At 51.2% G+C, this 55,300-nt stretch carries 45 protein-coding genes and 2 pseudogenes; 19 read left to right on the top strand and 28 right to left on the bottom strand.

All coding sequences use genetic code 11. The features are described from left to right. Positions 1–71: 71 nt before the first annotated feature. Positions 72–254, top strand: a pseudogene (locus OGV85_RS00050) (MFS transporter); the annotation flags it as partial. Positions 255–257: 3 nt separating this feature from the next. Here the strand turns inward: OGV85_RS00050 and OGV85_RS00055 are convergent. The 3 genes from OGV85_RS00055 to yddG form a co-directional block, all read right to left on the bottom strand. Further along, positions 258–698: a GFA family protein gene (locus OGV85_RS00055; RefSeq protein WP_003836219.1), complete on the bottom strand. Its 441-nt coding sequence runs from the start codon at positions 696–698 to the stop codon at positions 258–260. Positions 699–781: 83 nt separating this feature from the next. After that, the gene (gene ompD / locus OGV85_RS00060) at positions 782–1,873 is read right to left on the bottom strand and encodes a porin OmpD (RefSeq protein ID WP_003020085.1); all 1,092 of its coding nucleotides are present in this window, start codon (positions 1,871–1,873) and stop codon (positions 782–784) included. A gap of 460 nt (positions 1,874–2,333) precedes the next feature. Further along, the gene (gene yddG, locus OGV85_RS00065; RefSeq protein WP_286552854.1) at positions 2,334–3,215 is read right to left on the bottom strand and encodes an aromatic amino acid efflux DMT transporter YddG; all 882 of its coding nucleotides are present in this window, start codon (positions 3,213–3,215) and stop codon (positions 2,334–2,336) included. Positions 3,216–3,502: 287 nt separating this feature from the next. Here yddG and fdnG point away from each other — a divergent pair, with 287 nt between their 5' ends. The 4 genes and pseudogenes from fdnG to OGV85_RS00085 all read left to right on the top strand — a co-directional run. After that, the gene (fdnG, locus tag OGV85_RS00070) at positions 3,503–6,550 is read left to right on the top strand and encodes a formate dehydrogenase-N subunit alpha (protein WP_088169047.1); all 3,048 of its coding nucleotides are present in this window, start codon (positions 3,503–3,505) and stop codon (positions 6,548–6,550) included. A 13-nt stretch (positions 6,551–6,563) separates the two neighbouring features. Further along, positions 6,564–7,448, top strand: coding sequence for a formate dehydrogenase N subunit beta (gene fdnH / locus OGV85_RS00075; RefSeq protein WP_032949308.1), 885 nt, complete (start codon positions 6,564–6,566; stop codon positions 7,446–7,448). Then, positions 7,441–8,097, top strand: coding sequence for a formate dehydrogenase-N subunit gamma (gene fdnI / locus OGV85_RS00080; RefSeq protein ID WP_003020054.1), 657 nt, complete (start codon positions 7,441–7,443; stop codon positions 8,095–8,097). The genes fdnH and fdnI overlap by 8 nt, the downstream gene beginning before the upstream one ends. 129 nt (positions 8,098–8,226) lie before the next feature. Then, positions 8,227–8,827 (top strand): annotated as a pseudogene (locus OGV85_RS00085) (inorganic diphosphatase); the annotation flags it as partial. A gap of 81 nt (positions 8,828–8,908) precedes the next feature. Here OGV85_RS00085 and OGV85_RS00090 read toward each other — a convergent pair. From OGV85_RS00090 to sra, 3 genes are all read right to left on the bottom strand, one after another. Continuing rightward, a complete protein-coding gene (locus OGV85_RS00090; RefSeq protein ID WP_061548275.1) occupies positions 8,909–10,624 on the bottom strand; it encodes an ABC-F family ATP-binding cassette domain-containing protein in 1,716 nt (571 codons plus the stop codon). Between the two features lie 309 nt (positions 10,625–10,933). Beyond that, positions 10,934–12,631 carry a malate dehydrogenase gene (maeA, locus tag OGV85_RS00095; protein ID WP_003020042.1) on the bottom strand — a complete coding sequence of 566 codons (1,698 nt, stop codon included), beginning with the start codon at positions 12,629–12,631 and terminating at the stop codon, positions 10,934–10,936. A 179-nt stretch (positions 12,632–12,810) separates the two neighbouring features. Then, the gene (gene sra / locus OGV85_RS00100; protein ID WP_003020039.1) at positions 12,811–12,951 is read right to left on the bottom strand and encodes a stationary-phase-induced ribosome-associated protein; all 141 of its coding nucleotides are present in this window, start codon (positions 12,949–12,951) and stop codon (positions 12,811–12,813) included. A gap of 227 nt (positions 12,952–13,178) precedes the next feature. Here sra and osmC point away from each other — a divergent pair, with 227 nt between their 5' ends. Then, positions 13,179–13,610 (top strand): peroxiredoxin OsmC, encoded by a 432-nt coding sequence (osmC, locus tag OGV85_RS00105; protein WP_003020036.1) that lies wholly within the window; start codon positions 13,179–13,181, stop codon positions 13,608–13,610. A 47-nt stretch (positions 13,611–13,657) separates the two neighbouring features. On the opposite strand, the gene OGV85_RS00110 is transcribed toward osmC, so the two are convergent. From OGV85_RS00110 to OGV85_RS00135, 6 genes are read right to left on the bottom strand one after another with little or no spacing between them, the layout of a single operon-like run. Further along, positions 13,658–14,428, bottom strand: a complete 771-nt coding sequence (locus OGV85_RS00110) for a 3-hydroxybutyrate dehydrogenase (protein WP_061548274.1) — start codon at positions 14,426–14,428, stop codon at positions 13,658–13,660. Positions 14,429–14,439: 11 nt separating this feature from the next. Further along, positions 14,440–15,834 (bottom strand): GntP family permease, encoded by a 1,395-nt coding sequence (locus OGV85_RS00115; RefSeq protein ID WP_196491835.1) that lies wholly within the window; start codon positions 15,832–15,834, stop codon positions 14,440–14,442. A 37-nt stretch (positions 15,835–15,871) separates the two neighbouring features. Next, positions 15,872–16,795, bottom strand: a complete 924-nt coding sequence (locus OGV85_RS00120) for a 3-hydroxyacyl-CoA dehydrogenase family protein (RefSeq protein ID WP_061548273.1) — start codon at positions 16,793–16,795, stop codon at positions 15,872–15,874. Further along, on the bottom strand, positions 16,785–17,990 hold the full coding sequence (locus OGV85_RS00125) for an acetyl-CoA C-acetyltransferase (protein ID WP_061548272.1): 1,206 nt from the start codon (positions 17,988–17,990) through the stop codon (positions 16,785–16,787). The genes OGV85_RS00120 and OGV85_RS00125 overlap by 11 nt, the downstream gene beginning before the upstream one ends. 10 nt (positions 17,991–18,000) lie before the next feature. Further along, positions 18,001–18,657, bottom strand: coding sequence for a CoA transferase subunit B (locus OGV85_RS00130; protein ID WP_003020022.1), 657 nt, complete (start codon positions 18,655–18,657; stop codon positions 18,001–18,003). Positions 18,658–18,659: 2 nt separating this feature from the next. Next, positions 18,660–19,367: a CoA transferase subunit A gene (locus OGV85_RS00135; RefSeq protein ID WP_003020020.1), complete on the bottom strand. Its 708-nt coding sequence runs from the start codon at positions 19,365–19,367 to the stop codon at positions 18,660–18,662. A 142-nt stretch (positions 19,368–19,509) separates the two neighbouring features. On the opposite strand from OGV85_RS00135, the gene OGV85_RS00140 reads away from it, so the two are divergent. Continuing rightward, on the top strand, positions 19,510–20,400 hold the full coding sequence (locus OGV85_RS00140; protein ID WP_003020016.1) for a LysR family transcriptional regulator: 891 nt from the start codon (positions 19,510–19,512) through the stop codon (positions 20,398–20,400). 19 nt (positions 20,401–20,419) lie between these two features. On the opposite strand, the gene OGV85_RS00145 is transcribed toward OGV85_RS00140, so the two are convergent. From OGV85_RS00145 to OGV85_RS00175, 7 genes are read right to left on the bottom strand one after another with little or no spacing between them, the layout of a single operon-like run. Beyond that, complete coding sequence (locus OGV85_RS00145) at positions 20,420–21,355, bottom strand: ABC transporter ATP-binding protein (RefSeq protein ID WP_048217721.1); 936 nt, start codon at positions 21,353–21,355, stop codon at positions 20,420–20,422. Further along, the gene (locus OGV85_RS00150; protein ID WP_003020012.1) at positions 21,348–22,334 is read right to left on the bottom strand and encodes an ABC transporter ATP-binding protein; all 987 of its coding nucleotides are present in this window, start codon (positions 22,332–22,334) and stop codon (positions 21,348–21,350) included. The genes OGV85_RS00145 and OGV85_RS00150 overlap by 8 nt, the downstream gene beginning before the upstream one ends. Then, on the bottom strand, positions 22,331–23,227 hold the full coding sequence (ddpC, locus tag OGV85_RS00155; RefSeq protein WP_003020010.1) for a D,D-dipeptide ABC transporter permease: 897 nt from the start codon (positions 23,225–23,227) through the stop codon (positions 22,331–22,333). Before ddpC ends, OGV85_RS00150 begins: the two co-directional genes overlap by 4 nt. After that, entirely contained in the window at positions 23,224–24,246 is a 1,023-nt protein-coding gene (locus OGV85_RS00160) for an ABC transporter permease (protein ID WP_061548270.1), read from the bottom strand. Before OGV85_RS00160 ends, ddpC begins: the two co-directional genes overlap by 4 nt. 44 nt (positions 24,247–24,290) lie before the next feature. Next, positions 24,291–25,853 (bottom strand): ABC transporter substrate-binding protein, encoded by a 1,563-nt coding sequence (locus OGV85_RS00165; RefSeq protein ID WP_061548269.1) that lies wholly within the window; start codon positions 25,851–25,853, stop codon positions 24,291–24,293. A gap of 15 nt (positions 25,854–25,868) precedes the next feature. Beyond that, positions 25,869–26,456, bottom strand: a complete 588-nt coding sequence (gene ddpX / locus OGV85_RS00170) for a D-alanyl-D-alanine dipeptidase (RefSeq protein ID WP_003020004.1) — start codon at positions 26,454–26,456, stop codon at positions 25,869–25,871. Positions 26,457–26,470: 14 nt separating this feature from the next. After that, positions 26,471–27,337: a MurR/RpiR family transcriptional regulator gene (locus tag OGV85_RS00175; protein WP_003020002.1), complete on the bottom strand. Its 867-nt coding sequence runs from the start codon at positions 27,335–27,337 to the stop codon at positions 26,471–26,473. A gap of 400 nt (positions 27,338–27,737) precedes the next feature. On the opposite strand from OGV85_RS00175, the gene hdeB reads away from it, so the two are divergent. The 5 genes from hdeB to OGV85_RS00200 all read left to right on the top strand — a co-directional run bounded on the left by hdeB (position 27,738) and on the right by OGV85_RS00200 (position 32,497). Then, the gene (hdeB, locus tag OGV85_RS00180; protein ID WP_003019999.1) at positions 27,738–28,067 is read left to right on the top strand and encodes an acid-activated periplasmic chaperone HdeB; all 330 of its coding nucleotides are present in this window, start codon (positions 27,738–27,740) and stop codon (positions 28,065–28,067) included. A gap of 155 nt (positions 28,068–28,222) precedes the next feature. Then, positions 28,223–30,166 carry a methyl-accepting chemotaxis protein gene (locus OGV85_RS00185; RefSeq protein ID WP_048232044.1) on the top strand — a complete coding sequence of 648 codons (1,944 nt, stop codon included), beginning with the start codon at positions 28,223–28,225 and terminating at the stop codon, positions 30,164–30,166. Between the two features lie 179 nt (positions 30,167–30,345). Further along, on the top strand, positions 30,346–30,660 hold the full coding sequence (locus OGV85_RS00190; RefSeq protein WP_003836258.1) for a helix-turn-helix domain-containing protein: 315 nt from the start codon (positions 30,346–30,348) through the stop codon (positions 30,658–30,660). Next, positions 30,653–31,924 (top strand): type II toxin-antitoxin system HipA family toxin, encoded by a 1,272-nt coding sequence (locus tag OGV85_RS00195; protein ID WP_061548268.1) that lies wholly within the window; start codon positions 30,653–30,655, stop codon positions 31,922–31,924. The genes OGV85_RS00190 and OGV85_RS00195 overlap by 8 nt, the downstream gene beginning before the upstream one ends. A 54-nt stretch (positions 31,925–31,978) precedes the next feature. Further along, positions 31,979–32,497 carry a hypothetical protein gene (locus OGV85_RS00200; RefSeq protein WP_003836260.1) on the top strand — a complete coding sequence of 173 codons (519 nt, stop codon included), beginning with the start codon at positions 31,979–31,981 and terminating at the stop codon, positions 32,495–32,497. Here the strand turns inward: OGV85_RS00200 and OGV85_RS00205 are convergent. From OGV85_RS00205 to OGV85_RS00245, 9 genes are all read right to left on the bottom strand, one after another. After that, positions 32,494–33,861: a glycoside hydrolase family 10-like protein gene (locus tag OGV85_RS00205; RefSeq protein WP_061548267.1), complete on the bottom strand. Its 1,368-nt coding sequence runs from the start codon at positions 33,859–33,861 to the stop codon at positions 32,494–32,496. The genes OGV85_RS00200 and OGV85_RS00205 overlap by 4 nt on opposite strands. Positions 33,862–33,873: 12 nt before the next feature. After that, positions 33,874–34,161 (bottom strand): VF530 family protein, encoded by a 288-nt coding sequence (locus OGV85_RS00210; RefSeq protein WP_003019974.1) that lies wholly within the window; start codon positions 34,159–34,161, stop codon positions 33,874–33,876. A 134-nt stretch (positions 34,162–34,295) separates the two neighbouring features. Continuing rightward, positions 34,296–35,624: an HlyD family type I secretion periplasmic adaptor subunit gene (locus tag OGV85_RS00215; protein ID WP_170864050.1), complete on the bottom strand. Its 1,329-nt coding sequence runs from the start codon at positions 35,622–35,624 to the stop codon at positions 34,296–34,298. After that, on the bottom strand, positions 35,624–37,363 hold the full coding sequence (locus tag OGV85_RS00220) for a type I secretion system permease/ATPase (RefSeq protein ID WP_016150245.1): 1,740 nt from the start codon (positions 37,361–37,363) through the stop codon (positions 35,624–35,626). Before OGV85_RS00220 ends, OGV85_RS00215 begins: the two co-directional genes overlap by 1 nt. Before the next feature lie 10 nt (positions 37,364–37,373). Then, a complete protein-coding gene (locus OGV85_RS00225) occupies positions 37,374–42,689 on the bottom strand; it encodes a peroxidase family protein (RefSeq protein ID WP_286552860.1) in 5,316 nt (1,771 codons plus the stop codon). 449 nt (positions 42,690–43,138) lie between these two features. Then, positions 43,139–44,578 carry a DHA2 family efflux MFS transporter permease subunit gene (locus OGV85_RS00230; RefSeq protein ID WP_231877194.1) on the bottom strand — a complete coding sequence of 480 codons (1,440 nt, stop codon included), beginning with the start codon at positions 44,576–44,578 and terminating at the stop codon, positions 43,139–43,141. Between the two features lie 86 nt (positions 44,579–44,664). Next, positions 44,665–46,131 (bottom strand): amidohydrolase family protein, encoded by a 1,467-nt coding sequence (locus OGV85_RS00235; RefSeq protein WP_086504085.1) that lies wholly within the window; start codon positions 46,129–46,131, stop codon positions 44,665–44,667. Between the two features lie 157 nt (positions 46,132–46,288). Beyond that, positions 46,289–47,122 carry an AraC family transcriptional regulator gene (locus OGV85_RS00240; protein ID WP_003019952.1) on the bottom strand — a complete coding sequence of 278 codons (834 nt, stop codon included), beginning with the start codon at positions 47,120–47,122 and terminating at the stop codon, positions 46,289–46,291. A gap of 9 nt (positions 47,123–47,131) precedes the next feature. After that, positions 47,132–47,518 (bottom strand): hypothetical protein, encoded by a 387-nt coding sequence (locus OGV85_RS00245; protein ID WP_003019950.1) that lies wholly within the window; start codon positions 47,516–47,518, stop codon positions 47,132–47,134. 462 nt (positions 47,519–47,980) lie between these two features. Here OGV85_RS00245 and OGV85_RS00250 point away from each other — a divergent pair, with 462 nt between their 5' ends. Genes OGV85_RS00250 through OGV85_RS00280 form a run of 7 tightly spaced genes read left to right on the top strand, consistent with a single transcriptional unit; the run spans position 47,981 to position 55,008 of the window. Further along, complete coding sequence (locus OGV85_RS00250; RefSeq protein ID WP_003019947.1) at positions 47,981–48,535, top strand: fimbrial protein; 555 nt, start codon at positions 47,981–47,983, stop codon at positions 48,533–48,535. Positions 48,536–48,549: 14 nt separating this feature from the next. Beyond that, entirely contained in the window at positions 48,550–49,263 is a 714-nt protein-coding gene (locus OGV85_RS00255) for a fimbrial biogenesis chaperone (RefSeq protein WP_231877195.1), read from the top strand. Then, positions 49,250–51,727, top strand: a complete 2,478-nt coding sequence (locus OGV85_RS00260; protein WP_061548263.1) for a fimbria/pilus outer membrane usher protein — start codon at positions 49,250–49,252, stop codon at positions 51,725–51,727. Before OGV85_RS00255 ends, OGV85_RS00260 begins: the two co-directional genes overlap by 14 nt. Next, positions 51,724–53,067 carry a fimbrial protein gene (locus OGV85_RS00265; protein WP_057064855.1) on the top strand — a complete coding sequence of 448 codons (1,344 nt, stop codon included), beginning with the start codon at positions 51,724–51,726 and terminating at the stop codon, positions 53,065–53,067. The genes OGV85_RS00260 and OGV85_RS00265 overlap by 4 nt, the downstream gene beginning before the upstream one ends. 7 nt (positions 53,068–53,074) lie before the next feature. Continuing rightward, entirely contained in the window at positions 53,075–53,731 is a 657-nt protein-coding gene (locus tag OGV85_RS00270; RefSeq protein WP_032949285.1) for a fimbrial biogenesis chaperone, read from the top strand. A gap of 55 nt (positions 53,732–53,786) precedes the next feature. Next, complete coding sequence (locus OGV85_RS00275) at positions 53,787–54,551, top strand: winged helix-turn-helix domain-containing protein (RefSeq protein ID WP_061548262.1); 765 nt, start codon at positions 53,787–53,789, stop codon at positions 54,549–54,551. Beyond that, complete coding sequence (locus OGV85_RS00280) at positions 54,538–55,008, top strand: YqeJ family protein (protein WP_072291321.1); 471 nt, start codon at positions 54,538–54,540, stop codon at positions 55,006–55,008. Before OGV85_RS00275 ends, OGV85_RS00280 begins: the two co-directional genes overlap by 14 nt. The last annotated feature ends 292 nt before the right edge of the window (positions 55,009–55,300 follow it).

A 55,300-nucleotide genomic window follows, 5' to 3' on the forward strand; every position in this document is an offset into this window, starting at 1 on the left:
GCTGGAGAAAGGGTCATTCTGAGAATGAAGATTCCGACGTTACTAACTGAGTGTTGTATCTAATCGTGGGGGCAGGTCAGGGGGAGGCGGTACAACTGGCGCACTCGCTCCCGTCGTCACTGAGTGAGGCATTGCTGACGGCTGCCAGAGAAGCGTTCACCTGGTCACATAGCGTGGCCTTAAGCAGCGCCGGCAGCATGCTTATCGTATTAGCGATAGGAATGTGGTTCAGTCTGGCAAAGGTACAACGTTAATAACTAGTGAGCTAAATGACAGGGGTAATCCATCTCTTCGACTTCTTTCCCACTCAGTCGAGCGTATTGCCCCGTCAATCTCCAGAACGCAGGCTGTGTTTCCGTATAGATTTCTGCCGCTAATATCAGGCGGCGGCGATCTACCTCATTAAGTTCCAGAAGTGTCCACGGAATAAAGTAGCGATCGCTGTCCGTCAACGTAAACCACAGTGGGCATCCGCAACCGGAACAGAAGAACCGTTCACCACGATTTGAGGAAGGAAAGTGCGAAGGTTCTACCGATTCTGGTGACATCAGCGGGTGAGCGCTGGCTTCCAGATACATGGCGATGCCGCCAGACCATTTCTGACACAGCGTACAATGGCAGGCATAGACATCCAGCATTTCGACGTCAACGGTAAAATGACTCTGTCCGCAAAGACAACGACCAGTGAATGTCTGCACGGCATACTCCTTATGACCGAGTCTACATCAAGAGAAAAAGCCAGCCCTTGAAGGACTGGCTTTGTATTCTGACTACAACAAAATTAGAACTGGTAGTTCAGACCAACAGCCACGATGTTGTCGGTGCTTACACCGGCAGCTTTAGTGAAGGCATTGTCATCCAGCAGGTTGATTTTGTAATCAACGAAGGTAGACATGTTTTTGTTGAAGTAGTAGGTAGCACCTAAATCGATGTACTCAACCAGATCCTGGTCGCCATAAGTGGTGTTAAGGTCTTTACCTTTGGATTTCAGGTAAGCGATGGACGGACGCAGACCGAAGTCGAACTGGTACTGAGCAACAGCTTCAAAGTTCTGCGTTTTGTTAGCGATATAATCAGCATCACCAAACACAGTCATGTTGCGGGTTTCAGAGTAGGTGGTTGCCAGGTAGATGTTGTTCGCATCATATTTCAAGCCAGCAGCCCATACTTCAGCGTTTTTACCTTTAGCGTTCAGATTGAGAAGATCTGTGCGGTTTACCTGAGAATCAGTACGGTCAGATTTTGCATAGGTAGCACCTACACCAAAGCCTTCGTACTCATAAGTGGTAGACAGACCAAAACCGTCGCCATTAGCTTCGTTAGGATTACGTTTGTCTTCGTTTTTGCCCTGGTACTGAGCTGCAAAGTTCAGACCTTCAACCAGACCGAAGAAGTCGGTGTTACGGTAGGTTGCAACGCCAGTAGTACGGCCAGTCATGAATACGTCAGTCTGGGTCCAGGTATCGCCACCGAACTCTGGCAGAACGTCGGTCCATGCGCCGATGTCGTAGGCCACGCCGTAGTTACGACCGTAGTCGAAAGAACCGTATTCAGCGAATTTCAGACCAGCGAATGCCAGACGAGTTTTATCTTTGTCGGAACCACCGGTGGATTCAGTACGGTTACCTTTGAATTCATATTCCCACTGACCGAAGCCAACCAGCTGGTCGTTGATCTGAGTTTCGCCTTTGAAGCCCAGACGCGCGTAGGTTTTGTCGCCATCGCTGCTGGTGTCGTCAGAGAAGTAGTGCTGAGCGTGAACTTTACCGTAGATATCCAGTTTGTTTGCGTCTTTGTTATATACCTCAGCTGCGTTTACCGCACCTGCCGCCAACAGGCTAGTCACTGCCACTGCAACTAATTTAAGTTTCATTCTAAATAATCCTTATAATTTTTTCTTGGTGTGTTTCCTAAACCATTGCTAAACGAAGGGGTTCGTCAATGGCAAACTATTTTTAAATGACGCAGTGGTATAAGTTCAATAATAAGTTTCATAATATTGCGAAATATTTGAAGTTGTGTGATCCAGATCTACATAATATGGTTGATTGTATTAATCTTTATATGTGACAAATCTGAATGGGTATATTTACGTAGGGGACTATTGTCAGGGCTATGATTTAAATGGCGTTAGTTTCGCATGTGTAATATATGCATATGAAGGGATATAGATAACCGCATAATATTTTCGTGTGTTAACTAATTACCATATATTTAACATTTAATTAAACAAATACAAACATAAATCGCAAGTGGAATGAACAATTATTATTCATCAATTTGTCTAAAGTATAGCCGGGTTTTATTTGTTTGTGATAAAACCCGGCTTTTTTTCAGGCGCGGCGCGTTGCCAGCCAACAAAGTAGCGATCCCGCGCAGACCATCAGTGCGCCCTGCCAGAAAGATAGCGAAAGCGGTGCACTGAGTAACACAGCAGCCAGTGCAGAAGAGAGCACAGGGGTAAAATAGGATCCTACGGCCATGATGGTCACGTTGCCATGCAAAATGCCAATATTCCACGCCGCATAGGCAAATCCTAACGTTAATGCCGCTGAGAACATTTTAATAGTCACCGAAGTGCTGAAAATCATTTCTGGTTGCGGAGTCATAAAATAGTAAATCCACAAACTTGCGGCTGTTAGTAAAACGAACACGGTGATGCCGTTAAAGCCTTTTGCATATTTATTGGTCACCGTGCAATACGTTGCCCAGATAAAAGCGCCGAGAAAGGCGAGAAAATAGCTCAGCGGACTGCTGGCAACATTGCTGATAATTTCATCAAGGTTAAGACCGTTTTCACCACCCAATACCCAACAAACCCCGGTCAATGCGATAATTAATCCAGGGATCACCAGCCAGGTTGTTTTTTGACCATTAAATAAAATAGCAAACAATATCGTCAAACTCGGCCAGAGATAATTGACCATACCGACTTCAATAGCCTGGTGACGAGTAGCCGCATAACCGAGAGCCAGCGCTAAACATATTTCATAAGTAACAAAAAGCACGCTACCAGCGATTAAATAGCGCACAGGAATTTTTCTGATATTCGGAAAGCCGACGGTAAAAATCAGCAACAGACCACTTAACGAAAAAATCATTGCTGTGCCGCCCGCAGGACCCAGTCCTTCACTTACCCCACGCATGAGTCCGACCATCGTACTCCAGAGCACGATGGCAATGAGCCCAATTAACGTTGCCTTTTGTTTTGTCATTCTGATTGTCTGTCCATGGTACTGGCAAAAATTTAAGCTGAAATTTATAGCACTTTTATACCGTAGCGCGCTAATTAATTGCCTTTCCCATACTCCCTTATGGGTACAAGGGTTAAACAAAGTGCACTATTTAGTAGCGGAACCGTTTCGTTATTGATTTGACGCAAAAAAAATATGGATATAGCTGATAGTTTCGTCGCGAAGTTGTACATGGCATCTTTCAGACTGCTGCGCTGGCGCAATTTGAGAGATTTCATGTACGAACCCCTGCAAAAAAGAGGAAAGCAATGGACGTCAGCCGCAGACAATTTTTTAAAATCTGCGCGGGCGGTATGGCGGGAACAACAGTGGCCGCTTTGGGTTTTGCACCCAAAATGGCACTGGCTCAGGCGCGAAACTATAAGCTGTTACGCGCCAAAGAGATCCGAAACACCTGCACATACTGTTCCGTAGGTTGCGGGCTATTAATGTATAGCCTGGGAGATGGAGCAAAAAACGCCAAAGAGTCGATTTACCATATTGAAGGGGATCCGGATCATCCGGTGAGCCGCGGGGCATTATGTCCTAAGGGCGCAGGATTACTGGATTACGTGCACAGTGAAAACCGTCTGCGTTACCCGGAATATCGCGCCCCTGGTTCCGACAAATGGCAGCGTATCAGCTGGGATGAAGCATTCACCCGTATCGCGAAGCTGATGAAAACTGACCGTGACGCCAACTTTATCGAGAAGAATGAGCAGGGCGTAACGGTAAACCGCTGGCTTTCAACTGGGATGTTGTGTGCATCGGCGGCAAGTAATGAAACCGGTATGCTGACGCAAAAATTTGTGCGCTCACTCGGCATGCTGGCAGTAGACAACCAGGCGCGCGTCTGACACGGACCAACGGTAGCAAGTCTTGCTCCAACATTTGGTCGCGGTGCGATGACCAACCACTGGGTTGATATTAAAAATGCTAACGTCGTGATGGTGATGGGCGGTAACGCCGCTGAAGCACATCCGGTGGGATTCCGCTGGGCGATGGAAGCAAAAAACAACAATGATGCCACGCTGATTGTTGTTGACCCTCGTTTTACACGTACAGCTTCGGTGGCGGATATCTATGCGCCAATTCGTTCCGGCACGGACATTACGTTCCTGTCCGGCGTCTTGCTGTACCTGATTGAAAACAACAAAATCAACGCTGAATACGTTAAGCATTACACCAACGCCAGCCTGCTGGTGCGGGATGACTTTGCTTTCGAAGACGGTCTGTTCAGCGGTTATGACGCAAACAAACGCCAATATGATAAATCGTCCTGGAACTACCAGTTCGATGAAAACGGCTACGCGAAACGCGATGAAACGTTAAGCCATCCTCGCTGTGTCTGGAACCTGCTAAAACAGCACGTTTCCCGCTACACGCCGGATGTGGTGGAAAACATTTGTGGTACGCCGAAAGAAGACTTCCTGAAAGTCTGCGAAGTGCTGGCTTCCACCAGCGCAGCCGATCGCACCACCACGTTCCTGTATGCGTTGGGTTGGACTCAGCATACCGTCGGGGCACAGAACATCCGCACCATGGCGATGATCCAGTTGCTGCTCGGCAACATGGGGATGGCAGGTGGCGGTGTCAACGCCTTACGCGGTCACTCCAACATTCAGGGGTTAACCGATTTAGGTCTGCTCTCTACCAGCCTGCCGGGCTACCTGACGCTGCCGTCAGAGAAACAGACAGATCTGCAAACCTATCTGGCCGCGAACACGCCAAAAGCGACATTGGCCGATCAGGTTAACTACTGGGGCAACTATCCGAAGTTCTTCGTCAGCTTGATGAAATCTTTCTACGGTAATGCTGCACAGAAAGAAAACGACTGGGGCTTTGAGTGGCTGCCGAAGTGGGATCAGTCCTACGACGTCATCAAATACTTCAACATGATGGATAGCGGAAAAGTCACCGGCTACATCTGTCAGGGCTTTAACCCTGTTGCGTCCTTCCCGGACAAAAACAAAGTGGTGCAGAGCCTCAGCAAACTGAAGTATCTGGTGGTTATCGATCCGCTGGTGACCGAAACCTCAACGTTCTGGCAGAACCACGGCGAGTCAAACGACGTTGATCCTGCGTCGATTCAGACCGAAGTCTTCCGTTTGCCTTCTACCTGCTTTGCGGAAGAGGACGGCTCCATCGCCAACTCCGGCCGTTGGCTGCAGTGGCACTGGAAAGGTCAGGACGCACCGGGCGAAGCTCGCAACGACGGCGAAATTCTGGCCGGTATTTACCACCGCCTGCGAGAAATGTATCGCACTGAAGGCGGTAAAGCTGTAGAACCCGTTCTGAAAATGAGCTGGAACTATAAGCAGCCGGACGAACCGCACTCAGAGGAAGTGGCGAAAGAGAACAACGGCTATGCGCTGGAAGATCTCTATGATGCCAACGGTGTACTGGTTGCGAAGAAAGGTCAGTTGCTCAACAGCTTTGCGTTGCTGCGCGATGATGGTTCTACGTCATCATCCTGCTGGATTTATACCGGTAGCTGGACCGAGCAGGGCAACCAGATGGCCAATCGCGATAACGCCGATCCGTCAGGTCTGGGTAATACGCTGGGCTGGGCCTGGGCATGGCCGCTGAACCGTCGCGTGCTGTATAACCGCGCTTCGGCGGATCCACAGGGTAAACCGTGGGATCCAAAACGCATGCTTATCCAGTGGAACGGTACGAAGTGGACGGGTAACGATATCCCGGACTTCAATACCGCGGCACCGGGCAGTGGCACCAATCCATTTATCATGCAGCCGGAAGGGCTGGGGCGTCTGTTTGCTATCGATAAGATGGCGGAAGGTCCGTTCCCGGAACACTACGAGCCGATGGAAACGCCGCTGGGTACTAACCCGCTGCACCCGAATGTGATCTCCAACCCGGCAGCGCGTCTGTACGAGGCGGATAAACTCCGTATGGGCACGAAACAGGACTTCCCGTACGTCGGGACGACCTATCGTCTGACCGAACATTTCCATACCTGGACCAAGCACGCATTGCTGAATGCGATTGCCCAGCCAGAGCAGTTTGTGGAAATCAGCGAAACGCTGGCGGCAGCGAAAGGGATCAACAACGGCGATCACGTGAAAGTTAGCAGTAAACGTGGATTTATTCGCGCAGTTGCCGTGGTGACCCGTCGTCTGCGTACCCTGAACGTCAACGGTCAGCAGGTTGAAACGGTTGGGATCCCAATCCACTGGGGCTTTGAAGGAGTCGCGCGTAAAGGCTTTATCGCCAACACCCTGACGCCGAATGTCGGTGATGCAAACTCGCAAACGCCGGAATACAAAGCGTTTTTAGTTAACATCGAGAAGGCGTAAGGGAGGCGAACATATGTCTATGGAAACGCAGGACATCATCAAACGGTCCGCAACAAACTCCATCACGCCGCCACCTCAGGCCCGTGATTACAAAGCCGAGGTCGCGAAACTGATCGACGTTTCCACCTGTATAGGCTGCAAGGCCTGTCAGGTGGCATGCTCAGAGTGGAACGATATCCGCGATGAAGTTGGCCACTGCGTCGGGGTGTATGACAACCCCGCCGATCTCAGCGCCAAGTCCTGGACGGTGATGCGGTTTACCGAAACCGAACAGAACGGCAAGCTGGAATGGCTGATTCGTAAAGACGGCTGTATGCACTGTGAAGATCCGGGCTGCCTGAAGGCATGCCCGTCTGCCGGGGCAATCATCCAGTACGCCAACGGGATTGTCGATTTCCAGTCAGAACACTGTATTGGCTGCGGCTACTGTATTGCCGGGTGTCCATTTAATATTCCGCGCCTCAATAAAGAGGATAACCGCGTGTATAAATGTACGCTGTGTGTCGACCGGGTCAGCGTCGGGCAGGAACCAGCCTGCGTGAAGACCTGTCCGACCGGGGCAATACATTTCGGTACCAAGCAGGAAATGCTGGAAATGGGCGAACAGCGCGTGGCAAAACTGAAAGCACGCGGTTTCGAACACGCCGGTCTCTACAACCCGGAAGGTGTGGGTGGTACGCACGTTATGTACGTTCTGCATCATGCCAACCAGCCGGAGCTGTATCACGGCCTGCCGAAAGATCCGCAGATCGATACCTCTATCAATCTGTGGAAAGGGGCGCTGAAACCGCTGGCCGCTGCCGGATTTATCGCCACCTTCGCCGGGCTGATTTACCACTACATTGGTATCGGTCCGAATAAGGAAGTGGACGACGAGGAGGAGGATCATCATGAGTAAGTCGAAAATGATTGTGCGCACGAAGTTTATCGACCGCGCCTGTCACTGGACGGTGGTGATCTGCTTCTTCCTGGTGGCGCTGTCGGGGATTTCGTTCTTCTTCCCGACTCTGCAATGGCTGACGCAAACCTTCGGTACGCCGCAGATGGGACGCATTTTGCACCCGTTCTTCGGCATACTGATCTTCGTCGCGCTAATGTTCATGTTTGTGCGCTTTGTGCACCACAACATCCCGGATAAAAAAGATATTCCGTGGCTGAAAAACATTGTGGAAGTGCTGAAAGGCAATGAACACAAAGTGGCGGATGTGGGCAAGTACAACGCCGGGCAGAAAATGATGTTCTGGTCGATCATGAGCATGATTTTCGTGCTGCTGATTACCGGTATTATTATCTGGCGTCCATACTTTGCACAGTTCTTCCCAATGCAGGTCGTGCGCTATAGCCTGCTGATCCATGCGGCGGCGGGGATTATCCTGATGCACGCCATCCTCATCCATATGTATATGGCATTCTGGGTGAAAGGTTCGATTAAAGGCATGGTTGAAGGGAAGGTGAGCCGTCGCTGGGCGAAGAAACATCACCCACGTTGGTATCGCGAAGTTGAAAGACAAGAAGCGAAAAAAGAGAGCGAGGAAGGGGTTAACTAATCCCTGATGTTCCCTCTACGCAATGGCGCTACATCGGTAGCGCCATTTTTTTGCCAAAAAAACGTCATGTTTCTGTCATCTGCTGAACGTAAGGTGTTGTCTTTCCAATAATAGAAGAGTTAAAAGACAATGCATCTGGTGAAAAAACTACTCGCAGTCAGCGTATTTCTTTGTGCTTCAGTTCAGGCGCAGAACATCCTCGAATTTCCTCAACCGGAGAACAACCCGGAAGAGTTTTATGCCGTAACCGAAATCCCGGCAGGTGGAATGATTAAATATGAAACCGACGCCAAAACCGGGTTTATCGTTGCCGATCGCTTCCAGTCAATGCCGGTTGCCTATCCCGCCAACTACGGTTCACTCACCCAGTCTTTAGCCGGTGACGGCGACCCGCTGGATGTTATCTTTTATACTCGTGCGCCGCTGGCTCCAGGGACGTTAATTAAGCTGCGCGCAATAGGCGTCCTGAAGATGATCGACGGCGGTGAAAAGGACGACAAAATTGTCGCCGTGCCAGCCAGTAAAATTGACCCCACTTATGACAACATCAAAGAATTGAGCGATCTGCCCAAGATTGAAGTTCAACGTCTGGAATCTTTCTTCCGCGTGTACAAAGATCTGCCGGAAGGGCGCAAGAAGGTCGAATTAAACGGTTTCAACGACGCCGCCACGGCAAAGCAAGAGATCAAACAGGCCTGGGATGCCTGGAAAGAGAAAAAACCGCAGCAATAAATGGTATGCCGGATGGCAGGCCTACACGCGCATTTTGCTGGTGTAGGCCGGATAAGCTTGCGCCATCCGGCAAAAAAGATTACTCCAGTTGTGAGTTCAGACGCTCAATCTCTTTACGCCATTGCGCCTGTAACAGCGGTTTTTGATGTTTCGGCTTGCGGGCGAGATCGTCGGCCAGACGCTGTTCCAGATCGAGGAGTTGTTCCAGCAATCCATCGCTGTCACAGCTTATTTCAACTTTCGCTTCGACCACCGTTTTGGGAACGGTTATCTCCGCGGACGTTTCCCTAATACGTGCATTAACCGCCTCCAGATCGTGCCATTCACTGAGTTCGCCATTGTCGATTAACCAGAACCGGTTACAGCTTTGGCTGATAAGCTGCCGGTCGTGACTGACCAGCAACACGCCGCCGTTATAGCTTTGTAGCGTTTCTGCCAGCGCCTCTTTACCTTCCATATCCAGATGGTTGGTCGGTTCATCGAGCATCAGCAGACTGTAGCGCGCAAGCGTCAGCCCCACAAACAGCAGCCGGGAGCGCTCACCGCCGCTTAATGTATTGACCCTCTGCGTATGACGAATCCACGGAAAACCCGCGCTAATCAGCGCCATCTTGCGAATCTCTGGCTGCGGGGCAAACGCTTCCAGCGCGTCAAACAATGAATCGTTATCGGCAAGCTGATGCAGCGTCTGATCGTAATAGCCCAGCGTAACGCGCGGGTGCAACACCAGTGAAGTCGATGCCAGCGGTGACTGAAACTGTTGCCAGATAAGCCTTAACAGCGATGATTTACCGCAACCATTACGCCCGACAATTGCCACGCGATCGCCGCTTTTTAACCGGATACCGGCAATGGAAAACAGTGTATCTGCGTCGGGAGCAGGGGCTACAGACAGATTGGTCATCTCCAGCAAACGATCTGCACGCAGGGAATCACCCCGCAATGTTAGTGTCCACTGACTTCCTGCCGTCACTTCTGTCTGCACCTCTTTCAGGCGCTGCACCTGTTTTTCCATCTGCTTGGCCTTGCGGGAGAGATCTTCGTTGTCGTAGACCCGCCCCCAGGTTGCCAGCCGTTTGCTGCTGGCGGTAACCCGGTCTATCTCTTTTTGCTCAGCCTTGTGGCGCAGAGCATCGCTGACGTCTCTTTCTGCCAGCGCCTGACGTGCCGCGCTACAGGGCAGATCAAAGGCATGGAGAGTGCGATCGCGCAGGATCCACGTTCCGTGAGTCACCGCGTCCAGCAACTGCGGGTCGTGGGAAACCACCACAAAACTGCCAGACCAGTTCTGTAAGAACTGCTCCAGCCACAGTAATGTTGGCAAATCCAGATGGTTACCCGGTTCATCCAGCAGCAGCAGGTCAGGATTACGCATCAGCGCCCGCGCTAATAGCAAGCGTGTGTGCTGGCCACCGCTCAACGTTTGCGCTGTCAGAGATAAGTTCTCTGGCGTGAAACCCATTTCGGCAAGCAGCGCTTCAACCCGCCATTGTTGAGCCGCACGCTCATGCTCAGGAAGTTGAGCGAGAACGGCTTCCTGCAGCGTAAGAGGCAGTATATCGTCAGGTAGATGTTGTTCTACACGCGCGAGATGGCAGTGATTCGCTTGCGCGATTGCTCCACTGGTGGGCGACATCGTGCCATCGAGCAGTTTTAACAGCGTGCTTTTGCCGCAGCCGTTGTAACCGATAAGCCCGATGCGGTCGCCTTTTTTCAGGGTAAAGGAAAGATCGTCGAATAGCGTGCCGAATGCCGTATCAACGTGTAAGGATTGTGCGGTTAGTAATGTGCTCATTGTTGCTTACTCAAGAGTTACAGGCGTGAAAACGCCTCGTCAAACATCGCTGACGATAACCCGGTAAGCCCGAGAGAAGGGGATTTAGAAGTTAGCTTCGCTCAAGCAGAAGTTATCGCAGCACGATACCGATAACGCTTGAGCACTGGCGATCGCCAAAAGCATGTGAAACGATAAAACGTTCACAGTACAGCATAAGTATCCTCCTTTTGTTTTTCAGAGTGTTGATCGGTAGCGAAAGTGTAATCGCAAATTACACTTTCGCGCAAACTTTGCACGCCCGGCAGCAATGTGCCGCCGGGCAAACCGTCAGATAGAAGTACGACGGTAGTCGCGATATTCCGCCTGCCAGAAATTATCGTCAATAGCCTGTTGCAGCGCTTCAGCGGAGGTTTTCACCGCCACACCTTGCTGCTGGGCCATTTTACCGACGGCAAAGGCAATGGCACGAGAAACCGTCTGAATATCTTTCAGTTCCGGTAGCACCAGTCCTTCACCGTTGAGCACCAGCGGTGAATACTGTGCCAGCGTTTCACTGGCCGACATCAGCATTTCATCAGTGATGCGCGACGCGCCAGAAGCAATCACGCCAAGGCCAATACCCGGGAAGATGTACGCATTATTACACTGGGCGATCGGGTAAGTTTTCTCTTTCCACAGTACCGGTGCAAACGGGCTACCGGTCGCAACCAGCGCGTTACCTTCGGTCCAGGCGATGATATCCTGCGGCGTGGCTTCTACGCGAGAAGTCGGGTTAGACAGCGGCATGACAATCGGACGCGGACAATGCTTATGCATTTCGCGGATGATCTCTTCGGTAAACAGACCAACCTGTCCGGAAACCCCGATCAGGATGTCAGGTTTAACGTTGCGAACCACATCGAGCAACGACAGGACATCTTCTTGTGTATCCCAGTGCTGCAGATTTTCGCGTTTTTGCACCAGTTTGGTCTGGAAGGAGAGCAGGTTCGGCATTTTGTCGGTTAACAGGCCAAAGCGATCGACCATGAATACGCGTTGACGCGCCGCTTCTTCGCTTAAACCTTCTCGCTGGATTTGCGCAATGATCTGCTCGGCGATCCCGCATCCTGCGGAACCCGCGCCGAGGAAGACGATGTTTTGTTCGCTCAGCTGGCTTCCGGCCGCGCGGCTAGCCGCAATCAGCGTACCGACGGTAACCGCCGCGGTGCCCTGAATATCGTCGTTAAATGAGCAAATTTCATCGCGATAACGGGTCAGCAGTGGCATAGCGTTTTTCTGGGCGAAATCTTCAAACTGCAACAGCACGTCCGGCCAGCGATGCTTCACGGCCTGGATGAATTCATCAACGAATTCGTAGTATTCATCATCAGTGATACGCGGATTGCGCCAGCCCATATACAGCGGATCGTTCAGCAGTTGCTGGTTGTTGGTCCCCACGTCCAGTACCACCGGAAGTGTATAGGCCGGGCTAATTCCGCCACATGCGGTATACAGCGACAGTTTACCGATTGGAATGCCCATCCCGCCGATCCCCTGATCGCCAAGACCTAAAATACGTTCGCCATCGGTGACAACGATGACCTTGATATTGTGGTTAGGGACGTTTTGCAGGATATCGTCCATATTGTGGCGGTTCTGATAAGAGATAAACACGCCGCGCGCACGACGATAAATCTCAGAGAAACGCTCACAGGCTGCGCCGACCGTTGGGGTATAGATAACTGGCATCATCTCATCCAGGTGATTATGCACCAGTCGGTAAAACAGGGTTTCGTTGGTGTCCTGGATGTTGCGCAGGTAAATATGCTTGTCGATTTCGGTTTTGAAGCCCTGATATTGGATCCAGGCGCGTTCAGCCTGTTCTTCAATCGTTTCGACGACTTCCGGCAGTAACCCCAGCAGGTTGAAGTTACGGCGTTCTTCCACACTGAAGGCGCTCCCTTTATTCAGTAAAGGGAATTCCAGCAGTACCGGGCCAGCGTAAGGGATGTAAAGGGAACGCAGTTTTTTAGTTTCGTTTTCCATGTCACTCACTCTTTTTTGAATAACCGTCCCTGGCGCTCTTTATGATCGTATGTGGCCTGTTCGCCAGGGAAACGGGCGAAGTATAAAGCATTGTGAATGGGTTAAGGGGTTTTATAAGCAAAAACACCACTGCGGTTGCAATGGTGTTTATCTCGTTACTCAGTCAGACGTGCGAAAGGCTACTTGCCGTCAGCGCGGCGCTTTCTTCCAGTAGGATTGTTGACCACGTTGGTTTTGTCACCTTCGGTCACGATTTTACGTTGATTTGAGATTTTGTGGTCCAGTCCGAGAATATGACGGGCCTGACGGTTCGATTTCATTCTAACTCCTTAATCCTGTTACTGGTTTCAAGGGCGAGCCCGTATGAGAACGGACGAAATACAACCTGATATAAAGCCGATGTTCAACATAACGGCTTTCTGGATGGTCGGTCATTTTATCTGAAAGGTCAATGCTTAAGCGGCAAATGAGAACTATCCCGTATGTAACATACTTTTCCCCGGGCGTCCTATACTAGTAACTCCGACGACAACACAGGAGAGCGATAATGACTATCCATAAGAAAGGTCAGGCACACTGGGAAGGCGACATTAAGCGCGGCAAAGGCACTGTGTCGACCGAAAGTGGCGTGTTGAATCAGCAACCGTATGGGTTTAATACACGATTTGAAGGTGAGAAAGGTACCAATCCTGAAGAGTTGATTGGCGCGGCCCATGCAGCCTGCTTCTCGATGGCGCTTTCACTGATGCTGGGTGAAGCAGGGTTTACCCCAGATGCCATTGATACCACTGCCGATGTTTCTCTGGATAAGGTAGATGCCGGGTTTGCGATCACTAAAGTCGCGTTGCATAGCCAGGTGAGCGTGCCGGGGATAGACGCCGCCACGTTTGACGGCATCATCCAGAAAGCAAAAGCCGGATGCCCGGTATCTCAGGTTCTGAAAGCGGAAATAACGCTGGATTACAAACTGAAGTCTTAATAAAGTCGTGCCGGATGTGACCAGTTCTTATCCGGCACCTGATGATGTTATTGCGCTACCCAACCGCCATCCATATTCCACGCTACGCCACGCACTTGCGCCGCACCGTCTGAACATAAGAATAACGCGAGATTCCCTAACTGCTCTGGAGTAACGAATTCGCGCGACGGCTGCTTTTCAGCCAGCAGGGCGTCACGGGCTGCCTCAGGATCTGCGCCTTCGGCAATACGCTTATCGACCTGCTGCTGGACCAGCGGCGTTAGCACCCAGCCGGGACACAGCGCATTGCAGGTGATTTCCGTCTGCGCGGTTTCCAGCGCGATGGTCTTGGTTAATCCCACCACACCGTGCTTCGCTGCTACGTACGCAGATTTCTCTTTTGAAGCCACCAGGCCGTGAACAGAAGCGATATTAATGATGCGCCCCCAGTTTCGCGCGCGCATACCGGGAAGCGCCAGACGCGTGGTGTGAAAAACGGAGGAGAGGTTAATCGCGATAATCGCGTTCCATTTATCAACCGGGAAGGTTTCTATCGGTGAAACATGCTGGATCCCAGCGTTATTGATAAGAATATCCACACCGCCGAATTCGCTCTCTGCATAGCGCATCATGTCGGCAATTTGCGCTTCATCGCTCAGATCCGCGCCATGATAGCCTGGCGTTTTGCCATACTGCGCAACAGCGTCTTTGGCGGCATCAACATCACCAAACCCGTTGAGGATCAGGGTGGCGCCAGCTTGCGCCAGCACCTGTGCGATACCTAATCCGATACCGCTGGTCGAGCCGGTAACCAGGGCGGTTTTTCCCGTTAAGTTCATGATGATTCTCCTTAAACAATTCCGGTGGTGTAGAAGACGCCGATGACAAACAGTACGGCCAGACTTTTAATGATGGTAATAGCGAAAATTCCGCCATACGCCTGACGATGACTAAGGCCGGTGATAGCCAATAAGGTAATGACCGCGCCGTTATGCGGTAGGGTGTCCATACCGCCGCTGGCCATAGATGCCACGCGGTGGAAGACTTCAAGTGGGATATTGGCGGCATGTGCGGCAGCGATGAAAGTGTCAGACATGGCGGCAAGCGCAATACTCATCCCGCCAGACGCCGAACCGGTGATCCCGGCAAGCGTGGTAATGCTGATAGCCTCATTGAGCAGCGGGTCAGGAATAGCCGCCAGCGCTTTTGAAAGCACGAGGAAGCCCGGCAGGGCGGCGATCACTGCGCCAAAACCGTACTCTGACGCGGTGTTCATCGCCGCGAGGATCGCGCCGCCAACCGCCGTTCTGCTGCCTTCCGCCAGGCGACCTTTAATGTTGCGGTAGCCGAAGAGCACCACCAGCAGGATCCCAGAAATCAGCGCCGCTTCCACTGCCCAGATAGCGGTGATTTTACCGACTTCGGTGGTAATCGGTTTGGCAAGACCCGGAAGTTCAAGTTGATGCGTGGCGCCGTACCACTGTGGGATCCAGCGGGTAAACAGCAGGTTAAATACCCCAACCAGGATCAGCGGAGAGATCGCGATGATCGGGTTCGGCAGATTAATGTTATCCGGCGTTTCCGGCTCGTTTAACAGTTCAGTGCCATAGCCTTCATTCTTTGCCTGCGCTTTACGACGCTGACGTTCGAGATAAACCAGACCGACGAAAATAATAAACAGCGAGCCTATCAGCCCCAGCCACGGCGCGGCCCAGGCGTTAGTCCCAAAGAAGCTGGTCGGAATAATGTTCTGGATCTGCGGCGTGCCTGGCAGAGCGTCCATCGTGAAGGAGAACGCGCCCAGCGCAACGGTGGCCGGGATCAGGCGCTTAGGAATATTACTCTGGCGGAACAGCTCCGCCGCAAATGGATACACCGCAAACGCCACGACGAACAGCGAAACCCCGCCGTAGGTTAACAGCGCGCACACCAGCACGATCACCGGAATAGCGTGACGACGGCCGAGGATGTTGATAGCGGCGGCAACAATGGAACGTGAGAATCCAGATAACTCGATTAACTTGCCAAACACTGCACCCAGCAAGAACACCGGGAAGTAAAGCTTCACAAAACCGACCATTTTTTCCATAAACAGGCCGGTGAAAGCAGGGCCGACGGCGCTGGGTTCAGTGAGTAATACAGCACCTAATGCCGCGATGGGGGCAAACAGAATGACGCTGTATCCGCGATAGGCTGCAAGCATCAGCAGGCCCAGCGCTGCCAGGGCGATTAATACACTCATCATGACTCCTTATTATTATATTGGGGTACAGAAAGAGACGTTATGGTTTCAGGGCAAAACGCAGTTGATGCTCTCTGCGTTGCTGGATGTACTCCTTGCGCGAATCATCCCAGCGATAAAATCCCTGACCGCTGCGTAAACCGGTATCACCGTTGGCTACCTTGTCAGCGACCAACGACATCATCTCGCTGCCGGTTGCCAGTTCCGTGAGCAGATGCCGACAAATATCCTGCACCGTAGAGAGTCCGGTCATATCTGCCGCTTCCAGCGGGCCAACCATCGCATAGCGACGTCCGAGCGAGGCGCGCATGACCTGATCCACCACCTCTGCGCTGGCGATGCCGCTTTTAACGATATGAAGCGCTTCACGCAGCAAAGCAAACTGCAGTCGATTGCCGACAAACCCTGGTGCGGCGCGATCGAGCACGACGGCTTCCAGTTGCATCGAGAGCAGCAACTGTTGCAGCTCACGCAGGTATTCCGCTTTGGTGGCGGTGCCGGGGACAATTTCGACCAGCGGAATAAAATGTGGCGGGTGCCAGAAATGGGCGATGAGCAGCCGCTCAGGATGGACGAGCTTTTCTGCCAGCGCATCCGGCGGCAGGCCGCTGGTATTACTGGCAATGACGGCCTCAGGCGCGATCAGATCTTCCAGTTGCGCATACAACGCGTGCTTGAGCTCGAGCCGCTCCGGGATCGCTTCAATCAGTAACCCGCACGCAGCAATCTCCGGTAGCGAAGTCGTACCGTGCAGACGACTCACAACCTGTTCTTTTTCGTCTGCGGCAAACTGTTCGGCGGTAATCAGCTCATCCAGAATACCGCTGGCAACGGCGCTAATTTCTGCAATTCGGCTGCTATCGGTGTCGTACAGCCAGATATCGTGACCATAACGGGCGAAGTGGGTGGCAATACCGACCCCCATTAACCCCGCCCCCAGAACGCAGACAGGCTTACTTTGCATGAGAGACCTCCTGCAAACGCTCTACCGCCAGCGCTACGCCCTGACCGCCGCCTACGCACAGCGTAGCCAGCCCTTTGGTCGCGTTACTGCGGGCCATTTCGTGCAACAGTGTCACCAGGATTCGGCAACCAGATGCACCGATGGGATGGCCCAGCGCAATCGCGCCGCCATTTACGTTCACCCGGTCGTTGTCCCAGTTCAGGGATTCGCCAACCGCCAGCGCTTGTGCGGCAAAGGCTTCGTTGGCCTCAATGAGATCGACATCATTCAACGTCCAGCCCGCTCGCTTCAGGCACTGGAGTGACGCTTCTACCGGCCCAAGGCCCATAATGGCGGGATCGACACCAGAAACCGCGTAGCCTGTTACCCGGGCAAGCACTGGCAAATTGAGTTCTGCGGCTTTGCCGGCGCTCATCAACATCACCGCGGCGGCACCATCATTGATGGATGATGCATTTCCGGCGGTCACCGTGCCGTTTCCTGGTCGAAATGCTGGTTTAAGTTGCGCCAGCTTGTCGGCCTGAGTATCCGGGCGAGGCTGTTCGTCACGGTCCACCACACGTGGCGGCTTTTTGCCTTGTGGGACGCTAACCGGCGTGATTTCCGCGCTAAAACGACCCGCTTCAATGGCAGCGGCGGCTTTTTGCTGGGAGCGCAGGGCAAAAGCGTCCTGCTGCTCACGACTGATTACGAACTTATCCGCCAGATTTTCGGCAGTAATACCCATGTGATAGTCGTTGAACGCATCCCACAGGCCGTCATGCACCACGCTGTCTTTCATACTGGCATGACCTAACCGCAGACCAGCCCGCGCGCCGTCGAGAAAATAGGGCGCATTGCTCATGCTCTCCTGGCCTCCGGCAATCACGATTTGCGCATCGCCACAGCGAATTGCCTGTACCGCCTGATGCACCGCCTTCAGGCCAGAACCGCACACAAGATTAATAGTTAACGCCGGTGTGGTTGACGGCAGTCCTGCGCGTAACGCCGTTTGTCTGGCCGGATTCTGGCCGCAGCCTGCCGTCAGAACCTGACCTAAAATCACTTCATCAATTTGTTCAGGCGCCACAGCCGTTTTTTCCAGCAGCGAACGGACAACCGCTGTACCTAACTCCACGGCGGAAAGTGGTGCCAGCGCACCATGAAAACTGCCAATCGGGGTGCGCGTTGCCGCGACAATTACAACATCCTGCATGGTCAGCTCCTCAGTTAAATTGCATTTCGGGGACAGTTTCGGGCACGATCAGCTTGCCGGCGGTTCTGGCGACGATTTCATCCACACTGATACCCGGGGCGCGTTCACGCAGAATGAACGCCCCGTCGGCAATTTCCAGCAGAGCCAGGTCGGTAAGCACGCGTTTGATGCAGGCCACGCCGGTCAACGGCAGGGTGCAGGCGGGAAGCAGTTTGGACTCACCGCTTTTGGAAGCATGGGTCATTACCACGATGATGTTGTCGGCTCCGGCAACCAGGTCCATCGCGCCGCCCATGCCTTTCACCATTTTTCCGGGGATCATCCATGAGGCGATATTGCCGTTAACATCGACTTCAAACGCACCGAGCACCGTCAGATCAACGTGGCCGCCGCGGATCATGGCGAAGGATTGCGCAGAGTCGAAAATCGCCGCGCCTTTGCGCGCTGTCACGGTCTGTTTCCCGGCGTTAATCATGTCGGCATCAATTTCGTCTTCTGTGGGAAACGGCCCCATACCCAGCAAACCGTTCTCTGATTGCAGCATCACGTCCATGCCATCAGGGATATAATTTGCCACCAGAGTGGGAATGCCGATCCCAAGGTTGACGTAATAACCGTCGCGCAGCTCTCGGGCGACGCGCATCGCCATTTGTTCACGCGTTAACATGGTCAGGCTCCTTTCTGGCGCAGGGTGCGTTGTTCAATACGTTTTTCAAACTGCCCCTGAATAATGCGGTTAACGAAAATTCCGGGAGTGTGAATCGCTGCAGGGTCCAGTTCTCCGGGAGGGACAATCTCTTCGACTTCCACGACGGTAATGCGCCCGGCGGCAGCCATCAGCGGATTAAAGTTCTGTGCGGTGTGGCGATAGATGACGTTGCCGTACCAGTCGGCTTTCCAGCCTTTAACCAATGCAAAATCACCGGTTATCGCCTGTTCAAGGATGTAAGGGCGTCCGGCAAACTCGCGAACCTCTTTCCCTTCCGCCACGGGGGTTCCATATCCGGTCGCGGTAAAAAATGCCGGGATCCCTGCGCCGCCCGCGCGCAACTGCTCTGCCAGCGTACCCTGTGGCGTCAGGATGGCTTCCAGTTCGCCGCTAAGCACCTGCTTCTCAAACAGGGCGTTTTCCCCTACATAGGACGCGACCACTTTGCGCACCTGGCGCGTTTCCAGCAGTACGCCAAGGCCAAAGCCATCCACGCCACAGTTGTTTGATACAACGGTAAGTCCCTGTACTTCTCGACGGCGTACTTCGGTAATCAGGTTTTCAGGGATCCCACATAAACCAAAACCGCCCGCCAGCAGCGTCATGTTGTCGGTCAGTCCTTCCAGCGCCTCTTGATAAGTGGCAACACGTTTATCCAGTCCAGCCATACACTTGCCTCCCCAGTTGTCCTTGCCGACATCATTGGGGGTGAAAAATGATTTGTTAATTTTAAATTTGTGACTCACTCATTGGGTTTTTTTATCAATTTAATGTTAATTAAAGGTATTCAACAAGTTAAAGGAATGCGAAATGGGAATGAGCATCAAACAGTTACGCGCGTTTTTAGCGGTAGCTCACACTCTGAATTTTGCTCATGCCAGTGAAAGACTGAACATGTCGCAACCCGCATTAAGCCTGGCGATTAAAGGACTGGAAGATTCGCTGGGCGGGGCGTTACTGTTGAGAACCACCCGCAAAGTGACTCTGACGCAGGAGGGAGAAACGCTGCTGAATATGGGGAGACAGCTGCTGGCGGACTGGGAGAATACTGAAGAAGCCATGCGCCAACGCTTTACGCTACAGCGCGGTAAAATCTCGATCGCCGCCATGCCCTCATTTGCCGCTAACGTCCTGCCATCGGTACTGAAAACGTTTCGTGATTCTTATTCTGGTATCAACGTAACGGTTCATGATGTGATCAATGAACACGTGATTGAAATGGTCAGTGAAGGGCGGGTCGAGATGGGCATAGCCTTCGAGCCGGACTATTCGGGACATCTGCATTTCACGCCGCTCGGCGTGGATCGTTTTATCGCGATTGTGCCGCCAACCTGTCGGCTGGCAGACAGGGATCGTATTGCATGGCGCGAACTGCTAACGCTGGATTTCATCACCTTGCAACGTCCGTCAGCCGTGCGGCTGATGCTGGAAGAACAACTGGTGCAAAGCGGACATACGCTGGAAGTAGCGCTGGAGAGCCATCAATTAGTAACCGTTGGCCGTCTGGTGGCTAACGGTCTGGGCGGTAGCGCCGTACCTGCACTATGCCGCACGCAAATGACAGAGTTAGGCGCAACCTGTATCGATCTGGATACTCCGGTGATCCAGCGTCGGATCGGGGTTTTGCGTTCAGCACATCATAAATTATCTACTGCTTCCGAGGTGCTGGTGGATTCACTGAAAAAGGCGTATCGCACCTGACTTTTCTCAACGGCTCAGGTCATGTAACCGCCCGCCAGCATCGAACATCACATCCGGTATCACTTTTCAGTAATGCCTGTTTTTTCTCACAACCGTGGGTTGCCAATGGACATCTGTCACGGAAAAAGCATCCCTGAGGCAACGTTCGGTTTCCCGGTAGCTCGGTTTTACGTAACACCAAATCTTCCGTCAGTGGCGCGCCCGTTTTAGGGACAGAGTCCAGCAATAACCGTGTGTACGGATGGGCGGGATGAGTGAGAACGTGTTGAGCGTCGCCCAGCTCAACAATTTGCCCGAGGTACATCACCGCCACACGGTCGCTCATATGGCGGACCACCGACACGTTATGCGATATCAATACGTAGGTCAGATTTCTGCGCGCCTGAAGTGACACCAGAAGATTGAGAATTTGCGCCTGCACAGAGATATCCAGTGCTGAAGTGGGCTCATCGAGGACGATAACATCCGGTTCTGACGATAGTGCCCGGGCGATGGCGATACGCTGGCGTTGTCCACCGGAAAACGCATGCGGCAGACGGTCGAGATATTCCGGACGGATGCCTACCTGTTGGGCCAAATCTTCAGCAAGCATACGGCGCTCACGTTCCGGACTTCGTTTTTGGATCCATACCGGCTCAGTGATCGTGCGCCATACCGGTAAGCGAGGATCCAGCGATGAAAGAGGGTCCTGAAAGACCATTTGCATACCGTTATGCTGTTTATCACCACGGCGAGAATAGCTTCCCTGGCTGGGTTTCAGCATGCCCATCAGCAGTTGCGCCAGCGTACTTTTTCCACAACCGGATTCGCCAACAATCCCCAGCGTTTCACCCTGGCGAATCTGTAAATCCAGACCGTTGAGCGCATGCACCCGTTCCGTAACCTTGCCAAGCCAGTTTTTACGCGCAGGAAAGTTGACATGAACATCCTGCAGCGCCAGTAAAAAATCAGACATGTGTTGTCTCCAGTTGTGGATACCAGCAGGCAGATTGTTGATCTACGCCTCCCTGACTACTTAACGCAGGCGTTTCTTCACAACGAGGACCAGCGGCAAAGCAGCGCTCACGAAATGCGCATCCGGCAGGTAAGCAGGTTAGGTTCGGCACGGTGCCGGGGATCGCAGGTAACAATGCGCGCGGCTCGCCGTGTTCCGGCGCGCATTTCAGCAAGCCGATGGAATAGGGATGCGTCGGACGTTGAATAACGGTTTGCGTCGGGCCACTCTCAATCACGCTCCCGGCATACATGACGTACAACCGGTCGCATAACTGTGAAACCACCGCCATATCATGACTGATAAATAACACGGCTGTTCCGCTGGCCCGTGCTTTTAACTTCAGCAAACGCAGCACCTGCAGTTGCACCGTGACGTCCAGCGCGGTGGTCGGTTCATCGGCAATAATAAGCTCTGGCTCGCACGAAAAGGCCAGCGCAATCATCACGCGTTGGCGCATCCCGCCGGAAAGCTCAAACGGAAATCGTTTCATGACCTCCGGCGCGTCCGGGATTTGCATCTCTTCGAGTAGAGCGACGGCTTTATGACGGGCATCCGTGCGGCTTAACGCCTGGTGATGGCGGATCACCTCCACCATTTGCTGGCCGATACGCCGGGTCGGATTCAGTGCCGTCATGGGCTCCTGAAAGATCATCGCGACGCGTGCGCCGCGCCATTGGCGCATTTGTTTCTCACTGGCGTTGAGCACATCTTCACCCAGCAGTGAAACGCGTCCCTGGTGAATACGATAGCTTCCCTCCGGAAGCAGGCGCATGGTGAGCATGGCGGTCACGGACTTACCGGAACCGGATTCACCCACCACACCAACGATTTCTCCACGGTTGATGTGCAGTGATACATGGTTCAGCGCATGCACATCAGCTTTATAGCCGGGGAAACTCAGATGTAAATCTTCGATTTCCAGTACGGGTTGTGTCATGACTGTTTTCCTCCGGCTTTCGGATCAAGCAGATCGCGAATACCATCGCCAAAGAGATTAAAGCCCACGGCGGTAATCAGAATGGCGGCGCCGGGAAAAGCACAATACCACCACTGATCAAGCACGTAATTGCGGCCAATTGCGACCATCGCGCCCCATTCAGCGCTGGGTTGCTGTGCGCCCAGACCGATAAACCCGAGCGTGGCAGCCATCAGGATCGCACTGCCGATATCCAGCGATGCCTGCACAATGAGTGGTGGCAGAGAATTGCGTAAAATGTGCCAGCTAATCAGATGCCAGCGTGAAGCGCCGTAGGTCCGGGCAGCCTGTACATAGCTAAACTGGCGCACCACTAACGTCTGACCGCGGGCGAGGCGCACATAGAAAGGGATACGGACGATGGCAATCGCCAGCATAGCGTTAAACAGGCTGGGGCCCAGCGCGGCGGCCAACGCCATCGTCAGCACCAGCGAAGGAATGGACAGCATAATGTCCATCATCCGCATAATTATCGCGTCGGCGCGCCCGCCCATGACACCCGACAAGCAGCCCAGCAGTGATCCCAATCCCCCGGCGATACCCACCACCACCAGACCCGCAACGACCGACTGCTGACTTCCTACCAGAACGCGACTGAACAGATCGCGACCGACTTCATCGGTACCAAACCAGTGAGCGGCTGACGGGGGCAGCAGGCGCGCACTCAAATTGATGGCATTAGGATCGTGTGGCGTTATCCACGGCGACAGCACCATCAGCAGCAGTATCAATACGATGATGACCCCGCCAACCAGCGTCAGCGGGCTACTTTTCATCATCCAGAACAGTTTGGCCCAGTCCGTGCGGCGGCGTGCTGTCTGAGGGGCGGTCGGCGTTTCTTGTGTGAGCATCATTCAGCACCTCCATGTCCAATTCGAGGATCTACCCACAAATAGAGCAAATCCACCACCAGGTTGACCAGCACATAGGCGAACGAGACCACCACGGCAAATCCCATTACCGCCGGGAAGTCGAGCGCCTGAATTGAGGTCACTACCCAAGCGCCCATACCTGGCCAGGCAAAGACCGTTTCGGTCAATACCGCACCGTAGAGCAGATCGCCCAGCGCCAGGCCGAGGACGGTGATTGATGGGATGAGTGCGTTAGGCAATGCATAGCACAGCACGATGTACCAGCCCGGTAACCCGCTGGCGCGGGCGGTACGAATGTAATCTTCACTCAGTTGCTCCAGCATGGCGGAACGAATCTGGCGGGCAACGATCCCAAGATGTACAAAAGCCAGTGTCAACGACGGTAAAATCAGGTGCTGAAGCGCATTGAAAAAGACTTCGCCGTTGCCTTCCAGCAGTGCATCAATCAGGTAGAACCCGGTGACGTGAGCAGGTGGATCCAGCCAGTCGTCTAAACGTCCACCGCCGGGTAAAATTTGCAGATGACCGTAAAACAGCACTATAACCCCCAGCCCCAGCCAGAATGCTGGCGTGGAGATACCGGTAATTGCCATTAGCCGAACAAGGTGATCAAGCCAGCGGTTACGCCAGACCGCAGATAAAATACCCAGCGGGATACCTATCACCAGCGCCAGCAACAAAGAGCAGAAAGCCAGCTCAAGGGTAGCGGGGAAGAAAATGCGCAGTTCATCCAGTACCGGACGCCCGGTGCGAATGGAGGTGCCTAAATCGCCGTGAAAAATGTCGCTGACATAGCGAAAAAACTGGACATACAGCGGTTGATTCAGCCCCAGCTGTTGGCGAATATTTTCGACAATTTCATCGCTGGCGCGGTCGCCCGCCAACAGCCGTGCGGGGTCGCCAGGTATCAGATGTGAAATAATAAAGGTGATTACGCAAACACCGATAACCACCAGAATAAGTCCCCAGCATCGCTGGCGCAAAATACTCCAGAACGTCATTAGCTTCCCCTTGCGGAGCCAGAGCGGCTCCGCGTAAACGTGGCTTATTTACCCATGGTGGAGATATTGAAGACCTGTTCCAGCATGGGGTTGAATACAAATCCTTTGACGTCTTTGTTCATCGCCAACTGATAGTTTTTCTGGAATAAATAGACGTAGGCCGCTTCATCAATCACGATGGTTTGCGCCTGCTGGTAGTCATTGGTTCTGGCCACCTGATCGGTCGTGGCCAGCGCGCTACGCAGCAGCTTATCGACCTCACTGTTTTCATAGAACGAACGGTTACCCGGCAAGCCTTTCTTATCTGACTCAAACCAGTAGTTCATAAACATGTACGGGTCGGCAAAATCCGGACTCCAGTTGCCAATGGCAATGTCGTAATCGCCTTTGCCCACGCGGTCACGCATGGTGGCGTTCGCCAGTTTTTCCAGCTTCACCTTAATGCCCAGTTTGCCAAGGCTTGCCTGGGTAGCGAGCGCGATAGGTTCCCAGTTAGGATCATTATCTGAGTACAGGAAGCTCAGGCTTTCAGGTTTGGTGGCAACTTTGTCCCACGCTGCTTGGGCTTTGGCTTCATCGAAGCTGTACTGCATGGCCTTATCGTCAAAACCCCACATACCTTCGGGGATTGGGCCACGCATTTGCTTTCCATTGCCGCTCAGGATCCCGTTGACCATGCCTTTATAATCGGTGGCCCACGAGATAGCGCGGCGTAAATCCACCTGATTGAGCGGGGCCTTACTGTTGTTGAGATACAGATAAGTCACGCGCAATGAGGGATAATCCGCCACGTTCACTTTGCCTTCCTGTTTTAAAGCAGCAAGCTGGTCAACAGGAAGCGCATCGGCAATGTCGATATCGCCACGCGACAGTTGCAGGCGACGGGAGGCGCTTTCACCAATGATTTTGACTGAGACGCGCTTAAACGTCGGTTTTGTACCGGCATAATGCGGGTTTGGCACCAGCACCAGTTGTTGTCCCTTTTGCCAACTCTTCAGCATGAAGGGACCAGATCCTGCCGTGTTCTGCGCCAGGAATCCGCGGGCGTCGTCTGCGGCATGCTCTTTTAAGATGGCCGGGTTAATGATTGAGGCACCGTCATTTGCCAGCGTATACAGAAACGGAGCAAACGGCTGGCTGAGGGTAAACTTCACCGTGGTGTTATCAATAGCCTCAACCTTCAGATCTTTCGGGAAAGCCTCCGCAGGTCCCTGACCAATCTTGAGCAAACGTTCGAAGGATTGCTTTACCGCATCAGCCGTCACCGGTGTTCCGTCGGCGAATTTGGCATCGTTTTTCAGGGTAAACGTCCACTCTTTCTGGTCGTCCGAGGCTTTCCAGCCGCTGGCTAAATCGCCTTCAACTTCCGTGGAACCTTTACCACCATCGGTTTTGTACTGAACCAACCGCTGGTAAGAGGGATAGGTGACCGTCCAGTCATTGTTATCTATGGTCACAGCGGGATCGAGCGTCTGCGGATCGGCGGCTTTACCAATCACTAACATATCTTTGGGAACGGCAGCCTGCGCGGCGGGCAGGGCAACCGCTAACGCAACGGCTATCAGAGCGGGGCGGAAAAAAGCGTTTAACGCAGGTGTAGTCTTCATAACCAGGCTCCAGAATTAAAGGGGATGTTGTGTTGTTATAGACGTGACAGTGTAACAATCAATTTGATCGTCAAGCAGCGGGTAACGGGCGGCATCAGGTAATTCAAAATGCCACCATTCGCTGTTAATACCGACAAAACCACCACCAAACATAATGGCATTGAGCAGCAGGCGGTTACGCTGCGCTGCCGGAGGAACAGATGGATGCCAGGCATGGGAACGGTCGTGCATTTCATCAAAACCGGCACCCATATCAAGGAGATGGCCGCGATCGTCCATCAACGTGACGTCAATGGCCGTACCCCGACTGTGATTGGAACCAATCGCGACATCGACAACATATTGCGGGTCGGGACAGGCATTCCACAGTATCGCCTGCGCCTGCTGGGGGCGATACGCGTCGTACACTACCAGCGACAAGCCCGCCAGTTGCGCAATGCTGATGCTTTTTGCCAGCGCGGTTACCGCCTCGGTGTGCAACAGGCAACGCGCTTCCCTGTAGATAGGTGCGCCGGTAATGTTGTCGGCAGTAGCGTATTTAAGATCGATATGCAGCGACGGAAATATCACCGACAAATCGACCAGTTCTGGGAGTTCTGACATAGCACGTTTCCTGTTTATTGTTCAAATTGACCAAATTGTTGTTGTAACTGGCGATTAGTTTGCAGGCGTCCTGCGAGGGCGTCACCCAGTTGCGCCACCACCGCAGAAAGTAATAAGTTGAACAGACAGCTCACCGGTGCCAGTGAGTCCCAGAAATGTCCGGTGTCGGTTTTTACCTGAAGCAAATCAATGGAATAATCCCTGGCCCATGGGCACCACACATCGGTAATTAGCGCCAGCGGAATGCAGCGTTCAGTGGCGACACGGCAATATTGTCGCGAAATAGCGGAGTAGGCGCGCATATCGGTAATAACCACGTAAGGCTGGCTGAATCCCGAGTTCAGCGACTCTACCCAACTGCCGGAAAGGCCTTCGGAGTAGCTGACTTTAGGTCGCAGATATTCCAGGTGACTAAAAAAGGCGTTAGCGATCCCGCGTGTGGACTGGATCCCGAGGATGTACACGGCTTCCGCATGCGCCAACTGCTGTGCAATGCGTAGAAACGTCTCACCCTGAGCAAGTTGGTAGACGTGGGTAATGGCGTCGATTTCCAGTAACAGCGACTGGTGCGCCCGATCTGGCAGGCTTTGTTGCTGGTGCCAGGAATCCAGTCGTTCATTCATTCCCCAGGGCTGATACGGAACTACAGGCAGCTCGCGCAGACTGGCTTTTGCATCCTCCAGGTTACGAAAGCCCAGTTTACGCAGATAACGTCCGACGGTAATGCCGCTGGTTCCGGTTGCTTTCGCGATGCCATCCGCGGTTTCAAATGGGATCTGCACAGCATGGGCTAACAGCCACCCAGCCACGCGCTTTTCGCTGGGCGTCAGCTGGCTAAAGGTTTGCTCTATGCGGGTAAATAACTCTGGTTTGGCTGTCATTACCTTCTCGCTGTTAGTTGTCTGTCAGATTCCGTATCTCTGTTAGCGAATTAACAATGCACGACGCGTGCCATGTCAGTAACAGCGGCATGTCGGCTGTTTTTGTTAAAACTCAGCTCAAATTTGTTAACTAATGATCAACATTTGTGCAGCGTAGTTCAGTTTTGGTGCAACGGCAGAGGAAGCGGGGTATGAATCTGTTGATTTCGTCGGAACGATCACATTGTGGGCAACATTTATCCCTAAGACATAAGAATCAGTAATTGAAAATATAAATTTCAGCCATATCAATAACACCAATCTTTATTCTTATGACGATAGGGGTATTATTTTCGCGAGCTACATTAACGGTGTTAAGCGCAAGTGTAGATATTATTTATATTATACATGGAGTACTACAATGAATAAATTCTCCCTTTCTACAGCAGGTATTCTGGTCGCAGCGCTGTTAACCAGTGTCAGCGTCAATGCAGCAACAGATAACGCTAAAACTGAAGTGACTCCGAAAGGCATGAACTGTCAAGAGTTTATTGATTTGAACCCACAAACTATGGCTCCGGTGGCCTTCTGGGTGCTCAATGAAGACGAAGACTTCAAAGGTGGCGATTACGTAGACTATAACGAAACCGTTACGACTGCAGTTCCTCTGACCGTTGAACTTTGTAAGAAACATCCGCAGAGCGAATTAAGTAAAATAAAAGACGAAATCAAAAAAGAATTATCTAAATAAAATTAATCCGTTATTAAAACCCAGCCAAAGTGCTGGGTTTTGTTACTTGTGACATTGTCACTTTTTTCTTTTGCAATACTTAAGAAATCTTTATAAAGATATAAACGCCTGTGCCGATACTGGATAAAAGTTAGCCTTTTGCAGAAGGAGTTTGTATGGCCTGGTATCCTACTCGTATTTCAACGCGTTTAACCATCGGCGGCATTCTGCTGCTTGCAGTAACGACTATTGTTATCGTGGTGATTATGCTCTGGCGTGGTCAGCCGCGCGTCGTTGAAATCAACACCGCCCTGATCGAAGAAACAGGGCAAGGTTTAACCCGTCAGTTGAGTACCGTATTGTCCCGAATTGAAGGTGAGACAGTCAGCCTGTCGCGACTGGCTGAAGTGTTGCCTAACGATGAATCTCTGTATCAAAGCGTCGTTCCGCATCTGATTGGTGAAGGTAAAGACTCGATTATTACCGGCGGTGGTATCTGGCCAGAACCAAACGCCTTCACCGCAGGTGTGGAGAAAAGAAGCTTTTTCTGGGCGCGTAATGCCGAAGGAAAGCTTGTCTATTCCAACGATTATAACGTCGAAGGATCAAGCGGATACCACAATGAAAGCTGGTATCAGCACGCCAAAGGGCAATCACAAAACAACTGCCTATGGTCTGATGTTTACCAGGATGCCAGTTCAGGCGTCAACATGGTGACATGCAGCGTGCCTTATCAGCAGGCGGGCAAGTTTGCCGGTGTCGCTACCACCGATATCCGTCTGGATAACGTCGCTACTTTCATGCAGCAGCAGGGCAACAGCACTGGCGGTTACGCGTTTGTGGTAGACAAGCAGGGACAAATTCTCTATTTCCCGCAGGCCGACCTGGCCAAACATAAAACCATTAACGATCTGGCGCAAAGCGCGCAGTGGCTTATCCCGGTGCAGAACGGTCTGAAATCTTTGCGCCCGACAGATGGGGTGAAGACCATAACGCTGGAAAATGATCTCGTCCTGAATACAGCGTCACAGGTCATGCTGTTCCCGATGCCAGATACCGGCTGGGTCGTAGGGCTTGTGACACCAGAATCACGTATTGTCGGTCTTGCCAAAGTGATGATGCAGGACGTTCTGGAGGTATTGATCCCTATCATGACGCTGTTGCTGGTGGGATCATGGCTGGTGGTTCGTCGACTAATTTCACGTCTCGATGATACCCGTCAGGCACTTGATGACATCGCGCAGGGAGAAGGCGATCTTACCCGTCGTCTGGATGTTCGCGGCAAAGATGAGATTTCGGCTATCGCCGAGGCGTTTAACCTGTTCGTCGATAAAATCTCGGCCATCCTGATCACCGTCAGAAGCAGTAGCACAGTGGTGGCGAATAACGCCGTTAGCCTGGCTGATAGTAATATGGAGCTTTCATCTCGCGTAACGCAGCAGGCCGCTGCGCTGGAAGAGAGTTCAGCGGCTATGGAGCAGTTAAATGCGACCGTTCATCAAAACGCCAGTAATACACAGTTGGCGGATGAGCTATCCGATAACACAGCGCAAACGGCCAACCGTTGCGGTGATGTGATGCAAGGCGTTATCTCTACGATGGATAACGTCAGCGCCTCATCCGGCAGAATGGTGGAAATTGTCGCTGTCATCGACAGCATTGCGTTCCAGACCAATATTCTCGCCCTGAATGCCGCGGTTGAAGCCGCCAGAGCGGGTGATGCTGGCAGAGGGTTTGCCGTCGTGGCCTCCGAAGTGCGCACGCTGGCTCAGCGCAGTGCCACCGCTGCCCAGGAAATTAAAGCGTTGATTGATGAATCCGTTTCTCATGTTGGTAGCGGAAGTCAGCAAATTCACACTGCCGGCGAACGTCTGGGAGAACTGGTCAGCAATGTGCGTCAGGTACGCCAGTTGATGGGGGAAATACGCGTTGCTGGTGAAGAACAGCGTAAAGGTGTTTCCGAAGTTACGCTCGCCGTTACCGAAATGGACAGCACCGTTCAGCAAAACGCATCATTAATTGATGATGCCGCCGCACGTACACAGGCATTGAAAGAGGAGGCGGAGCAGTTGGCGTTGCTGGTCTCGTCATTCAGATTGCCTGAGCCTTCAGTGGCCTGATAACGACACGATATCCGGGTGCAAACATTGTGCCCGGATAACTCCAGTATAATGGCGCTTAACCACGATTTATCGATTTAACTCCTCTTTATTGTGCCTTACAAAACTTTGAATCATTCCCCGCTTAACTCTATAATATTGGGTGTAAAGTCGTTTTTATTCCAATAAGAGCCAATATTATGGATTTAACGCTCAATACAGCAGCCGATATCGTCAAACTACTTTGCGACAGATTGCGTAAGGAACGGCTCGCGCAGCAAATGACGCAGGCAGATGTTGCCGCGCGTTCAGGTGTCGGTGTGAATACCGTTTCGAATCTGGAAGCAGGTAAAAATGTAGGATTTGAGAATCTGGTCAAAGTCGCGATGGTGTTAGGCTATGGTGACGCGCTGGAGGGCTTATTCAAACCCAGGATCGACAGTCTGGATGATATTTTGCGTTACGAGAAGAGCGCGGCACGTCAGCGGGTGAAAAGGAAAAATACTGATGCCTGAGCAAGTCGATATCTTTTATGAAGGCTGGGGTGAAAAATGGTTGTGGGGAAAACTGGTGTCTTCCTCAGCCCTGACCGGACGCCCGTTGATCGCCTTTGAATACAGTGAAGACGCTATACGTAAGGGGCTGGAGCTGTCCCGGCTAAGGTTACCACTGAACGGTCCTCGTTTACGCAGGGATTTCCCGGCTCATCAGTTGGGATTACCAGGACCCGTGTACGATTCGCTACCTGATGGTTGGGGTATGCTGTTGATGGATCGTTTATTTAAACGCCGTGGACTCAACGCAGCGCGCATAGGACCTCTGGAGAGATTAACCTGGGTCGGCAATAACGCAATGGGCGCCATGACGTTCCGGCCCGTTCAGTCAGATGCCGAGACGCTTTCAAAAGAGGATGTTCCTCTCGAACAACTGGCATCTGAGGTTCAGGAAGTCCTGAGCGGCGAAGGCGGGGAATTCTTGCAAAAACTGCTCCAGATGGGCGGTTCACCGCAAGGGGCCAGGCCAAAAGCGTTACTTTATCGTGACAGTGTCACGTCAAAGTTCACCACTGCGCCTCTCCCGGGGAGCGAAAGCTGGTTGATTAAATTTCCTGCCAGGCATGAGCATGCTGAGGTATGTGCCATCGAAGCGGTGTATGCTGAATGTTTGCGGCAATGTGGGATCACTACGCCTGATACCGCGTATTTTAATCTGCCTGACGGGCAGGCGGCATTTGCTACCCGCCGTTTCGACCGTGACCAATCGGTCCGTATTCCTATGCAGAGCCTGGCGGCATTTACCGGTGCAAATTACCAGATACCCGGTGCTTTAGATTACCGGGATTTTCTGCGCGCCACACAGATTTGTACCAATGATGTCAGAGAAAAAGCGAAAGCGTTCGAACGCGTGGTTTTCAACGTGGCATTTAACAACCGCGATGACCATCCCAAAAACTTTGCCTATTTAATGTCAGCCGCAGGAAACTGGACTTTGGCTCCGGCTTACGACGTGACCTGGTGCGAAGGACCCGGCGGGTATCACCAAATGGACGTGCTGGGAGAAGCGCTGGATATCGAAAGAAAGCACCTGCAGCAGCTTGGCGTACAGGAAGCTGAGCTATCAGCTGAGCATGTAAACGCTATAATCGATAAGATCTGCCACCATGCAACAGCGCTAAGCGTTACAGCCAAAGACAAATACGCCGATCAGATAACACAAACTACGCTGAATACGATACAGAAACAGATTAATGATAATGTCCGCCGGTTAATGTCCCTGTGATGCAGAGACAGCCGCTACACTTAGCGAAGAATTAAATCTGAGCGAGGCAACGTTATGGCTGAATTTGTCGTGAATATGCTGAAAAACACGCCAGTTTGGGTGTATCTGCTGTTTGCCTTTCTACTGTATCGAGGGATTAAAGCCAGAACACCTGCCACTGTCACGCTGGAAAAGCTGGCGCTGATCCCCGCTATTTTTTTAGTCTGGGATATCTACGATTTAATCACTTATCGCGACCCGACCCTCATTACGTATATTCAGTGGGCGATAGGTATCCTCAGCGGCGCAATCATTGGCTACATATTAATTAACCCCGGCCGTTTGAGCCGCAGTAGCGCACCACGGAGTATTCACCGTCCGGCAGATTATTCCGCATTGCCATTTATGCTGATGGCATTCGGCGTTAAGTACGTACTTGGCGTACTTAACGCCATTTCCCCCGACGTTTTACGTCAACCCGCAATGAGCGCCCTGGCTATCATTACTGGCGGTATGTTCGCCGGAATTTTTGTGGGGAAATTTACCCGCTACGTGAGCGTCTGGCTCAGGCTTCCCGCTCAGAACAACCATTAACGTCCCCAACGATTGCGAATATAGGCCACAGCTTCCTGCGTTTGCGGTTGATTAAGATAATCTTCGCGAAACAGGATCGTGCCGTTAATGTACGGTTCGGTCTCGTTTAGATCGATCTGCTTTTTCAGTTCCGGCACACCGCCTTTGACCGTCCAGTCTGGCTCTTTTCTCGATGGTTCACCAACTTTATACAGCGCTACACCAATGTAGAGGCGAGTGTTGGTTGATTTCACGACATCTGCCCACCATTTTGCCAGTACATCGTAGCGCGCTGCATCGCGGGCAAAAGGCCAGTAGAGTTGCGGTGCGATGTAATCCAGCAAGCCTTGTTGCACCCAACGGCGGGTGTCGGCATAAGACTCATCATACGCTGCCGCACCGCGCGTGTCGGAGCCCGCTGGATCGTGCGAACGGTTGCGCCATACGCCCGCAGGGCTGACACCGAATTCAACCTCAGGCTTGAGTTTCTTGATAGTCCGTGATACCTGGGCAATCAGCCGTTGCGTGTTATCGCGGCGCCAGTCAGCTTTGGAAGCGAATCCCTGGCCGTATCTTCTGAACGTCTGGCTGTCATTGAGCGCAGAGCCAGGAGACTCGGTATAGAAGTAATCATCAAACTGCACACCGTCAACAGGGTAATTCTCAACCACTTCCGCCACGATGCTGGTTATCCAGTCACGCACTTCGGGAATACCGGGGTCTAACACAAAACGCTCGCCCGCGGTGCGGATCCAGTCCCGATGCAGAACGTATACGCTGGACGGTGTTTGTGACAGCGTGCTGTTTAATTCAGTGACCGTCGAAGGTTTGGTGTTTACAGACACGCGATAGGGGTTAAGCCAGGCATGAACTTTCATTCCACGCTTATGCGCTTCATCGAGCATAAACTGCAGCGGATCGTAACCCGGATCCTGGCCAATCGTGCCGGTCAGGGTATCTGACCACGGCAGAATCTTTGACTTCCACAATGCGGTCCCATCGGGCTTAACCTGGAAAAAAACGGTGTTAATACCAAGTCGTTTCAGGTTGTCCAGCTTATCCGTCAGCGCTTTTTGCTGCAGACTGATGCGTACAGCAGGTGAACTGATGTTCACGGATGAGATCGGCGGCCAGTCAAGACGTGAAACCGTCGCCAGCCAGATCCCACGCACTGGCTCCTTACTCTGCTGAGGTTTGCTCACCGGAGGTTGCGGAGTGGTTTTGGGGCCGGGCGGTTGTGAAGAACAGCTGCCAAGTAACAACATACTGCCCACAAGTACAGCAAACCATTTCATGTTGGTCAGCGGTAGTCTGGCACGAGAACGGGCGATAATCTTCGCCAGTTTTTTCTGATAATTTCCTGAAAAGAAACCGGATGCTGCCATCTGATTTTGCTCTTATTTCTTCTTATTGCGGCTGTTAGCCCAGGGATCGAAGGCCGGTTCGGGAGTGTTATTTGAGGCCTGGTCATGTAGAGAGTCCAGGTACAGTGCTTCTACTTCTGCCCGTGCCCACGGCGTACGGCGCAGAAACTTCAAACTGGATTTAACGCTCGGTTCATTTTTAAAGCAGTTGATATTAATGCGTTGCGCCAGCTCAGCCCAACCATAACGTTCAACCAGGGCATTGACCTGCATTTCTAGCGTCACGCCATGTAAAGGGTCTTTAGAATTATGAGCATTCATATGAAGTCCAGTTCAGTGGTTCCAGATTTTGTCAGTAGTGAGACGGGAAGAAGGTTACAAGAAAGCAAAGCTGCCAGCAACGGCAGAAAGCGGTATGGCGCGACAAGCCGTACGTCATACCGGCAATGGATGGATCAATACTCTTTAAAAGCCAGTTCCAGACGGGCAATCAACGGTTTAAACAGATAACTCATCAGGGTTCGTTCACCGGTCTTGATCGTCACGCTGGCGGGCATTCCCGCTTTAATTTTGTAATCGCCCAGCAAACGCGCGCCCTCTGCTGAAACCTGTACTTCCGCAAGGTAGTAAGGCTGCTGAGTGGCTTCATCAACTAAGCGGTCCGCAGAGATAGTCAGAACCTGGGCCGGAACCGACGGTAACAGCGCATGGTTAAGGGCAGGGAACAGCACATCAACGGTTAAACCGGGGACCAGTTTATCAATGGCATGTACGGGTATTTTGGCATCAATTTGCATCGGTTGTCCGGCGGCGACGATATCCATCAAATGTTCTCCAGGCTGAATGACGCCGCCCACGGTACTGACTTTAACATCCAGCACAATACCGTTAATCGGTGAGCGGATCTCGGTGTTATCCAGCTCATGACGCGTTGATACCAATTCATCCTCCAGCATTGCCACTTCTTTTTGGTTTTCCGTCAGTTCAGACTCAACTTCACGTAAATATTGATGACGCACCTGGTAGGCTTTAATTTTTAATTCGTTCTGCTGCGATTTCAGTTTGGCAATGTTAAGAATATCTTCTGAAACGCTGCCAGATATTTCTGCTGCCTCGCGCTCCAGCACCAGTAATTGTGCTTTGGGGTAATAGTTTTTTTCACTCAGCGCCCGAATAGCCCCTAACTCCCGGTTAATCAGAGAAAACTGGTGGTCGCGATAGCCTTTTATTTTATTGAGATTATCCGTCTGTCCAACCAGACCATCGAGCGTCTCCTGAATCATCGACAGTTCATCCTGAATCGTTTTGCGACGGGTATCGAAAAGTTTAGCCTGCAGATTTCTGACTTCTGATAGCCGTTTATTGCCAGAGAATTGCTGCGTCAGCGTAGTATTAAAGCGGATCACATCCAGGTCATCGCGTTCTGCTAACAGGCGATCTTCGATACTTTTTGCAGAAATATACTGGGCATTCAACGCGCTGAAACGCATTTCAAGCTGCATTTTATCCAACCGGACGAGGACCTGATTTTTCTTCACGAAGTCGCCTTCTTTGATAAAGATATCGGTTACCCGACCGCCGCTCAGATGCTGAATGGTTTTGCGGTTACTCGATACGGTTACCGTACCATCGGCGACCACGCCCGCATCTAACGGAGCTTGCACTGCCCAGAGGATAAAACTACCGACACCAAGCACAATGACGATCACGCCCCGGATAATCGGCGACCAGATATTGGTATCTACGCCAGCAGAGGCCGTGTTGTGGGGGTTCTTTTTCATCATCAAGCCTCACGTTGCTGTTCAGTCGTGGATGGAGAAGGCGTAGCCACCGGTTTCAGTACGTTGGCCTGACGCAAATGGGCAAAAACCTGATCGCGGGTACCAAACTCCTGTATAACGCCATCGTTAAGCAACAAAACCTTATTGACCACGCCGAGCAGCGTCGGGCGGTGTGAGATAATGACTGTGGTTTGTCCCTGGGTACGCAGGGCATTGATGGCTTTAACGAGTGCAAATTCGCCCGCGTCGTCAAGATTGGCATTCGGTTCATCAAGCACGATAAACGCAGGATTGTTATACACGGCGCGCGCCAGCCCGATGCGCTGCCGCTGCCCACCGGAGAGCTGGTATCCACCTGCGCCCAGTAGTGTGTCGTAACCTTGCGGCAAGCGCAGGATCATCTCATGAACGCCTGCCAGTAATGCGGCGGCGACGATAAGCTCACTGTCATTCTGCGCGAAGCGGGCAATGTTTTGTGCGATGGTACCGTCAAACAGTTCCACATCCTGCGGCAGATAGCCAATAGACGGGCCCAGCAGCGCTTTATCCCACTGGCATATATCTGCGCCATCTAATCTGACTTTCCCTGATAACGGTTTCCAGACACCAACCAGAACCTTTGCCAGCGAGGTTTTTCCTGAGGCTGAAGGGCCGATAATCCCCAGCACTTCACCTTGCTCCAGCTGGAATGAGATATTACGCAGTAGCGGGGAAGGCTGGCCGGGGGCTGCAGCGAAGACGCTTTCGACGCTGATGTTGCCATTCGGACGCGGCAGGGTCAGTACCTCTTTCGGCGCCGGATACTCCTTCAGCAAGGTTGAGAGCTGATGCCACGCGCTACGAAACTGCACGAACTGCTTCCAGCTGCCAATGACTTGCTCTACCGGGTTGAGGACGCGGCCAAGAATGATCGAGGCGGCAATCATCAAGCCCGGGGTAATATGGCCGCCGATCACCAGTAAAGCCCCGGCGCCCAGCGCAATCGACTGCAGCAATACCCGCACAAAGCGGCTGAGACTGCTTAACCCGGCCGTTTTGTCGGCAATCTGTGTTTGTAGCGCCAGCACTTTGTTATGTTGCTCCTGCCAGTTGGACTTCAGGGTCGAAAGCATCCCCATCGCTTCAATGGCATCGGCGTTTTGCAGCTGTTTATTCAGTTTGCTGGCATTGTTAATGGTTAAGGCGTGCGCTTGCTGAATCGGGCGCTTGGTAGAGATTTCAGATACCAGCGTCAGAATAAATAATAATGTTATTCCGCCGAGAGAAAGATATCCCAGCAGGGGATGGACCAAAAAGGCGATGAACAGATATATCGGCGTCCAGGGAATATCCAGTAAGGCGAACAGACTATTCCCGGAAAGAAACTGACGGATCTGATCCAGTTCGGCTAAAGATTGCGCCGGGTTGTTATCACCGGTAACCATCTTTCTTTTAAAGGCCGCGTTAAAGACCAACTGACTTAGCTTTATATCCAGCCTGTTGCCAAGCCTGACCATAACCTGCGCGCGGGCAGATTCAATCATGGCAATAACGATGTACAAGCCGACAATCAATAAGGTTAACATTAACAGCGTGGTGGTATTTTTACTGACCAGCACACGATCGTAAACCTGTAGCATATAAATTGCCGGCGCCAGCATAAGCATATTAATCACACAACTAAAAAACAACAGCATCAGAAAAGTGGGTTTCGTTCCCTTTAATGCATCATTCAGTTCTGTTGGCGTATGCTGGCGCGACATAGTCTTCTCCTTATACGATCAATGAACTATTGCCATTGTTGCTGGCAAGGGTAGTGGGCATTTCCAGATAAAAGTCACCAATATTCACGGTGGTCGAATTGACGCCCACCAATGTGATGGTGTCTGTACCGATAGTCACAATGGTGTTGCCATTGTTTCCGGTGATAGACACGTTGCTGGCAAAATTACCCGCATTGATACCTAACAAGACGAGATCAAGGAAGTCCTGCCCGCCGTTGGGGTTACTGTCAAAACCGGTAATTCGGTCCTGCCCAAAGTTGGCCCCAAAGGCGAAGATGTCGCTCCCGGTACCACCGTCCAGAATGTCGTTACCTTCCTGACCATTGAGAATATCGTCCCCACTACCGCCGGAGAGGGTATCCGCGCCCGCACCGCCAATCATGACATCGTTGCCAACACCACCTTGCAGGTTATCAACGCCATCTCCGCCATCGAGGAAGTCATTCCCGATACCACCAAACAACTGGTCGTTACCGCCCATACCAAACAAATAGTCGTTACCAGAACCGCCCGTAATGGTATTTGCAATGGCATTACCGGTACCAATAAAACTGCCGTTGCCGGTAAATACCAGTTCTTCCACGTTATCGGTGAGGTCGTAGCTGCTGAGGCTGGTTCGGACAACGTCCGTGCCGCCATTCACACCTTCGATAACCACATCACCGAAATCATCAACGATGTAGGTATCATCGCCCGCGCCGCCGGTCATACTGTCGGCACCAAGCCCGCCATCAAGCGTGTCGTTACCGGCATCACCTTGCAGAATATCTTGTCCCGCCTGACCAGAGAGATTGTCGTTTCCAGCACCGCCGATGAGCAGATCGTCACCTGCACCGCCAAGTAAGGTGTCATTACCGCCTTCACCGCGCAGGATATCGCTCCAGGCAGTACCGACGAGGGTGTTAGCCCCGTTGGTACCAACAATCAGATCGCCTACAGGCTGGGTGGTGGTCGACGTCAGGACAACAGGGGGGTTGCCTTCATCGTCGACGACGGTAACGACCACCTGCAACGTTCTGCCGACCATAGCCTGGCCCGGCGTATAGGTAGCGGATGTCGCACCGTTAATGTTGACGAATCCGGTTGGCGAACTCATTCTCCATTGATAAGTGAAATTACCGCCGCTCAGACCATCAGCGTCAGCAATACCTGAAACCACCGCGGTCAGCGTCAGGCTTTCAGTTGGGGTGAGGTCGTTAATTACTGGCACACCGGTCGTGGCCTGATTGCGCGGGAGGATTGCCTGAGTTTGTGCCGACACCAGGGTTTCAGCGTCACCCATGCGGTCGTTAAAACTGGCGACCACACGCAACGGTGCGCCCTGAATAGCGCCAGGCACTCTGAACTCAACGCCTGTTGCCTGATCTCGCCATTGGCCGTTGACGAATGCCTGCCAGGTCATAGTGATGACCACATCCGCCGCCAGCCCGTTACCATCCAGCAAGTTCGCCACGTTGACGCGCAGCAGGTCACCCACCGAAGGATTAGGATTGCTGATGGTCAGATCGCCCGTCGCTTGTTGCCCCGTCACCCACAGCTGCTTCCCATCGCCAAACTCCAGTTTTTCGATGTTCAACAGACGATCGATGCCATCATTCAGGTTCAGCGCGGCATCCGGCGTAGCGTGATCGACGCGCAGGCTACCGTCCGCCATACGGGTAAAGACATAGTTGCTGCTGACATCACGGTACACCGCGACGTCAGTTTCCGTGCCGTTACCTTCATGCAGAATTTCGCGCACAATCGACAATTGATTCGGTTTCAGCGTGCCGGCCAGCATGTACGATTTCAGTTCGGCCATACCTTCGGCGCTGGTGAGTCCCGCCATACCCGTAACGGCAATACGGACGTTGAGCCACGCATCACCATCAATGATATCGTTACCAGCTTTACCCATGATGCGGTCGCTACCACCACCGCCGAGTAAAATATCGCTACCATCATCAGGATTCAGTAGCACCGCGTCCGGATTTGTAGAACGCTCTACACCGAGAATAGCCTGTAGACCGTTGATCCGGTCCGCACCTTCCTGGGTCAGGTTGTTAGAGAGGGGAACGCCCTGAACAGGCGCAGTACCTATCGGCTGTTCTGTTCCGGTCAGGATATCGTCGTGTTTCCAGCCCGACAGCCCTTCAACAAGATCAAAACGGTCGCGTAGAATAAACTCCTGCTGGTTGACGAAAATAGGGATCCCAAGGTCAGAGTTAGCGCCATTTGGGTCTCCTTTATGGATAGCCCAGTCGAAACCGGCCATGCCATTATTGCGCTGGATCCCCGCGCCCTGAACCATGATGTCGTCACCGGCTTCGCCATCGTAGTCGGTGTCGTTACCCTGACCGTTGAGGACATCGTGACCGATAATGGTACTGTTGAAGAACAACTCAGAGTTGTCACCCGCCAGCGTGTCAAACCCGTCGCCGCCTTCCAGCCAGTCATCGCCTTCGTTGCCCATCAGGAAATCACCACCCGAGCCGCCAAGCGCAAAGTCGTTATCCTGACCCGAGAAGACCTCCTGCGCATCTTCGCCGACCACCACGAAGTCGCTGCCGCTGCCACCAAAGACCAGATCGTTTCCGTTACCAGAGAAGATAACGTCATGTCCGGCATCGCCATGCAGGAAGTCCGCATCACCAACAGGCGTTCCGGTATCGGTAATAATGTCATCACCGTCACCGCCATGGACCACATCTGCTTCGTCACCGCCGTCCAGTCGGTCATCTCCGCCATCGCCCCACAGGCTGTCTATCCCTTTACCGCCGATTAACGTATCGTTGCCTGCCGTCCCACCAAGCACCACATGCCCATCGCCGGTATATTTCAGATACCCACCATCGGCAAAACTATCGCCGTCAACATCCACCCCTGGGTCGCGACGCACCAACAACGGCGAGAGCAGATCCTTCAGCGGATTACCCCATTTCGGGTCGATTTCCGTTTGCAGCACGCGGTTCACTTCAAAAATATGGTCCGGTGTCTGGAACAGATTAGCGGGCAGGTGGGAGGAACCCTCATCACCAAGATCGCTGTTACGCATTACCAGCGCGGAAAACGAGTTGGCCTCCAGTTCATTGAGTAAGTTCAGCCCCTGAACGCGGCTCAGATAGTAGAAACGATCACCGTCCTGAAGCATTTCCATTTGTGTTTCGAAAACAAAGTTGAAGGTTGAGCCGAGCATGCCGCCAAATTCATTTTTGCGCTCAGCCAGCCCGCCAATCCAGAAATCGACCATATTCAGACCGGTCTCTTTGGTTGCCCACGCTCCGGTACTGTTAAAGAAATCCATCGCATCCGCAGGCGGGGAATTGTTAGCATCACCAAACAACAGGAAGTTAACCGCTGCGCGCTTACCTTCAAGGCTGGTAGCGTTGAGGATCAGTTCGTGCTGGCCATAGGCGGCCATAAAGTTAATGATTGAAGCGGGATTTTTCAGGTAGGTACTGGTATAAGGCTTCAGTTGGCTATCGCCGCTTAAAGCAAAAAACTGCTCGCGGGCCTGGTTCAGCGTCGGCATTGCGGTGTCACGACCGCGGGCTATATTAAGCGCGCCTAAATCCAGGGGCAGGCCGATGAGATTATTACGCAGAGCATCGGTAATAAATTCATCAATTTCATTACCCACCTGACGCGTCATACCACGCACGATTGCGCCAATAGCCTGATCGTCCGTAACGGTGGCCCCGTTTATTTGATTAAATGCTACCGGATTCAGGAATGCTGAAATCAGGTCAATATCACCGTTTTGCATATCAATGTCGGTACGCGCCACAGTTTCTGTCAGCATTGAATGCCCAAAACGGTAAACAACATGCGCAAACTCTGCAAAGATCAGCGGGTTGATATCCGCCGTGTTGGAGAAGACAAACGGATCGACGGCAGGTTGTACGGTACGGGCAAACTCCTCGAATACGAGGTGCTGATATTGCATTTCCGTGGAGAAGCGGCCTGCCTGGAATAAGTACTCACCGTTCCATACCAGAGTATTGGTATCGGCAGGTAATTCCGTGATTTGGTGGTTGGGCATCAACCACTGGTTAATGAGGTCGATATCGCCGGTTTCCAGCAGAGTGGTTTTATACTGCTCAACCAGGCGGTTATGCTCGCTGTGAAAAACGGCGTGCACCGCGGTTAAACCTATATTTTCGTTCCCGCGCCCGTCACCGGTGATAAAGTGGCGATCGAGCAGTTCGTTATCATAGGTTCCTGCCGGTTGCGGTCCTTCTCCGCCGATGGCGCTGTCATCATCTGCCAGCAGACCAGCTTTTGGCACGGCAGTATGAGCGATGTCATCCAGAAACGCATGACCTGTGCGGAACGTCTCCGCGGGTAACAGGCCTCCGTTGGCTTCAACCAGCCCCCCGGTGGTAACAATCTGTACCTTTCCGTTTTCACTTAAAATCAAATTACCGTAGCGATCCGTTGCCAGCAGGGGAACATTAAACACGTCATGATCGGTGAGTTTAATGCCAAGCAGGGTTTCAGCCTGGTTTTTAACGTCAGCCCAGGTCGCCAGTCCACCGTTTGCACCACCCAATAAATTCCCGGTAGGCTCAGGTTTCCCATCAATAATGACGTATTCGCGGATGAAAATTTGATGTGAAGGATGGGAGGTGTAGGTTTGGTTTTGGTCGATGAAGGGGGTCGTCAGGTTTACTGTCTCTCGGTTTTCATCCACCGTTGCCCGGGTTAATAACATAAAGTTTGTCGACGACCCTTCAACATATAAAGGGTCATCGGGCTGGAGCGGAATGAAAACGATACCGTTGCCTCCTTTCGGAATCAGATCCAGACCATGGTCGAAAAACTGGCCAAAGAAGGTCATCCAGCCGTTAAACGCAGGGGAGAGCCCAATATCGGGAGACTGATTGGGGATGGATAAGTTGCCATCCCCAGTAACAGTCCCGCCGCCGGGCGCATCTTTTAATGCGTTAAAAGCCTCCAGCGCGGCCGGGTTTGAGGCCGTCTGGTCTGAAATTAAATTGCTAATTATTCGTGGGTCGGCATCAATGACCGTACCGCCAATCTGGATATAGCTGGTCATTTGATCCGCATCCTGCCAGTTTAATGCGGTTAATCTCGGCATTGTCTGATCGGCAGAGCCGTATAATTCCTGACCTGGTAAAAGGTTATTCCATGAACCATCTACCGTGCGAAGTCCATAGGGCAAGAGTGGGCTGGAGACTAATTCCCGAAGCATTTCAGCATTAACGCTCCCGTCTGGGTTAGTTGCCGCTTCGGATATTTTGATCTGCTTAAGAATAAAAGCAAGATCGTGGAGGGTGACAGTAAAGTCATATTGTGAGGCCATAAGTCATTACCCCTATCTTTACTTGTATTGGCTATCACCACTCTTTTCTTCTGCTTACAAAAGCAGACAGAAGAATGAGTCGTATAAGATACCTGATGGTTATTACATGTTTTGACTCCATGTTTTAAAATATTGAAGATATCCACAACCGGGTTAGCGTTGTTCTCCAGTGTATTACTTAGTGAAAATAAGAGTCAGACCTTATTTATTCGATTTTGCGACCCGGAGTGGGACCGCGTACATATTAAGGGCACGCGGTTTTGAGAAGACTGAGTCTTCTCAAGGTCACAGGCGTCGTTTTTTTAACCTCGTATTACATTTTTGTTATGATCATAACTATGGTTTTTCCTTTGCCGACTTCACTCATACTTTTCTATGAATAAGATTGTATTTTCATTTCTTTACATTTCAAAAGATGTCATTTTGTTTTAATAAAAACAGTAACAATATCAGTTGATTAACGTATCGGGTGAGGTTCCTTGTTGTGGCTCTCGTAACCAGAATGATACAACTAATGAAGCGAGCCCCAGGAATAAAATAAAATAAAACACCGAATGAATTCCTGATGATAAGGCGAAAATCTCAGGTGTACTGGCTTTCCCATTCATCGCTCTTGCGGTAAAAGATGACATCAGGCTGATTGCGATCGAGGCTCCGGCGGCACCGGAGATTTGATACAACGTATTCCAGACAGATGTACCATCAGAATATAAAGATTTAGGCAAAGAACTCAAAGCTGCTGTTTGTACCGGCATGATAATGCACGTTACACCAAAGCATAACAACATAAACGCGGCGGCAATCGCCCATTGCTCTGCGAATCCATGAGTAATTATAAGGAATATCGTTGCACTCAATGCGAGGCACAGAGAACCAAGGACAATAAAAGGTCTCATCGCATAGCGGTTATAGAGGGCACCAATCAGCGGGGAAAAGAGAACATTCACGATGTTACCCGGCAGTAAAATCAGACCGGCCATAGCAGGTTGCATTACCAGGACATCAATAAAATAGATGGGCAATATAATCGCGGTGGCAAGTACGCTCATTATGCTCATCATCATGATAAGCGAGCCGACTGTAAATATCGGGCATGAGAATATTTTTGTGTTGATCAATGGATAACGAATTCTGGTTTGTCGCCAGAACAATGCGATAAGGCACAGAATTCCCATCAGGAAAACGCCCCAGAAGTGGACTGATGACGCAGGATTTTCAGACAACGCAGCCAACCCGCAGATGATGCCGCCAAACCCGATGGATGATAATAATAGCGATATCACATCAATGCGCGGATGAGTAATATCCCCAACATTTTCTGCTGCAACAATGGCCAGTAGTAATGCTGCGATATACATTGAAGCACATATAAAAAATATCGCCCGCCAGTTCAGCACGGTAATAATTAATCCTGATATTGTTGGTCCTAACGCGGGCGCCAGAGTAATAGAAACACCTACTACTCCCATTATTTTTCCACATTGATGCAACGGAAAAATAAGTAAGGCCGCGCTCATCAGCACGGGTAGCAGTATCGCGGTGCCAATAGCCTGAACAATACGCCCGGTCATTAACATCATCATGTTTTCTGAGACACCTGAAATCAGGCACCCCAGAAAAGAGAGTGAAATCGCAATGATGATTAATGACCGGGTACTGAACCACTTCATCAATATGATTGATGCCGGCATGAATACGGCCAGCGTCAATAAATACCCTGTAACCAACCATTGCGCAACGCCTGCAACCACGGAAAATTCATGCATCAATTGGGTTAATGCCATGTTTAGCGCAGTTTCACTGAATAATCCTGTAAATACGCCAAGCATCAGGGTACTCAACATCAGTACTGGTGAGTGCACTTCTTTTTCTGGTCTTCTTAATTTCATTGTTTTCACATTTATTCAGAAAGTCATCAATAGATATAAAATAACGCCATCCGAATACACGAATGGCGTGAAAGCAGGGTGAATTATTAATTCAATGTACGATCAAAATACTCTTTACTGTAAGCCTGTGCGAAATGATACGATGCTTTACGCTCAGCCAGTCGGAAAAATTTCTCAATATCACTGGCCGCCAGCGTATTAAAAGATTTCGATTTTTTGGCAAGGCTATCAAATGCGCTTTGTGCAAGCGTTTCAACTTTTGCCAGGTCGTAACCACATAGTTTTCCGTGACGTTTACGAATAACGCCATCGGCAATGACAGTATCAACATCGTTGCTGTGGGTCATTTGTACGACACCGCCAGCATAATTCATCATCGGAACAAAACCTTCCCTATGGCGAATGATAATTAGATCTGCCTTCTTACCGACGCTCAGCGAGCCAATCTCATCAGCAAGCCCCATCACTTTTGCGCCCCCCATCGTTGCCCAGTAAAGCGCATCACGAACGGTCGGGGTGATCTCAAAAGGCATACTGTCACGCTGGTGAATTTGGTCATTCGCCAGAGCACGTTCAATTTGGAGTGCAATATTCATTTGTGTAAACAGATCATCAGTTGTAACGCCCGTGAGATCCGTGCCAAGACCGAAGGGGATATCATGTTCAACGCATGCCCGGTATGGTAAAAAACCCATGCCCATTTGCAGTTCGCTTGATGGCGTACTGACCACGTATCCGCCGGTTTGGGCAATCAGTTTCCAGTCCTCGCCTGTTAAACCATTACTGTGAGCGTGCAGATGGCCGGGGCGTAATAAACCATGATCATCCAACTCTCTCAAACCGCGTAACAGAATTGAGGTTTTGGCTGCGCCAGTATGAGAAACACATTTGATTCCCAACTCATCAGTGAGCCTGATTTGCTGGGCCGAATGAGCAAACGGGACTGTGCCGAGGTCGGAAATCAACATCCCCATGCCAAGACGATCCTGTCTGTTGAATTGCGTACAGGATAGGTGCCTGGCCATGTCGAGACGATCTTCCTGAGATTTAAAACCGGACGGTTCAAAGTTATAGACCTGCATACCATAGGCATAGATGCCACGAATTCCGCTGTCCTTCATCCCCTGAATAGCATTAAAAGCATGGTCAGGCGTATTCACACAATCGTTAATTTCATAGACTGTTGTGGTACCTGCGTTAATAGCATTGATATTTCCTGATAATACTGCCGCATACATATTTGAGGCAGTAAATACCCCTCCAAACGCGTAGAATGTATTGATTAAAAAGGCAGGTAATGACTCTTCTGTAGAAACACCACGGAAAAGCGACATCCAGTTATGTCGATGTGCATCAACCATGCCCGGCATAACGATAGCGCCATGTGCGTCTATAAACTCAGCATCCTGATGATGATCAAAAGCATGTTCAGAGTGGCTAATTTCTTTGATGATATTCCCCTCAAGCAATACAGCTCCATTCTTAATATCACCAATATTCGCATCCATTGTAATATAAATACCACCACGAATAACTTTCTTGTGCAACTCCATTTTTCCTCCTGACTTATAAAAATAACCATAACAATAAAAACTCACATTACTTAAAACGAGGAGTTTTTATTGCAATAGATAATATGTGTGCTGGGTTTATATTCAGCAATGTAAAATGAAGGGGGGGGTTATCATGTATAAATACAGATAATCATCGTTAGTATTCGTAAAAACCACCTGCAGGAATATTTAAAGGTGAATGAATATCAGCCATCCTTTCAGCCATAAATCGACGAGGAGGTGTGCCGGTTGCTTTACGAAACATTGTGACAAAAGCTCCGGAGCTTTCATAACCCAGTTGATCCGCGATCACCTGTATCGATAGCCCTTGCGCCAGTAATGGCAATGCTTTCACAATGTGCATCTGACGGCGCCAGCGATTTATACTAAATCCCGTTTCTTTGGCAAAAAGCCGGGATAAGTTCCTTTCGCTCATATTCAACCGACAAGCCCATTGCGCAAGCGTTATCCGCTCAGAGGGTAATGACAGCATAGTATTTGCCAGCGCCAGCAAGCGTGTGTCAGTTGGCATAGGAAGATGAAGCCATTCCAACGGCGCTGCAATGATCTCATCTAACAGAACGGCTATCAGACGCGATGCCGCGCTCTCATGCGAATAATTTTGCGGCAGCGCGGCAGTTCGCTCAAGCAAGGCGCGTAGAAAGGGGGACACCGACATTGTGCAGCATGTTTCAGGTAAATTCTCCACCGTACCAGGCTCTATGAACACCACAAATCCACGAGGGTTTCCGCTACATTTTGCCCGATGCCTGAGTCCACCAGGTATCCATACGGCCCCCTGAGGCGGGACGATCCACAAATCATGTTCAGTTTCTAAGGTGATAAGCCCGGTATCAGCAAATAAAAGTTCAGCTTTGTTATGACTGTGAAACGGCAATTCCCATTGTTCCGTCACCATACCGAGACCAATTACCACGACTGGCTGCACTAACTCTTCCACGTACGTTGGCTCAACCTTAAATATAAACATCAGTATTCCTTAGCAGAGAAGGGCGTTAGCTTTCTCTCTGGCCTCGTTTTCAGTGGCAACAATAAACATAGGATACCCCCAGAATCTTTCGAAGGTTACTGAAAAGCTTTCCAGTTCTGTGCGCTTAGTAGTCTCTGGAATGATATGAATATGGCCTTTAATCAGTTGGCCAATAGCAGCTTTATTGTCCTTCATCCAGGTAGTAATCTTGCGGCGTTCATTAACATCATCATTTTCTTTATTGCTTTCAGTCGGTAATCCGCTACAGATAAAAACAAAGGGCTGTTTTTTTTGTAAAAGTTTTGAAATTGCAATCAGAATGTCATTTGAAGACGCATCTGACTCTATTGAATAATCCATTCTGACTCGCGGGAAATCATCGGTGTTAATTTTCATGTTAGGTCCTGAAATGTTTCGTTAGTGATGATGTAATCATAGATACCTGCCACGACAAAATCATTAGAGAGAAGGGACAAAAAATTCTTCAGTCAAGCCAGAAATGTTGCTTTAGGTGCGTAGGGGAAGAGGAAAATCTGTGAATTCATCTGCTTTCACGCATTTAAGAAAAATTTCCTTAATCACACCATGATCGAATTAACTTAATAAAAACAATAAGATATAAAGATTTTATGGTTTGTTTTTCTTACTTAAGATTGACTTGATATGATTTGAGAAAACAAAGGTTTTAATCTCTGGGATTATTCTTAAACTAGCAATCATCGTAGGGTTAATCCTACGGAGTCATAAGACATTACTGGCGTCGCTGTATCCCTCAATAAATACTCCGCTCTCAGCGGAGAGGGACTATTGAATTATTTATTACGATACCGATGTATTTATTAATTAAGGACAGACAATATGAAAATCAATAATCCTCATACCAGTTACATATTTGCAGCTGGTGGCCTTGCGTTATTGTTTGCGCAGATAGCGTATGCTGATTCAGCAAATACCATCACCTTTAAAGGCGAAGTGACCGAACAAACTTGCGAAGTCACAGTTAACGGTGTAAATGCACGACCGGTAGTATTACTGCCGTCTGTTGCGAAAAGCGATCTCGCGGCAGCAGCATCTTCAGCAGGCCTGACAACATTCACCCTCGGCGTTACTGGTTGTACTGTTGATTCTAATGCGTTGGATATTAAAACCGTCTTCGTTGCAAATAATATGACCGAGCGTGGAAACCTGGCTAATACGGGTACAGCGCAAAATGTTGAATTACAACTGCTGACCGATAGCGCGGGCACTACGCCGATTGATTTGCGTACTGGAACTCCAGTTGCAGGAATCACCGTTGCGGCCGGAAATACGTCCGGTGAGCACGACTTTGCCGTGCAGTATTTTAGCCCGAACGGTGGGGCAACCGCCGGGACAGTTGTCGGCACTGTGCAATACGCCATTTCCTATTTGTAAGCGAGATCTGCGTGATGAAAGGATTGGCTATTGGTTTAGCTGGAATGATGATGTGCTTCTGCGTGCAGGCAAGCATAGTGATGACTGGCAACCGGATAATCTATCCGGCAGACAGCCGGGAAGTCAGTGTGCAATTAACTAATCGCGGCGACGTCCCTGGTGTCGTTCAGGTTTGGCTTGATGATGGCGATGCACAATCAGTACCACAAACTGCGGCCGCTCCTTTTGTCACCACGCCACCGGTCTTTCGGATGGCGGCCCACGCGGGGCAAACTGTGCGGCTGCGTTACATCGGCAAACCCGTTGCACAGGACAGGGAATCGCTATGGTGGTTTAACTTCATTCAGATCCCGCCCATAAGCAAGGATGCGCAAAACGATAACCAGCTTCTGGTGCTGGTACGTAGTCGCGTAAAAGTATTGGTCAGACCCACAGGGCTGGTGGGTTCGCCGCTGGAGATGGCGAACACCAGCCGGGTCTGGCTGCAGAATGGCAAGCTGCATTTACGCAATAACAGTGGTTTCTATCTTGCGCTCTCGTCACTTGACGTCAGCGGTGCGGGAAAAAAACAGCGCATTCAGAGCGAAACGATCGCACCGTGGGCGACAATGTCGTGGCCTGCAAAAATTCCGCAATTGAACGACGCGCAAATGCGCTGGATTAACGATCAGGGAGCCTCATTAAGCGGGCGCGTGGCATTGGAGAAACAGGACAATGTCCGAAACTAATCCACGCTGGTGGTGGCTTTTTTTGCCCGCTGCGATGCCTGTTTTTGCCAGCAATTACACCTTTGACGAAACATTGTTGCTTGGGAGTGGTTACGAAAAAAGCCTGGCAATGCTCAACGATCCGGATGCGGTGGTCGCGGGACGTTATAGCGTGGATATCTGGCTCAATGGACGGTATGTAGGGCGGGATGATGTGTTGTTTCGCCAGAATACAGCAGGGCGTACCGAACCCTGTCTTCCGGCGAAATTCTGGGATGAACAGGGCGTAACAGCAGCGTCGGAACAAGCGCAGGATTGCTTCGCCCCTGAAGCTCGGATCAGCGGTGGACGCTGGGATTTTGACCAGAGCTTATTGCGTCTGAATCTCAGCGTTCCTCAAGCGGCATTAAAACGTACCCCCATGGATTATGTACCGCCGTCGCAGTGGCAAAGCGGCGAGAGCGTGTTGTTCAGTAACTACAATCTGCACGCCTATCACAATAAAAATAACGGTCAGCAAAGTGATTACGGTTGGCTGGGACTGAGCAGCGGATTCAACATGGGGAGTTGGCAATTTCGCCAACAGTCGTCTGCCAACTGGCGGCGCGATGGCGATCGAGAAAGCCAACGCTGGGATGCGCTGCAAACCTGGCTTCAACACCCTGTCGCATCTCTGGAAAGTTTACTGACGGTAGGCGAAAGCTACACCTCGGGAAATCTGCTTGGCAGTATGGCGTTTACAGGTGTCAAACTGGAAACCGATCAACGAATGTGGCCACAGTCGCGACGCGGCTACGCCCCAGAAATTCGTGGTACGGCATCTACACCTTCACGCGTTGTGGTCAAGCAGAATGGTCGAACGCTTTACGAAACCAGCGTACCACAAGGCCCTTTTGTACTTGATGATTTGCCGAATACAGCCTGGGACGGTGATTTACAAGTTGAAATCACCGGCGCCGATAACAAAAAGAGTAGCTATACCGTGCCATATGCCAGCGTACCTTTATCACTGCGTCCCGGCGTCTGGCGCTACGGTCTGGTGGCAGGTAAGACCCGGGATTACAGCGCCGCCGATGGTCTGTTTACCGATTTCACGCTTGAGCGCGGGATGACGAATCTCCTGACCGCTAATGGCGCTTTGCGGATCGGCGACGACTATCAGGCACTCCTGATGGGAGGCGTTCTGGCAACGTCGATGGGCGCTTTTGGTGTCGATGTTACCGGTTCGCGGGCCCGGATTGCTTCTCAAACCATGAGTGGCTGGCGGCTGCAAACCAACTGGAGCAAAACGTTCACTCCGATAGGAACTCACGTCGCGCTGGCGGGTTATCGCTATTCCACAGAAGGGTATCGTGACTACGGTGACGTTCTGGGTGAGCGAAGCGTCAGCGGAAGCAATGCGCAATGGCGCTCGGATACGCTGCGTCAAAAAAACCAGTTTACCGTTACGGTGAACCAAACGTTGAGCAGCTACGGAAACCTATGGCTGTCGGGATCAATGATGGATTACTACAGTGACCGTGGCAGCAGCACTCAGTTGCAGGCTGGGTATAACACCACCTTTGGACGAATGACGTTAGGTATGTCATTCAGCCGACAGGACACCTGGTGGCGTAACGGCGACCGTTCACAAGTGCAAAAAGAAAACATGGCAACGCTTACCCTCTCAATGCCTTTGGGTATAGGTGAACGTGAGCATACGCTGGCGCTGTCGGCGAGTCAGGCTCAACAGGCTGGGCGCAATGCACAGTTGGCATTGTCTGGTGCGCTTGATCAGGATGAAACCCTTAATTACGCGCTGTCCACTGGCTGGCAACAGGGGCAAGGTGAGTCAAACAGCGTGACCGACTGGGGTGGTTCACTGCAAAAAAATACGGCTTTCGGCACGCTAAACGGCAGCGTCTCACAGTCACAAAACTATCAGCAATGGTCTGCAGGGGTACGCGGGGCGCTCGTTGTACATCGCCATGGCATTGTTGCCGGCCCGTGGGTTGGCGACACATTTGCCCTGGTGGAAGCGCCAGGCGCTGCGGGAGCCAGAGTCGGGGGCGGCCAGGGTGCAACTGTGAACAGTGGGGGTTATGCGCTGGTCCCCTCATTGACACCTTATCGCTTTAACAATGTGACTCTCGACGGTAGCGGAATGAACACCAACGCAGAGCTTCAGGAGAGTCAACGGCGCATTGCGCCAATGGCGGGGGCCGCAGTAAAACTGCGTTTTGCAACGCTCTCTGGCTATCCGTTACTCATCACTGTGAAGAGTGACGTGACGTTACCGATGGGAGCGGCTGTGACCAACGGTCGAGGTCGTGTAGTCGGGATGGTTGCCCAGGCGAACCAGGTATATGCCCGCGTTGAAGAAGAAGAGGGACTATTGATGCTGGAAAGCAGTGATTGTTCGTTGCCGTGGAAACTTAACCAACAACAACGTACAGAACCGTTAATTGCATTAACGGTAGCTTGCGTAACAAAAGGGCGCTCATGAGACTATTTTTTCTGGTTCTGGCGCTGTTTTCTTGTCAGATACAGGCCGCCTGTGAATACATTATTTATCCATATAAATCAGGAAGTAGTGGCGCACAAGGTACGCACAGGCTTAGTGCAAGTACGGACGGCATTGCCAATGACTGGCGCTCCGGCGGCGGCAACGATGCCTGGAACGGGCTATTGCCGGGATTGAGTAAGTCTGTCGATATCACCAGTAATAGCAGTTTTCAGCCGGCAGGGACGATCCTGACCTCCAGCGGCGGGATCCCTTTTACCACTTATGCTCATAAAGGCGGCGGTTACGATCCTGAGCAGGTATTTTTCCGTTGTACACCGGACACCGCCGGGCAACTCTATGAAGCCTGGTCAACTAACGGCGATGACACCGTGGCTGGCTGGTATGAAGCAACGGATGTACCTGGCGCGTATCTGACCATCATGAAAAACGTCGTATTACGCTTGACGCACGATGCGACAGGCAGCGTCTTTACCGACAGCTGGCAGCAACGCCCACTGGAAAACCTGGATCTTGACACCAATGGCAACTTCCTGATTAAGGCCAAGAACTTCTCGACGATAAGTGCCGAGTTGATTAAAACGCTGGATACACGCTACTACGCCAACCAGGCGCAGTCTGCTACTTACAATAGTTATGTGAATCCCAATGCTTACGTGGTTTTTCGTGGGCCTGGTACAACTTCGTGGGGTATCAAGATAGGTCAGCCGCACCGTGGAGGAAACTGGGCTGGCTGGGCGAATGACTGGCCGTCAGTGATTAGCCTGTACAATAACGGGATCTTCGTCAAACGTGCAGCAATGTGTCAGGTTACCGATTTTACGCCCGTTGTGCATCTGCCGCCAATTTCCGTGGCCCAGCTCAAGCAGGGGGAGTATTCATCAGCGCCCTTCCAGATAGGATTTGCCTGCGAATCAACGGTGGTTTCCGGTGTGGCGACCGGGAAGAGCAATGTCGCAATGGGGCTGCTTGCACCGGAAAGCAGCGTCAACAGCGCCTGGGGTTTTAATTTGATTACTGGTAAAACCGTAACCTGGCTATTAGATACGCAATATGGCGCTCCCGGGCGGGCTCGCGGCGTTGGCGTGCGTGTTTACCGTGCGGGTAATCCGGTGAATTTTATGGCGGTATCAACTGTCGGCAGCGGTAGCGAAGGCGGCTGGATGCCAGTCATTGGCAGCAATACGCAGCAAAATGGCAGCCAGGATGGCATCAATTACTACAGCGAAAGCTTCGAAGCTCGTCTGGCAAGTTTTGGTGCAGATACGTTAACGGCGGGGGGCTACCAGTCACATGTACAAGTTTTATTGCGTATTCAGTAGCCTCTGGATGCTGGCATTTGGCCTACATGCGGCGGTTAACATCAGTACTACTCGGGTCATTTTCAACCACGGAGAGACTCAACGCTCGGTGATGTTAGTCAACGATGGTAATTATCCCGTGGTGGTTCAAAGTTGGGTAGATGACGGCACGCCAGAGAAAGGGCCATCACAGGCCAGTTCGCCTTTTATCGTGCTTCCCCCGGTGCTAAAAATTCTCCCCGGTGAACAACGCGAGATAAAGGTGATGACGACTGGGGCGGGGCTTGCCAACGATTATGAGTCGTTATTCTGGCTCAACGTGTACCAGGTTCCAGCGGAGTTGAAAAATAGCTCAACTGGTGAAAAAGTGCGCTTAACGTTAAGAAATCAGCTAAAAGTCCTATGGAGACCGAAAAACACAGGCGTGTTGACTGAAAAAAGCATCAATCTTCTGAGTTTTCACCATGAAAACGGGGGGATTTACGCTGTTAATCAGAGTTCCTGGAACATATCTCTGGCTAATGTAGCTTCAGGAGACTATTCCATAACTGGAATAGTGGTTTCACCGCGTTCCCGGCAGGTAATTTTTAAGTCAGCACCTCCTGAAATGCTGAATAATAAGATAAACTTTACTGTGATTAACGATGAAGGAAATCGTTGGGGATTTTCAACTGTCGTAAATTAACGCTGGCAGTGCTCGCTCTAGCTAAATTGACAAAAATCCATATTCAGGGAACATAATGGCACACGTGTTTTTGCTTAACAGTACCGTTGTATTCTGGCCAGAGCGGAACGTACTCTACGCGAAATCGGATGAGACCAAACGTATAACATTAAGCAATCCGGCAACCCGTTGTTTACTATTATTAATTCAACAACAGGGGCAGGTTATTGAACGTGATTATTTCTTTGAACATGTCTGGTATATTAACGGTGCGCAGGTCACCAATAATACGTTCTATCAGAATATTTCCTTGCTTCGTCGCGCGTTTAAAGAACTTAGCCTGAATGAAGAACTTATCGTAACCGTACCGAAAGTCGGGATCCGCCTGGAGCCACAACTGGAAGTGCTGGAACAGAAGATTGAAGAACCGCTTAGCGAGCTCTCTGTCACGCCATCGGTAACGTCGGTAAATACAGTGACAAAATCACTGCGTATGCGCTCACTGTGCTGGATTCTGGCGGGTGTTGTGTGCTGCGTTATAGCCGCAATAGTGACCTGGGAGGCACAGTTTGATCCCAGACTCAGTCGTTATGTGTCTTTAGGCGTAGGGGAGGGATGCCACTGGTACGCCAATCAGGATGTGCTTAAATTTGATCAGCACCAGCAGTTTATCAAAACAAGTACGCTGGATTGTCAAAGCTATCCCTGGGTTTATCTCACGCTGTATCCTAATTTCCCGCGGATCTCCGCATTAACTTGTCGAAAGCAATTTAGCCGCTGGCAGGATAATGATTGTGTGACCCATTATTATTTCGCGGAGTCCAGACATGTGGGGACGTAATATAAAATGGTGTGTTGGCATCATCTTAGCAGTAGCGTTAACAATTACTGTCACGATGACGTTACAAAACTGGCAGCGGTCACATTTTGATTGCTCCGGAGAATTAGTAATGGAGTATCCAGATATTCGTGGTGATATTTCAGTCAGGTACGTTTTTAATGGCAGCAATGGGGTAGCTATTTTACGCGGAAAAATCACTGATAATAACGGTGAAAAGCTGGCGGTAAATCAAAATGTCTGGTTTACCTTTACTCGCAAGGATGATGATTACTTTATGGAGTCCGGAAATGTCGCTTCAAGTTCCGGTGGCACTAACATTCATCCATTGTTAGCGAGAACGTTGCCAGATTTTTTCCTTAAACCCAAAGAACCATTTTATTTCAGCATATTGCGACTCAATAGCAGTACATGGCAGTTCTATACCAGCCGTTCGCCGTCGGTGTTTTGTCAGCGTTAAACCGTTGAGATTGCACTCTGTATAGCGTTTGCATACAGAGTGCTTGTGCTCAAAGCATCTCAACTGCAGGAGCGAACTTTGTTGCTCAGACCTTCATGATTGGTTATTCGACAGAGAAAGCAGAAGGGGTGAAGACTGAACTTGTCCATGGGATTAGAAGCCTGGTACAGTTCAAATTCAATTTAACATAATATACATTATGCGCACTGACGTTGTAATGGCTCAATAGTAATGTCCGCCTGTGGCTCAATTCAGATGTCCGCGCTATGGTAAGCTTCACTGGTCCGTTTAA

This window comes from Citrobacter sp. Cf132 (assembly GCF_030333885.1).
Lineage (GTDB): Bacteria > Pseudomonadota > Gammaproteobacteria > Enterobacterales > Enterobacteriaceae > Citrobacter > Citrobacter freundii.

What these genes read in the sequence shown, in the direction of transcription:
- ompD (WP_003020085.1), bottom strand. Translation starts at nt 1,873, where the DNA reads ATGAAACTTAAATTAGTTGCAGTGGCAGTGACTAGCCTGTTGGCGGCA.
- yddG (WP_286552854.1), bottom strand. Translation starts at nt 3,215, where the DNA reads ATGACAAAACAAAAGGCAACGTTAATTGGGCTCATTGCCATCGTGCTC.
- fdnH (WP_032949308.1), top strand. Translation starts at nt 6,564, where the DNA reads ATGTCTATGGAAACGCAGGACATCATCAAACGGTCCGCAACAAACTCC.
- fdnI (WP_003020054.1), top strand. Translation starts at nt 7,441, where the DNA reads ATGAGTAAGTCGAAAATGATTGTGCGCACGAAGTTTATCGACCGCGCC.
- OGV85_RS00090 (WP_061548275.1), bottom strand. Translation starts at nt 10,624, where the DNA reads ATGAGCACATTACTAACCGCACAATCCTTACACGTTGATACGGCATTC.
- maeA (WP_003020042.1), bottom strand. Translation starts at nt 12,631, where the DNA reads ATGGAAAACGAAACTAAAAAACTGCGTTCCCTTTACATCCCTTACGCT.
- sra (WP_003020039.1), bottom strand. Translation starts at nt 12,951, where the DNA reads ATGAAATCGAACCGTCAGGCCCGTCATATTCTCGGACTGGACCACAAA.
- osmC (WP_003020036.1), top strand. Translation starts at nt 13,179, where the DNA reads ATGACTATCCATAAGAAAGGTCAGGCACACTGGGAAGGCGACATTAAG.
- OGV85_RS00110 (WP_061548274.1), bottom strand. Translation starts at nt 14,428, where the DNA reads ATGAACTTAACGGGAAAAACCGCCCTGGTTACCGGCTCGACCAGCGGT.
- OGV85_RS00115 (WP_196491835.1), bottom strand. Translation starts at nt 15,834, where the DNA reads ATGATGAGTGTATTAATCGCCCTGGCAGCGCTGGGCCTGCTGATGCTT.
- OGV85_RS00120 (WP_061548273.1), bottom strand. Translation starts at nt 16,795, where the DNA reads ATGCAAAGTAAGCCTGTCTGCGTTCTGGGGGCGGGGTTAATGGGGGTC.
- OGV85_RS00125 (WP_061548272.1), bottom strand. Translation starts at nt 17,990, where the DNA reads ATGCAGGATGTTGTAATTGTCGCGGCAACGCGCACCCCGATTGGCAGT.
- OGV85_RS00130 (WP_003020022.1), bottom strand. Translation starts at nt 18,657, where the DNA reads ATGTTAACGCGTGAACAAATGGCGATGCGCGTCGCCCGAGAGCTGCGC.
- OGV85_RS00135 (WP_003020020.1), bottom strand. Translation starts at nt 19,367, where the DNA reads ATGGCTGGACTGGATAAACGTGTTGCCACTTATCAAGAGGCGCTGGAA.
- OGV85_RS00140 (WP_003020016.1), top strand. Translation starts at nt 19,510, where the DNA reads ATGGGAATGAGCATCAAACAGTTACGCGCGTTTTTAGCGGTAGCTCAC.
- OGV85_RS00145 (WP_048217721.1), bottom strand. Translation starts at nt 21,355, where the DNA reads ATGTCTGATTTTTTACTGGCGCTGCAGGATGTTCATGTCAACTTTCCT.
- OGV85_RS00150 (WP_003020012.1), bottom strand. Translation starts at nt 22,334, where the DNA reads ATGACACAACCCGTACTGGAAATCGAAGATTTACATCTGAGTTTCCCC.
- ddpC (WP_003020010.1), bottom strand. Translation starts at nt 23,227, where the DNA reads ATGATGCTCACACAAGAAACGCCGACCGCCCCTCAGACAGCACGCCGC.
- OGV85_RS00160 (WP_061548270.1), bottom strand. Translation starts at nt 24,246, where the DNA reads ATGACGTTCTGGAGTATTTTGCGCCAGCGATGCTGGGGACTTATTCTG.
- OGV85_RS00165 (WP_061548269.1), bottom strand. Translation starts at nt 25,853, where the DNA reads ATGAAGACTACACCTGCGTTAAACGCTTTTTTCCGCCCCGCTCTGATA.
- ddpX (WP_003020004.1), bottom strand. Translation starts at nt 26,456, where the DNA reads ATGTCAGAACTCCCAGAACTGGTCGATTTGTCGGTGATATTTCCGTCG.
- OGV85_RS00175 (WP_003020002.1), bottom strand. Translation starts at nt 27,337, where the DNA reads ATGACAGCCAAACCAGAGTTATTTACCCGCATAGAGCAAACCTTTAGC.
- hdeB (WP_003019999.1), top strand. Translation starts at nt 27,738, where the DNA reads ATGAATAAATTCTCCCTTTCTACAGCAGGTATTCTGGTCGCAGCGCTG.
- OGV85_RS00185 (WP_048232044.1), top strand. Translation starts at nt 28,223, where the DNA reads ATGGCCTGGTATCCTACTCGTATTTCAACGCGTTTAACCATCGGCGGC.
- OGV85_RS00190 (WP_003836258.1), top strand. Translation starts at nt 30,346, where the DNA reads ATGGATTTAACGCTCAATACAGCAGCCGATATCGTCAAACTACTTTGC.
- OGV85_RS00195 (WP_061548268.1), top strand. Translation starts at nt 30,653, where the DNA reads ATGCCTGAGCAAGTCGATATCTTTTATGAAGGCTGGGGTGAAAAATGG.
- OGV85_RS00200 (WP_003836260.1), top strand. Translation starts at nt 31,979, where the DNA reads ATGGCTGAATTTGTCGTGAATATGCTGAAAAACACGCCAGTTTGGGTG.
- OGV85_RS00205 (WP_061548267.1), bottom strand. Translation starts at nt 33,861, where the DNA reads ATGGCAGCATCCGGTTTCTTTTCAGGAAATTATCAGAAAAAACTGGCG.
- OGV85_RS00210 (WP_003019974.1), bottom strand. Translation starts at nt 34,161, where the DNA reads ATGAATGCTCATAATTCTAAAGACCCTTTACATGGCGTGACGCTAGAA.
- OGV85_RS00215 (WP_170864050.1), bottom strand. Translation starts at nt 35,624, where the DNA reads ATGATGAAAAAGAACCCCCACAACACGGCCTCTGCTGGCGTAGATACC.
- OGV85_RS00220 (WP_016150245.1), bottom strand. Translation starts at nt 37,363, where the DNA reads ATGTCGCGCCAGCATACGCCAACAGAACTGAATGATGCATTAAAGGGA.
- OGV85_RS00225 (WP_286552860.1), bottom strand. Translation starts at nt 42,689, where the DNA reads ATGGCCTCACAATATGACTTTACTGTCACCCTCCACGATCTTGCTTTT.
- OGV85_RS00230 (WP_231877194.1), bottom strand. Translation starts at nt 44,578, where the DNA reads ATGAAATTAAGAAGACCAGAAAAAGAAGTGCACTCACCAGTACTGATG.
- OGV85_RS00235 (WP_086504085.1), bottom strand. Translation starts at nt 46,131, where the DNA reads ATGGAGTTGCACAAGAAAGTTATTCGTGGTGGTATTTATATTACAATG.
- OGV85_RS00240 (WP_003019952.1), bottom strand. Translation starts at nt 47,122, where the DNA reads ATGTTTATATTTAAGGTTGAGCCAACGTACGTGGAAGAGTTAGTGCAG.
- OGV85_RS00245 (WP_003019950.1), bottom strand. Translation starts at nt 47,518, where the DNA reads ATGAAAATTAACACCGATGATTTCCCGCGAGTCAGAATGGATTATTCA.
- OGV85_RS00250 (WP_003019947.1), top strand. Translation starts at nt 47,981, where the DNA reads ATGAAAATCAATAATCCTCATACCAGTTACATATTTGCAGCTGGTGGC.
- OGV85_RS00255 (WP_231877195.1), top strand. Translation starts at nt 48,550, where the DNA reads ATGAAAGGATTGGCTATTGGTTTAGCTGGAATGATGATGTGCTTCTGC.
- OGV85_RS00260 (WP_061548263.1), top strand. Translation starts at nt 49,250, where the DNA reads ATGTCCGAAACTAATCCACGCTGGTGGTGGCTTTTTTTGCCCGCTGCG.
- OGV85_RS00265 (WP_057064855.1), top strand. Translation starts at nt 51,724, where the DNA reads ATGAGACTATTTTTTCTGGTTCTGGCGCTGTTTTCTTGTCAGATACAG.
- OGV85_RS00270 (WP_032949285.1), top strand. Translation starts at nt 53,075, where the DNA reads ATGCTGGCATTTGGCCTACATGCGGCGGTTAACATCAGTACTACTCGG.
- OGV85_RS00275 (WP_061548262.1), top strand. Translation starts at nt 53,787, where the DNA reads ATGGCACACGTGTTTTTGCTTAACAGTACCGTTGTATTCTGGCCAGAG.
- OGV85_RS00280 (WP_072291321.1), top strand. Translation starts at nt 54,538, where the DNA reads ATGTGGGGACGTAATATAAAATGGTGTGTTGGCATCATCTTAGCAGTA.